General features: G+C 59.9%; 50 protein-coding genes, 4 tRNA genes and 1 other RNA gene (2 of these 55 only partly in view). 16 read left to right on the forward strand and 39 right to left on the reverse strand.

The features are described 5' to 3' along the window. Positions 1-352: the 5' portion of an AprI/Inh family metalloprotease inhibitor gene (locus tag ACJ8HT_RS17805; protein ID WP_033636675.1), read on the reverse strand. It extends 26 nt beyond the left edge of the window; 352 of the gene's 378 nt are visible here — the first part of the coding sequence; the start codon lies at positions 350-352; its stop codon lies beyond the left edge, outside the window. A 55-nt stretch (positions 353-407) separates the two neighbouring features. Beyond that, complete coding sequence (locus ACJ8HT_RS17810) at positions 408-1,871, reverse strand: serralysin family metalloprotease (protein ID WP_197653117.1); 1,464 nt, start codon at positions 1,869-1,871, stop codon at positions 408-410. 682 nt (positions 1,872-2,553) lie between these two features. Here ACJ8HT_RS17810 and ACJ8HT_RS17815 point away from each other — a divergent pair. Beyond that, positions 2,554-4,872 (forward strand): zinc/cadmium/mercury/lead-transporting ATPase, encoded by a 2,319-nt coding sequence (locus tag ACJ8HT_RS17815; RefSeq protein ID WP_197653118.1) that lies wholly within the window; start codon positions 2,554-2,556, stop codon positions 4,870-4,872. 89 nt (positions 4,873-4,961) lie between these two features. On the opposite strand, the gene tusA is transcribed toward ACJ8HT_RS17815, so the two are convergent. Then, positions 4,962-5,207, reverse strand: a complete 246-nt coding sequence (gene tusA / locus ACJ8HT_RS17820) for a sulfurtransferase TusA (RefSeq protein ID WP_004934314.1) — start codon at positions 5,205-5,207, stop codon at positions 4,962-4,964. Positions 5,208-5,427: 220 nt separating this feature from the next. Between tusA and ACJ8HT_RS17825 the strand changes: the two genes are divergently transcribed. From ACJ8HT_RS17825 to ACJ8HT_RS17835, 3 genes are all read left to right on the forward strand, one after another. Beyond that, positions 5,428-6,087 carry a 7-cyano-7-deazaguanine/7-aminomethyl-7-deazaguanine transporter gene (locus ACJ8HT_RS17825; protein WP_197653119.1) on the forward strand — a complete coding sequence of 220 codons (660 nt, stop codon included), beginning with the start codon at positions 5,428-5,430 and terminating at the stop codon, positions 6,085-6,087. A 41-nt stretch (positions 6,088-6,128) separates the two neighbouring features. Further along, positions 6,129-6,563, forward strand: coding sequence for a GNAT family N-acetyltransferase (locus ACJ8HT_RS17830; RefSeq protein ID WP_197653120.1), 435 nt, complete (start codon positions 6,129-6,131; stop codon positions 6,561-6,563). 80 nt (positions 6,564-6,643) lie between these two features. Continuing rightward, positions 6,644-7,207 (forward strand): DcrB family lipoprotein, encoded by a 564-nt coding sequence (locus ACJ8HT_RS17835; protein WP_047729417.1) that lies wholly within the window; start codon positions 6,644-6,646, stop codon positions 7,205-7,207. A gap of 35 nt (positions 7,208-7,242) precedes the next feature. Here ACJ8HT_RS17835 and glpC read toward each other — a convergent pair whose 3' ends face one another. From glpC to glpA, 3 genes are read right to left on the reverse strand one after another with little or no spacing between them, the layout of a single operon-like run. After that, entirely contained in the window at positions 7,243-8,442 is a 1,200-nt protein-coding gene (gene glpC, locus ACJ8HT_RS17840; RefSeq protein ID WP_197653121.1) for an anaerobic glycerol-3-phosphate dehydrogenase subunit GlpC, read from the reverse strand. Continuing rightward, positions 8,439-9,707: a glycerol-3-phosphate dehydrogenase subunit GlpB gene (glpB, locus tag ACJ8HT_RS17845; protein WP_195873841.1), complete on the reverse strand. Its 1,269-nt coding sequence runs from the start codon at positions 9,705-9,707 to the stop codon at positions 8,439-8,441. The genes glpC and glpB overlap by 4 nt, the downstream gene beginning before the upstream one ends. Further along, on the reverse strand, positions 9,697-11,346 hold the full coding sequence (glpA, locus tag ACJ8HT_RS17850) for an anaerobic glycerol-3-phosphate dehydrogenase subunit A (RefSeq protein WP_048795660.1): 1,650 nt from the start codon (positions 11,344-11,346) through the stop codon (positions 9,697-9,699). Before glpA ends, glpB begins: the two co-directional genes overlap by 11 nt. Before the next feature lie 364 nt (positions 11,347-11,710). Here glpA and glpT point away from each other — a divergent pair, with 364 nt between their 5' ends. Then, complete coding sequence (gene glpT, locus ACJ8HT_RS17855; protein ID WP_047729425.1) at positions 11,711-13,063, forward strand: glycerol-3-phosphate transporter; 1,353 nt, start codon at positions 11,711-11,713, stop codon at positions 13,061-13,063. Between the two features lie 83 nt (positions 13,064-13,146). Further along, positions 13,147-14,226: a glycerophosphodiester phosphodiesterase gene (glpQ, locus tag ACJ8HT_RS17860; protein WP_015376272.1), complete on the forward strand. Its 1,080-nt coding sequence runs from the start codon at positions 13,147-13,149 to the stop codon at positions 14,224-14,226. A 54-nt stretch (positions 14,227-14,280) separates the two neighbouring features. Here the strand turns inward: glpQ and yigL are convergent, their stop codons facing one another. Together yigL and pldB are read right to left on the reverse strand one after the other, a co-directional pair. Continuing rightward, positions 14,281-15,078 (reverse strand): sugar/pyridoxal phosphate phosphatase YigL, encoded by a 798-nt coding sequence (gene yigL, locus ACJ8HT_RS17865; RefSeq protein WP_019452532.1) that lies wholly within the window; start codon positions 15,076-15,078, stop codon positions 14,281-14,283. A 4-nt stretch (positions 15,079-15,082) separates the two neighbouring features. Next, positions 15,083-16,126, reverse strand: coding sequence for a lysophospholipase L2 (gene pldB / locus ACJ8HT_RS17870; protein WP_194571638.1), 1,044 nt, complete (start codon positions 16,124-16,126; stop codon positions 15,083-15,085). A 147-nt stretch (positions 16,127-16,273) separates the two neighbouring features. Between pldB and rhtB the strand changes: the two genes are divergently transcribed. Next, entirely contained in the window at positions 16,274-16,894 is a 621-nt protein-coding gene (rhtB, locus tag ACJ8HT_RS17875; protein WP_025304879.1) for a homoserine/homoserine lactone efflux protein, read from the forward strand. A 48-nt stretch (positions 16,895-16,942) separates the two neighbouring features. Here rhtB and rhtC read toward each other — a convergent pair whose 3' ends face one another. The 3 genes from rhtC to pldA are packed head-to-tail and all read right to left on the reverse strand — an operon-like array spanning position 16,943 to position 20,330. Beyond that, on the reverse strand, positions 16,943-17,563 hold the full coding sequence (gene rhtC, locus ACJ8HT_RS17880; protein ID WP_016929486.1) for a threonine export protein RhtC: 621 nt from the start codon (positions 17,561-17,563) through the stop codon (positions 16,943-16,945). Between the two features lie 12 nt (positions 17,564-17,575). Continuing rightward, the gene (recQ, locus tag ACJ8HT_RS17885; protein ID WP_060424201.1) at positions 17,576-19,408 is read right to left on the reverse strand and encodes an ATP-dependent DNA helicase RecQ; all 1,833 of its coding nucleotides are present in this window, start codon (positions 19,406-19,408) and stop codon (positions 17,576-17,578) included. Positions 19,409-19,451: 43 nt separating this feature from the next. Beyond that, positions 19,452-20,330, reverse strand: a complete 879-nt coding sequence (gene pldA / locus ACJ8HT_RS17890; protein ID WP_004934270.1) for a phospholipase A — start codon at positions 20,328-20,330, stop codon at positions 19,452-19,454. A 203-nt stretch (positions 20,331-20,533) separates the two neighbouring features. Between pldA and ACJ8HT_RS17895 the strand changes: the two genes are divergently transcribed. Next, positions 20,534-21,004, forward strand: a complete 471-nt coding sequence (locus ACJ8HT_RS17895) for a thioesterase family protein (protein ID WP_033649641.1) — start codon at positions 20,534-20,536, stop codon at positions 21,002-21,004. A 66-nt stretch (positions 21,005-21,070) separates the two neighbouring features. Beyond that, positions 21,071-21,958, forward strand: a complete 888-nt coding sequence (gene rarD / locus ACJ8HT_RS17900) for an EamA family transporter RarD (protein WP_060424204.1) — start codon at positions 21,071-21,073, stop codon at positions 21,956-21,958. Positions 21,959-21,974: 16 nt separating this feature from the next. Here the strand turns inward: rarD and corA are convergent, their stop codons facing one another. Beyond that, a complete protein-coding gene (corA, locus tag ACJ8HT_RS17905; RefSeq protein WP_004934262.1) occupies positions 21,975-22,925 on the reverse strand; it encodes a magnesium/cobalt transporter CorA in 951 nt (316 codons plus the stop codon). Between the two features lie 445 nt (positions 22,926-23,370). Here corA and ACJ8HT_RS17910 point away from each other — a divergent pair, with 445 nt between their 5' ends. Continuing rightward, positions 23,371-23,844, forward strand: coding sequence for a WbuC family cupin fold metalloprotein (locus tag ACJ8HT_RS17910; protein ID WP_025160392.1), 474 nt, complete (start codon positions 23,371-23,373; stop codon positions 23,842-23,844). Positions 23,845-23,889: 45 nt separating this feature from the next. Here the strand turns inward: ACJ8HT_RS17910 and uvrD are convergent, their stop codons facing one another. From uvrD to lptM, 6 genes are all read right to left on the reverse strand, one after another. Then, complete coding sequence (gene uvrD / locus ACJ8HT_RS17915) at positions 23,890-26,052, reverse strand: DNA helicase II (protein ID WP_038874108.1); 2,163 nt, start codon at positions 26,050-26,052, stop codon at positions 23,890-23,892. A gap of 78 nt (positions 26,053-26,130) precedes the next feature. Further along, positions 26,131-26,847, reverse strand: a complete 717-nt coding sequence (gene yigB / locus ACJ8HT_RS17920; RefSeq protein WP_197653123.1) for a 5-amino-6-(5-phospho-D-ribitylamino)uracil phosphatase YigB — start codon at positions 26,845-26,847, stop codon at positions 26,131-26,133. Next, the gene (xerC, locus tag ACJ8HT_RS17925; protein WP_033654013.1) at positions 26,847-27,758 is read right to left on the reverse strand and encodes a tyrosine recombinase XerC; all 912 of its coding nucleotides are present in this window, start codon (positions 27,756-27,758) and stop codon (positions 26,847-26,849) included. Before xerC ends, yigB begins: the two co-directional genes overlap by 1 nt. Further along, positions 27,755-28,468: a DUF484 domain-containing protein gene (locus ACJ8HT_RS17930; RefSeq protein ID WP_038874100.1), complete on the reverse strand. Its 714-nt coding sequence runs from the start codon at positions 28,466-28,468 to the stop codon at positions 27,755-27,757. Before ACJ8HT_RS17930 ends, xerC begins: the two co-directional genes overlap by 4 nt. Then, positions 28,465-29,289 (reverse strand): diaminopimelate epimerase, encoded by an 825-nt coding sequence (dapF, locus tag ACJ8HT_RS17935; RefSeq protein WP_049200051.1) that lies wholly within the window; start codon positions 29,287-29,289, stop codon positions 28,465-28,467. Before dapF ends, ACJ8HT_RS17930 begins: the two co-directional genes overlap by 4 nt. A gap of 71 nt (positions 29,290-29,360) precedes the next feature. Continuing rightward, positions 29,361-29,567, reverse strand: coding sequence for an LPS translocon maturation chaperone LptM (lptM, locus tag ACJ8HT_RS17940; protein WP_048232385.1), 207 nt, complete (start codon positions 29,565-29,567; stop codon positions 29,361-29,363). 78 nt (positions 29,568-29,645) lie between these two features. Between lptM and cyaY the strand changes: the two genes are divergently transcribed. Further along, positions 29,646-29,966 carry an iron donor protein CyaY gene (gene cyaY / locus ACJ8HT_RS17945; protein WP_197653124.1) on the forward strand — a complete coding sequence of 107 codons (321 nt, stop codon included), beginning with the start codon at positions 29,646-29,648 and terminating at the stop codon, positions 29,964-29,966. A gap of 36 nt (positions 29,967-30,002) precedes the next feature. On the opposite strand, the gene ACJ8HT_RS17950 is transcribed toward cyaY, so the two are convergent. Further along, entirely contained in the window at positions 30,003-32,555 is a 2,553-nt protein-coding gene (locus ACJ8HT_RS17950) for a class I adenylate cyclase (RefSeq protein WP_197653125.1), read from the reverse strand. A 316-nt stretch (positions 32,556-32,871) separates the two neighbouring features. On the opposite strand from ACJ8HT_RS17950, the gene hemC reads away from it, so the two are divergent. The 4 genes from hemC to hemY are packed head-to-tail and all read left to right on the forward strand — an operon-like array spanning position 32,872 to position 36,897. Continuing rightward, the gene (gene hemC, locus ACJ8HT_RS17955) at positions 32,872-33,813 is read left to right on the forward strand and encodes a hydroxymethylbilane synthase (protein WP_197653126.1); all 942 of its coding nucleotides are present in this window, start codon (positions 32,872-32,874) and stop codon (positions 33,811-33,813) included. After that, positions 33,810-34,550 carry a uroporphyrinogen-III synthase gene (gene hemD / locus ACJ8HT_RS17960; RefSeq protein ID WP_049200055.1) on the forward strand — a complete coding sequence of 247 codons (741 nt, stop codon included), beginning with the start codon at positions 33,810-33,812 and terminating at the stop codon, positions 34,548-34,550. Before hemC ends, hemD begins: the two co-directional genes overlap by 4 nt. A gap of 22 nt (positions 34,551-34,572) precedes the next feature. Continuing rightward, positions 34,573-35,697 carry a uroporphyrinogen-III C-methyltransferase gene (gene hemX / locus ACJ8HT_RS17965; RefSeq protein WP_038874084.1) on the forward strand — a complete coding sequence of 375 codons (1,125 nt, stop codon included), beginning with the start codon at positions 34,573-34,575 and terminating at the stop codon, positions 35,695-35,697. 3 nt (positions 35,698-35,700) lie between these two features. After that, positions 35,701-36,897 carry a protoheme IX biogenesis protein HemY gene (hemY, locus tag ACJ8HT_RS17970; protein ID WP_019452550.1) on the forward strand — a complete coding sequence of 399 codons (1,197 nt, stop codon included), beginning with the start codon at positions 35,701-35,703 and terminating at the stop codon, positions 36,895-36,897. A 703-nt stretch (positions 36,898-37,600) separates the two neighbouring features. On the opposite strand, the gene ACJ8HT_RS17975 is transcribed toward hemY, so the two are convergent. From ACJ8HT_RS17975 to trxA, 20 genes are all read right to left on the reverse strand, one after another. Further along, positions 37,601-37,730, reverse strand: a non-coding RNA gene (locus tag ACJ8HT_RS17975) — RtT sRNA. A gap of 34 nt (positions 37,731-37,764) precedes the next feature. Beyond that, a tRNA-Pro gene (locus ACJ8HT_RS17980) sits at positions 37,765-37,841 on the reverse strand. 74 nt (positions 37,842-37,915) lie between these two features. Then, positions 37,916-38,002: transfer RNA gene (locus ACJ8HT_RS17985), tRNA-Leu, on the reverse strand. A gap of 41 nt (positions 38,003-38,043) precedes the next feature. Then, positions 38,044-38,119, reverse strand: a tRNA-His gene (locus tag ACJ8HT_RS17990). A gap of 63 nt (positions 38,120-38,182) precedes the next feature. Next, positions 38,183-38,259 (reverse strand) — tRNA-Arg (locus ACJ8HT_RS17995). A 135-nt stretch (positions 38,260-38,394) separates the two neighbouring features. Further along, the gene (gene thrP, locus ACJ8HT_RS18000) at positions 38,395-39,798 is read right to left on the reverse strand and encodes a bifunctional threonine/serine APC transporter ThrP (RefSeq protein ID WP_038874078.1); all 1,404 of its coding nucleotides are present in this window, start codon (positions 39,796-39,798) and stop codon (positions 38,395-38,397) included. 365 nt (positions 39,799-40,163) lie between these two features. Further along, entirely contained in the window at positions 40,164-40,904 is a 741-nt protein-coding gene (gene wecG, locus ACJ8HT_RS18005) for a lipopolysaccharide N-acetylmannosaminouronosyltransferase (protein ID WP_194572443.1), read from the reverse strand. A gap of 14 nt (positions 40,905-40,918) precedes the next feature. Then, positions 40,919-42,286 carry an ECA oligosaccharide polymerase gene (wzyE, locus tag ACJ8HT_RS18010; RefSeq protein WP_197653127.1) on the reverse strand — a complete coding sequence of 456 codons (1,368 nt, stop codon included), beginning with the start codon at positions 42,284-42,286 and terminating at the stop codon, positions 40,919-40,921. After that, positions 42,283-43,368 (reverse strand): TDP-N-acetylfucosamine:lipid II N-acetylfucosaminyltransferase, encoded by a 1,086-nt coding sequence (locus ACJ8HT_RS18015; RefSeq protein ID WP_197653128.1) that lies wholly within the window; start codon positions 43,366-43,368, stop codon positions 42,283-42,285. The genes wzyE and ACJ8HT_RS18015 overlap by 4 nt, the downstream gene beginning before the upstream one ends. Beyond that, positions 43,365-44,615 carry a lipid III flippase WzxE gene (gene wzxE / locus ACJ8HT_RS18020; protein WP_049273083.1) on the reverse strand — a complete coding sequence of 417 codons (1,251 nt, stop codon included), beginning with the start codon at positions 44,613-44,615 and terminating at the stop codon, positions 43,365-43,367. The genes ACJ8HT_RS18015 and wzxE overlap by 4 nt, the downstream gene beginning before the upstream one ends. 1 nt (position 44,616) lies before the next feature. Continuing rightward, positions 44,617-45,747, reverse strand: a complete 1,131-nt coding sequence (gene rffA, locus ACJ8HT_RS18025; RefSeq protein WP_064290658.1) for a dTDP-4-amino-4,6-dideoxygalactose transaminase — start codon at positions 45,745-45,747, stop codon at positions 44,617-44,619. After that, complete coding sequence (rffC, locus tag ACJ8HT_RS18030; protein WP_194572439.1) at positions 45,734-46,465, reverse strand: dTDP-4-amino-4,6-dideoxy-D-galactose acyltransferase; 732 nt, start codon at positions 46,463-46,465, stop codon at positions 45,734-45,736. Before rffC ends, rffA begins: the two co-directional genes overlap by 14 nt. Continuing rightward, positions 46,443-47,324 (reverse strand): glucose-1-phosphate thymidylyltransferase RfbA, encoded by an 882-nt coding sequence (gene rfbA, locus ACJ8HT_RS18035; RefSeq protein ID WP_141957672.1) that lies wholly within the window; start codon positions 47,322-47,324, stop codon positions 46,443-46,445. The genes rffC and rfbA overlap by 23 nt, the downstream gene beginning before the upstream one ends. A gap of 49 nt (positions 47,325-47,373) precedes the next feature. Next, the gene (gene rffG / locus ACJ8HT_RS18040; protein ID WP_197653129.1) at positions 47,374-48,441 is read right to left on the reverse strand and encodes a dTDP-glucose 4,6-dehydratase; all 1,068 of its coding nucleotides are present in this window, start codon (positions 48,439-48,441) and stop codon (positions 47,374-47,376) included. After that, positions 48,438-49,700 carry a UDP-N-acetyl-D-mannosamine dehydrogenase gene (gene wecC, locus ACJ8HT_RS18045; RefSeq protein WP_197653130.1) on the reverse strand — a complete coding sequence of 421 codons (1,263 nt, stop codon included), beginning with the start codon at positions 49,698-49,700 and terminating at the stop codon, positions 48,438-48,440. Before wecC ends, rffG begins: the two co-directional genes overlap by 4 nt. Further along, positions 49,697-50,827, reverse strand: a complete 1,131-nt coding sequence (gene wecB, locus ACJ8HT_RS18050) for a non-hydrolyzing UDP-N-acetylglucosamine 2-epimerase (protein ID WP_194572437.1) — start codon at positions 50,825-50,827, stop codon at positions 49,697-49,699. The genes wecC and wecB overlap by 4 nt, the downstream gene beginning before the upstream one ends. Positions 50,828-50,913: 86 nt before the next feature. Beyond that, positions 50,914-51,966 carry an ECA polysaccharide chain length modulation protein gene (gene wzzE, locus ACJ8HT_RS18055; protein ID WP_029988858.1) on the reverse strand — a complete coding sequence of 351 codons (1,053 nt, stop codon included), beginning with the start codon at positions 51,964-51,966 and terminating at the stop codon, positions 50,914-50,916. Positions 51,967-51,986: 20 nt separating this feature from the next. After that, positions 51,987-53,084, reverse strand: a complete 1,098-nt coding sequence (wecA, locus tag ACJ8HT_RS18060; RefSeq protein ID WP_004934192.1) for a UDP-N-acetylglucosamine--undecaprenyl-phosphate N-acetylglucosaminephosphotransferase — start codon at positions 53,082-53,084, stop codon at positions 51,987-51,989. Positions 53,085-53,380: 296 nt separating this feature from the next. Beyond that, positions 53,381-54,640 carry a transcription termination factor Rho gene (gene rho / locus ACJ8HT_RS18065; protein WP_004934188.1) on the reverse strand — a complete coding sequence of 420 codons (1,260 nt, stop codon included), beginning with the start codon at positions 54,638-54,640 and terminating at the stop codon, positions 53,381-53,383. Between the two features lie 400 nt (positions 54,641-55,040). Beyond that, positions 55,041-55,367 carry a thioredoxin TrxA gene (trxA, locus tag ACJ8HT_RS18070; RefSeq protein ID WP_004934187.1) on the reverse strand — a complete coding sequence of 109 codons (327 nt, stop codon included), beginning with the start codon at positions 55,365-55,367 and terminating at the stop codon, positions 55,041-55,043. 131 nt (positions 55,368-55,498) lie between these two features. On the opposite strand from trxA, the gene rhlB reads away from it, so the two are divergent. After that, positions 55,499-56,543, forward strand: the 5' portion of a protein-coding gene (gene rhlB / locus ACJ8HT_RS18075; RefSeq protein WP_060424233.1) for an ATP-dependent RNA helicase RhlB. The gene runs 242 nt beyond the window's last position; the window shows 1,045 of its 1,287 coding nt (coding positions 1-1,045); it begins with the start codon at positions 55,499-55,501; its stop codon lies off the right edge, out of view.

A 56,543-nucleotide genomic window follows, 5' to 3' on the forward strand; every position in this document is an offset into this window, starting at 1 on the left:
CATCATCGGCACCCAGCTGGTTGCGATACAGATCGCCGTCGCGCGAGAAGAACGCCAGCGTGCTGCCATCCGCCCGCAGCAGGGCGATGCCGTCCGGCGCCGGGCGCCAGCCCACCACCTCGGCCGCAAACACGCTTTGCAGACAACGTTGCCGATCCACCAGCTGATAGCCGTTGGTTTCACTTTGCTCATTCGCCAAAAACTCGATTTGGCATTGCCGTTCGCTGTCGGCCACCTGCCATTGCCCCGCCAGCGACTGCGCGGTCGGCAGCACCAGGCTGCCGGCCATCACCGCACTCGTCACCATCATGCCGCCCGCCGCCAGAGCGGTGCGCGTTAAAGTACCTTTCATACCGGGCTCCCGCATCACGCCCGGCCGAGACTGCGCCGGGCGTGTCGTTGCTGTGTTACACGATAAAGTCGGTGGAGACGTCTACCTGGCCGACGATTTTCACCAGGAAGTCCGGCGCCTGATGACCCCCGATGTTCACCGCCAGATCGGTCACGTTGTTGGAAGCGTTGTAGCTGAGCAATGCTTCACCGGCCGCGCCGCTGAAATGATCGACGAAGTGGATGAAATCGCTGCTCTGCGCCTCTTTGTTGAAGAACGACAGGTCAATTTTGTCGATCCCTTTCTGGAAGTCGCGGATCCAGTCCGAAGCACCCGGTGCAGAATCGCTGGCGGCGGTGAACACGAAGGTATCCTGGCCGGAACCGCCCCACAGCTCATCCGCCCCACCGCCGCCGAACAACACGTCATTGCCCGCGCCGCCTTTCAGCACGTTGTTGGCCGCGTTGCCGACGATCACGTCATTGCCGGAACCGCCAATGGCGTTCTCGATGGTCACCCCGGCGGCGATCGAGACGTTGCCCTTCAAACCGCCCACGTCGGAGAACGATTTCTCATTCAGGTTGATGCGCTGGTTCGCGGTGTAACCGGAGAAGTCGAAGGTATCGTTGCCGCCCGCATCCCAGACCGCAAAGATCAGTTTTTGCGAGTTGCTGGTGGTGCTGTAGTAATCGCGGCCGGTATTGGAGTTAAAGCCATACACGGTATCGCCGGTGCGGGTCGACAGGTTGGCGCCATACAGGTGTTGAATGGCGGCAATGTCGTCCAGCAGCGGAGCGGCGGCGTAGTGACCGCCGTTGTCGCCACCGGTGTTGGTTTCACTCCAGTAGCTCATCAGGCTGAACTGGCGGGTGTCTTCCGCATAGCTCGCGTCGCGGTAGGTTGGGTTGCCTTCACCGGCGTTGTAATCGCCCGGGTGGCTCAGGCCCAGCGCATGGCCAATCTCATGGGTGAACGTCTGGCGGCCGTAGTCTTCGGTCGCCGGATGCTTCACGTTGGATTGGTTGACGTTGTACCAGGTCTGGCCGCCCAGATCCTGGCCCTGCCAAATGGTGTTCGGCAGGAAGGCATAGGCCTGAGTGCCGTAATCATAGTGGCCGGGGCGATCCTGGCTGTAGTTGCCGAAGGTGATGTTGGCTTTTTGACCGGCCGCCACTTCGGTGAAGGTGATATTGGCGACGTCGGCCCAGGACTGCAGCGACAACTTAGCCTGCTGCTGCTGTTCCGCGCTGAACTTGCTCAGCCCGGTGTCGCCGGCGACGTTGGTGGCAGAGAACTTATAGTCCGGGAAGGAGAAGGTTAATTTAACCGGCTGGCCAAATACCTTGTAACCGTTCCAGGTTTGGTTCTCACGGGTAATAAACAGCCCAGCTTGCTCGTTAGAAAATGAATCCTTGCCATTAATCTGAATCCCGTTGCCACGCTCATGATAATGCAGCAAGTCGGCTACAGCATCGTAGCCGGTTTTGGCGGCTGCGAAGTTGGATTCAGTAATTTCAATTGCCTTTTTAGTAGATTGCATTGGTTCGATTCCACTCATTATCTGATCGTTATCAATCAGACAGATAGACATAACCTCCCCGTAAGCTACGGTTAATGAACCTTAAGCTTGCTGGAAGGGGCTTATGCGCCGTTGCCGGCAGTGTGTTAGGTAGAATTAATGCATATATATCAGCAAATAAGATTGCCATTAAAAATGGTAATCGATTCCAATTATAGGCAGGGCCGCGAAACTGAACATAAAATAATCAACCTTTTATTGTCTCAACGAAAGTTTGTTATGCTGCTTTTTAGGCTTCTTTACAAAACAAATGAAACTTAACGAGGATAAGTTGGCACCAAACTTCAATAACAATGCGGCCTGCAGGCACAAGCGAATCATGCTGGCTTGGTACGGGCAAAAAGGTAAATTTTGCTAAAGCGTTATAGATTAATAACTCTTTATTATTAGGTCGGGCGACTTTTTAGTTTCTATAGGAATATTATTTTCTTATTTAAACTAACGGCAGTGAGGCTTTTCACCCAAATAGGGGATAAGAAAAGCCTATAGATTTAAATTCGCATTATTCATTATTGAATGAATACCCCTTTATACACTCGAACGCCGTTAGCAATAATTCTCATCCGGCGCTTGACTCTGGAGTTGACTCCAGGGTGTAGAGTCAGCTGAGCAAACCCGTTTAACAGCCCGAAGGGGGGACGTTATGCACAATCAGCACAACCATAATCATCAGGAACATCATCACGCCGAAGGCGGATGCGGCTGCAACCACAGCCACAGCAAAACTCAGCATGGCTGCAGCAGTGAGCCGAAAAACGCCGCCGCACAGGCCGAACACGCCCACCACCATCACGATCATGGCGATAGCGGCTGCTGCACCGCCGCGCCCGACGATCCGGACGAGGAAAGCGACAGGCTGGCCGCCGCTCCCCCTTCCGGTAGCCAACGTTTCAGCTGGAAAGTCACCGGCATGGACTGCCCCAGCTGCGCCAAGAAAATCGAAAATGCCGTCACCGCACTCCCCGGCGTCGACAGCGCGCGTGTGTTGTTCGCCACCGAGAAACTGGTGGTCGACGCGCAGTCCGACATCAGCCTGCGGATCCAGGACGCGGTCGCCCAAGCCGGCTTTACCCTGCTCGGCACTCAGACCGCCAAAGCCGCCGCGCCGAAAACCTCACGCTTCGGCGAATTCGCACCGCTGCTGCTGTTGACCACCCTGATGGTCGTCAGCTGGGTGCTGGATCGGGTTAACCCGGAGCTGGGCCGCATCGCCTTTATCGCCACCACGCTGGTCGGATTGGCACCGGTTGCCACCAAGGCGCTGCGTCTGATTCGTTCCGGCACGCCGTTCGCCATCGAAACGCTGATGAGCGTGGCGGCCATCGGCGCGCTGTTCATCGGCGCCACCGCCGAGGCGGCGATGGTGCTGCTGCTGTTTATGGTCGGTGAACTGCTGGAATCCTACGCCGCCAACCGCGCGCGGCGCGGCGTGACGGCGCTGATGGAGCTGGTGCCGGAAGATGCGCTGCTGCTGCAAGGTGCAGAGCGCAAACGCGTGCCGGTCGCCAGCCTGCGTCCGGGCGATGTGATTGAAATCGCACCCGGCGGGCGCCTGCCGGCCGACGCCGAGCTGCTCAATCCGTTCGCCAGCTTCGACGAAAGCGCCCTGACCGGCGAATCGGTGCCGGTCGAGCGCCAACAGGGTGAGAAAGTGGCCGCCGGCAGCCTGTCCGTCGATCAGGCGGCGCAGATGAAGGTGATCTCCGAGCCCGGCAAAAACGCCATCGACCGCATTTTACAGCTGATTGAAGAGGCCGAAGAGCGCCGCGCGCCGATCGAACGCTTCCTCGATCGGTTCAGCCGTTATTACACCCCGGCCATTATGCTGCTGGCCGTCGCGGTGATCCTGGTGCCCCCGCTGCTGTTCTCGCAGCCGTGGGATACCTGGATCTATCGCGGCCTGACGCTGCTGCTGATCGGCTGCCCATGCGCATTGGTGATCTCGACCCCGGCGGCGATCACATCCGGGCTGGCCGCCGCCACGCGGCGCGGCGCGCTGATTAAAGGCGGTGCGGCGCTGGAGCAACTGGGCCAGATCCAAACTATCGCCTTCGATAAAACCGGCACCCTGACCGAAGGCAAGCCGACGGTGACCGACGTGCTGCCGATCGGCACACTCACCGAACAGCGGCTGCTGCAGCTTGCCGCCGCGGTGGAAGCCGGTTCACATCACCCGCTGGCGCAGGCGATCATCAACCGCGCCGCCGAAAGCGGGACGGAGCTGCCGCTGGCGCAGGCGCGCCGCGCGCTGGCCGGCGTCGGCGTGGAAGGGATCGTGGACGGCAAGACCGTGCTGATCAGCGCGCCAGGCAAGCTGGCACCGGGCCTGCTCGACGCCCAATGGCAGAGCCAGGTAGACAAGCTGGAAAACGCCGGCAAAACGGCGGTGGTGGTGCTGGAAGACGGCGCGCCCATCGGCTTGCTGGCGCTGCGCGATACGCTGCGCGGCGACGCCAAACAGGCCATAGCCGAACTGAACGCGCTGGGTATTCGCGGCGTGATGCTGACCGGCGACAACCCGCGCGCCGCCGCAGCGATCGCCGGCGAGCTGGGCCTCGACTATCGCGCCGGTCTGCTGCCGGAAGATAAGGTCAGCGCGGTTACCGAACTGAGCGAACTGCGCCCGACGGCGATGATCGGCGACGGGATCAACGACGCCCCGGCGATGAAGGCCTCCAGCATCGGCATCGCCATGGGCAGCGGCACCGACGTGGCATTGGAAACCGCCGATGCCGCCCTGACCCACAACCGGCTGGTAGGCGTCGCGGAGATGATCCGCATCTCGCGCGCCACCCACGCCAATATCCGGCAAAACATCACCATCGCATTGGGGCTGAAGGGGGTCTTCCTGATCACCAGCCTGCTGGGGCTGACCGGTTTGTGGCTGGCGGTGCTGGCCGACTCCGGCGCCACCGCGCTGGTCACCGCCAACGCGCTGCGGCTGTTGAAAAAGCGCAGCTAAGTTCGGAAACCAATACGGGCGCGGCATACCGCGCCCGTTGTCATTTCGGGGAAAGAGACTTTTCCTTCATCAACACGACCTTGTCGCCGTTATACGCCTTTACGCAGCAAATAACGGTATGGCACCTGCTCAGTCTCTTGCGCCACCAGCGTGTGTTCCATAAAGCGGCAGAACCCCGGAATATCGCGGGTGGTAGCCGGATCGTCGGCGATAATCAGCAGCGTTTCGCCGTTGTCCATATGGCGCACGGTTTTACGCACCATCATCACCGGTTCCGGGCAACGCAGGCCCAGCGCGTCGAGCGTCTGGTCTGCCTGGGCAAATAAGTCAGTCATGCAATTTTTCTCGTTCAAAAACGATCGGCGAACGCTCGCCGCATCTCATTAGCGCCTAGTTTACGCCGGTAGTTTTTCTGTGCAAGATGCGTTAACGTTTGCGTTAAATTTAACCATTGCATTGGTTGCGCAAACGCGTATCATGCCGCCGCGCAGCGTTTTTTGCTGTTTTAACAAGACACACTGGGTTCCCTCACCCCACTGCTAAAAAGGCTACAATATGTATTCGTTTACCGCACAGCAGCGCTTCACGGCGTTGGTCTGGCTTTCGCTGTTTCATATCGCCATCATTACCTCCAGCAACTACCTGGTGCAGCTGCCGATCACCGTTTTCGGCTTCCATACCACCTGGGGCGCCTTTACCTTCCCGTTTATCTTCCTCGCGACCGATCTGACCGTGCGCATTTTCGGCGCGCCCCTGGCGCGGCGGATTATCCTGGCGGTGATGGTGCCGGCGCTGTTCATCTCTTACGTGATCTCCACCGTCACCTATCAGGGAGAGTGGCAGGGATTCGCGGCGCTGGGCAGTTTTAACCTGTTCGTGGCGCGCATTGCCGTCGCCAGCTTTATGGCCTACGTGCTCGGCCAGATCCTCGACGTTCACGTCTTCAACCGCCTGCGCCAGCGCAGCGCCTGGTGGGTAGCGCCGGCGGCGGCGATGTTCTTCGGCAACATCAGCGATACGCTGGCGTTCTTCTTCATCGCCTTCTACAAGAGCAGCGATCCCTTCATGGCCAACAACTGGGTGGAGATCGCGCTGGTGGATTACAGCTTCAAGGTGATGATCTGCCTGCTGTTCTTCCTGCCGATGTACGGTGTGTTGCTGAACATGCTGCTCAAACGCATCGCGGCGCGCAGCAGCAGCCTGCAGCCGGGCTGAGCCGTGTTATTCTGGGCGGCCCTATCCTTTGGAGGCCGCTCATGACCCCAATTGTTCGCACCGCCACGCTCGAAGAGATCCACCGCCTTTACCAACGCATCCCCGAATTCGGCGGCCTGCATAGCCTGGCCGATCTGCAGCGGCGCATCGGCGCCGCCCCCGCCAGCCTGTTGATCGCCGAAATCGACGGCCAGCCGGCCGGTTTCAAGCTCGGTTATCAACAGCGGGAAACGGTGTTTTACAGCTGGCTGGGCGGGGTGCTGCCGGCGTTTCGTCGCCACGGCGTGGCGCAGGCTTTGTTGGCCGAACAGGAGCGCTGGGCGCGGGCGCAGGGCTATCACCAGCTGACGGTCAAAACCCGTAACCGGTTCCGCGCCATGCTGACGATGCTGCTCACCCACCACTATCAGATTGTTCAGCTGGAAAAGAAAGGCGAAGTGGCTGATTATCGGCTATTACTGGAAAAAAACTTGTGACAACATCTGCCTTGCATTTCAACCTGGAATAGGTTGCGATACGACAGTAAATCCCTACCGGAAAGGAATAAGGAAGCCCGATGCGTAAAGTAGCGAAATTGATGGGTATCAGCCTGCTGGCGCTTGGCCTCGCGGCCTGCGACGGCAACACCAAAGACACCAAGGCAGCGCCAGACGGCGCGGCGGCCAGCGCACCGGCCGGGCAGCAGGTGAGCCTGCTGGACGGTAAACTGGCGTTCACGCTGCCGGTCGGCATGGCGGATCAGAGCGGCAAGCTGGGTAACCAGGCCAACAACATGCATGTTTACGCAGACAGCACCGGCCAGCGCGCGGTGATCGTGATCCTGGGCGACAAGACCGCCGACAGCCTGGAGACTCTGGCCAAGCGCCTGGAGAATACCCAGCGCGCGCGTGACGCCAACCTGCAGGTGATCACCAACAAGGCGCTCGACGTCAACGGCGTGCCGCTGCGTCAGCTGGACAGCATCATCACCAGCAGCGGCGAAAAAGCCTATTCCTCCGTCCTGATCGGCTCGCTGAACAACAACATGCTGACCATTCAGGTGACGCTGCCGGCGGACAATCAGCAGCAGGCGCAGACCGAAGCCGAAGGCATCATCTCCACCCTGAAGCTGAAACAGTAATCCCACAGAGGGCCGGCAAGCCGGCCCTTGAGTTTTTACGCCAGCGCCTGTGCCAGCAGGGTGATCGGATGTTCGCAGCGCTTGCTAGTGGACATTTCTATCTGCCATTTGCAGGTCTCGCAGTCGGTTACCACCAGATCCACCCCGCTCTCTTCGATCTGTCGGAACAGCGGCGCGCCGATGCCTTGCGAAGTGGCGTAGTTCTCCGATTTGAACCCGTAGGTGCCGGCGATGCCGCAGCACTGGGAATCCAGCACTACCAGCTCCAGCCCCGGTATCTGCCGCAGCAGCTCCAGCGTGTAGGCGGTCCAGCCCATCTTCTCCATATGGCAAGGCGTGTGATAAGCCACCCGCAACGGCGTGTGCTTCAGCGACAGGCTGCGCCCCTGATTGATCAGGCGATAGAGATAGCGCGTCGCCAGCTCCACCCGATCGCGCACCGGGGTGGTGTCCACGTCCAGCAGATGGGGGTATTCGTCGCGCAGGGTGAAGGTGCAGCTCGATGAGGTCGCCACCACCGGAATGCCGCGCTCCAGCACCGTTTCATGCAGCGACTCGGCGTTGACCCTGGCCTGCTTTTTGGCCTGCTCGATAAACCCGTTGGCGATCAGCGGCACGCCGCAGCATTTCTCGCGTTTCAGCAGCTGCACGCCGATATCCAGCGCGTTGAACACCCGGATCAAATCCTTGCCCAGCTGCGGATGGTTATAGTTGACGAAGCAGCCGTGGAAAAACGCCACCTGCTCGGCATAACGCTTCTGAGCCTGCGCCTGTTGCCGGTACCAGCGGCGGAAGGTGCCGAACGAGTATTTCGGCAGTTCGCGACGGTGATCGATCTTCAGCGCCTTGTCCAACAGCTTGCGCACCGGTTTCAGCCCGGTAGCGGCGTTGACGATCGGCGCGAACGGCGTCGACAGCGAGCCCATGATGTCGGTGTGGCTGAGGATGGCGTCGCGCAGCGTCGGCTTGCTCTGGGCGAAGTCGGCGCGGGCGCGCTGAATGATGTCGCCGATTTTGACGTCGGACGGGCAGGCCACTTCACAACGCTTACAGTTGGTGCAGTATTTCAGCGCTTCGTCGTACAGCGCCGGATCTTTCAACCGCAGCCGCTCGCCGTCCGGCCCCGCCTGTTTTGGCCCCGGATAGAGCGGGTTCACTTTGGCGACCGGGCAGTAGGTGGTGCAGACGGTGCATTTAATGCAGCTTTCAAAGCTGTGGTCCAGATGCAGGCTCATGCGTTTTCCTCCGCGGCGATCTGTTGCGCGACGTGCAGCGCACCGATCAATGACACGCCGGCGCCGCAGCCCTGATGCAGCGGATCGTAGCCGCCGGCGACCGCGCCGATGGCATACAGATTGTCGAACGGCATCCCCTGCTTCATTGCCCGCAGCCTGCCGTCGGTGCGCACGCCAAACTGCAGATAAGGCTGAGGTGCAAACAGCTCGCGCCGGCTCCAGTCGGCGCGATCGGCGCGGCTGTGCACGTCCAGTTCGAAGATCGGTTCGCGCACCCCGTCGAAATCCGCCACCAGCCCGTTGCTGAAGAAGCTGCCGCTGGCCAGCACCACCTGCTGCGCCCGCAGCGGAATATCGCCGTGGTTACGGGTATACAGGCCGGTGACGCGGCCGGCTTCACACTCGGCGCGCAGCACGCTGTCGCCAGGCATGAAAACGCCGCCCAGCTGTTGGAAACGCCGCCGCAGTGCCTGATGCAAGCGCATGCCGGGCACCGAAGGCGGCAGCGTCGGCAGCAGCCGGATCGGTTTGCCGACCGCATCCTGCAGCACCGCCAGCGACGCGTCGTCTTCCAATCCCAAACAGGCCGGCAGGAAGAGCGCATCGGCCTCGCCCGCCAACCGCCGCAGCTCCTCGGCCATCGGCGGCAGGCTTTCCATCAAATCCAGCACCCGAGCGATGTTCACCGCGCGGAACTCGCTGGGGTTATTGCGCAATCGGTCCAGCGCCGGCATGTGCAGATAGGCTACCTCCGTCTCTACGCCGAGCTCCCGGCTCAGAGAGTCAGCGGCCATCTGCGGCTGGAAGTCGAGGAACCCCTCGATGCCGATCACCGCGATACGCCGCCACGGCAGTTGGCCGGTCAGCGGCAGCGTCGGGATCGCCTGTGGACTGAGCCAAGTGGCGCGGCGCGTGCCCAGCGGCGTAATGCGCAGATGGTTATTGGCGCCCTCGCCCTGCAGGTTCAGCCCGCAGCGCTCCAGCAGCCGCTGCGCGGCGGCGGACAGCGCCGCCACCCGGCCGGGCCCGATCAGGGCATACGGATGCTGCGGCGCCTGCTGGGCCAGCTGCGGTAGCGCCGCCAGCGGCATCTCGACCGGCGTGCCGTCCGGCAGTCTCGCCAGCAGATCGAGCGAGCCGGAGGAGAAGTAGAGCGCGCTCTGGCCGGAACTGACCACCGCGCAGCGCTTGCCCTGTTCGGCCACGGCAATGGCGCAGCTCAGGCCCGCCAGGCCGCCGCCAATCACCACTACGTCAAATCGCATCATCCGCCTCCTGCTCCTTGTCGGCCTGGGCCTCAAGCCCGCATAACCCCTGGTAAACCCAGCTGGTAAATTCACTCTCACGCAGCGCGTCGCCCCAGGCGATCGGCCGTACGCCTTTCCACCGTTCGTTGAGGAACTGCGACAGCTGCGCGATGGACTGCTGCGGCGTGCTGACCTTAAAGCGCGTCAGCAGCCCGGCGGCGCGGCAGGCGCAGAGTTCCCCCTGGCAGGTGCCCATGCCGACGCGGGTGCGGCGGCGCAGATCCACCAGGTTATTGACGGTCAGCGAGTTGACCGCATAGCGCACTTCCCCGGCGGTCACCGCCTCGCATTCGCACACCAGGCTGGTGTCGAGCCGATCGGCCGCCGGCACCTGGCTGGCGCGATCGCCGTGGCGGTAAATTGCCGAGCCGCGAATGCTGGCGGGCAGAGAAACCACGCTGCGCACCGTTTCCTCCGCCGACTGGCGGGAGCCGGGCAACGCGTCCTGCGCGGTGGTGCACGGGCGGTTTACGCCAAGCTTTTCGCACACCTTATCGGTGGCCCACTCCGCCATCAGGCGGTAGGTCATCAGCTTGCCGCCGGTGATGGTGATAAACCCTTCCAGCCCGTCGCGAGCGGCGTGATCGAGCAGCACGATACCGCGGCTGACGTTGCGCCCGCTGGGATCGTCGTCGCTGGCCACCAGCGGCCGCACCCCGGCATAGGCGCGCAGAATGCGGGTCTGCGCCAGGGTGGGCGCCAGCAGCGCTCCCTCGCGGATCAGAATGTCCACCTCCTGCGGGGTCACCAGCATGTTGTCAATTTGGTCGTAATCGATATGGGTCGAGGTAGTGCCGATCAGCGAGATGGTGTCGCCCGGCACCAGGATGTCGGCATCAGCCGGTTTGCGGCAGCGGTTGATCACCATGTTGTTGATACGGTGGCCGAGGATCAGCAGCGCCCCTTTGGCCGGGAACATGCGGATGCGCAAGTCGGCGTATTCGGCGATCTGCTGGCCCCAGATGCCGGCGGCGTTGACCACCACCGGCGCATGCAGCTCATAACGCCGCTGATTCTGATGGTCGTAAACGCGCACGCCCGTCACCCGGTCGCCGCTGCGCAGCAGCCCCACCACCTGGTGGTAGGTCAGGATCTGTGCGCCGTGTTCACGCGCGTCCAGCATGTTGGCGGCGGTCAGCCGGAAGGGATCGACGGTGCCGTCCGGCACCCGCACCGCGCCGATCAGCGCCGGGTTGGCCGCCGGCTCCAGGCGCAGCGCCAGCTGCGGGTCGATCGCTTCGGCGTCGATGTCGGCCTGGCGACAGGCGGCGATAAACTGTTGCTGATAGTCCAGCGAGTCCTGCGGCAGGGTGATGAACAGCCCATCGGTGCGCTCGATGCAGTGGTGGGCAATGCGTTTCAGGATGCGGTTCTCTTCGATGCACTCGCGCGCCGACTCGCCGTCGGTCACCGCATAGCGCGCGCCGCTGTGCAGTAAACCGTGGTTGCGGCCGGTGGCGCCGGTGGCGATGTCGTGGCGCTCCAGCAAGATGCAGCGCAAGCCGCGCCGCGCACAGTCGCGGGCGATGCCTGCACCGGTGGCGCCGCCGCCGATGATGATCACATCCGTTTCGCCGCCGTCAAAATAGCTGCTCATGTCGCTCCCTCAGGATCGGTAGTTATGAGCCTATTGAGCCACGGTTATTAGGGTCTTTGTTTGATAAGGAACAATAACGAACATGAAACGAAATAAAAATGTCCACAAAAAACCATCAATGTGATCATAATCACGATTTTTGGACGTTTTTCTATTTCATAACGTTAACGAATCGCTCAAAATCCGCCGTGGTTTCATGAAAGTGTAACAATTGCGCCATTCGTCACAGCGACACCAGGCGTATTTGATGACAATGGCGCTCGTTATGGAACACAAAAACACCACATTCGATATCCGCTCAATCATCAAATGAACGTAAAAGGTCATATTGATGTGATAACAGATAAAGCCATCGGAGGCGCTCATGTTGAGTATTTTTAAGCCGGCCGCACACACCGCCCGTGTGCCGAGCGATAAGGTAGACCCGCTCTACCGTAAGCTGCGCTGGCAAATTTTCCTGGGGATCTTCTTCGGTTACGCCGCTTACTATCTGGTGCGTAAGAACTTCACCCTGGCCATGCCTTACCTGATCGAACAAGGCTTCAGCCGCGGTGACCTCGGCTTCGCGCTGTCGGGCATCTCCATCGCCTACGGCTTCTCCAAATTCATCATGGGTTCGGTCTCCGACCGTTCCAACCCGCGGGTGTTCCTGCCTGCCGGCCTGATCCTGGCGGCGGCGGTGATGTTGTTCATGGGCTTCGTGCCGTGGGCCACCTCCAGCATCGCCATCATGTTCGTCCTGCTGTTCCTGTGCGGCTGGTTCCAGGGCATGGGTTGGCCGCCGTGCGGCCGCACCATGGTGCACTGGTGGTCGCAGAAAGAACGCGGCGGCATCGTTTCCATCTGGAACTGCGCCCACAACGTGGGTGGCGGCCTTCCGCCGCTGCTGTTCCTGCTGGGTATGGCCTGGTTCAACGACTGGCACGCGGCGCTGTACATGCCGGCCTTCGGCGCCATCTTGGTGGCCCTGATCGCCTTCGCCCTGATGCGCGACACCCCGCAATCCTGCGGCCTGCCGCCGATTGAAGAGTACAAAAACGACTATCCGGACGACTACAGCGAAAAAGACGAAGAAGAGCTGACCGCCAAGCAGATCTTCATGCAGTACATTCTGCCTAACAAGCTGCTGTGGTACATCGCGGTCGCCAACGTGTTCGTCTATCTGCTGCGTTACGGCATTCTGGACTGGTCGCCGACCTACCTGAAAGAAGTGAAACACTTCGCGCTGGACAAGTCGTCCTGGGCCTACTTCCTGTATGAATACGCCGGTATCCCGGGCACCCTGCTGTGCGGCTGGATGTCGGACAAAGTGTTCAAAGGCAACCGCGGCGCCACCGGTGTGTTCTTCATGACGCTGGTGACCATCGCCACCGTGGTGTTCTGGATGAACCCGGCCGGTAACCCGACCGTGGACATGATCTGTATGCTGGTCATCGGCTTCCTGATCTACGGCCCGGTGATGCTGATCGGCCTGCACGCGCTGGAGCTGGCGCCGAAGAAAGCCGCCGGCACCGCCGCGGGCTTCACCGGCCTGTTCGGCTACCTGGGCGGCTCGGTTGCGGCCAGCGCCATCGTCGGTTACACCGTGGACTTCTTCGGTTGGGACGGCGGCTTCATGGTGATGATCGGCGGCGGCGTGCTGGCGGTTATCCTGCTGCTGCTGACCATGCTGAACGAAAAGAAACACCACGCGGAAATCGCCGCCAAGCGCGGTTAAGCGTCACACGACTTTTGCATGATTTAAAGGCCGCCCTGCGGCCTTTTTACTACCCTGCCCCCAACAACACGGAGAAAAACGGAATGCGGACTCAAGTCAAAGCCCTGCTGACAGGGATCATTCTCGCCACCTCGATGGTCAGCGCCGCACAGGCAGCGGACAAAGTGGTGATCGCCCACCGCGGCGCCAGCGGCTACCTGCCGGAACACACCCTGCCGGCGAAGGCGATGGCCTACGCCCAGGGCGCCGATTACCTCGAACAAGATCTGGTGATGACCAAGGACAACGAGCTGGTGGTGCTGCACGACCATTACCTCGATCGCGTCACCGACGTCGCCGAACGCTTCCCGGACCGCGCGCGCAAAGACGGCCGCTACTACGCCATCGACTTTACGCTGGCGGAGATCAAATCGCTGAAGTTCACCGAAGGTTTTGAAATCGAAAACGGCAAGAAGGTACAGGGTTATCCTGGCCGCTTCCCGATGGGCAAATCCGACTTCCGCGTGCACACCTTCCAGGAAGAGATCGAGTTCGTGCAGGGTCTGAACCATTCGACCGGCAAAAACATCGGCATCTACCCTGAAATCAAGGCACCTTGGTTCCACAAACAGGAAGGCAAAGACATCTCCAGCAAAGTGCTGGCGGTACTCAAGCAGTACGGTTACACCGGCAAGAACGATAACGTCTACCTGCAGTGCTTCGACGCCAACGAGCTCAAACGCATCAAGAACGAGCTGGAGCCGAAGCTGGGCATGGATCTGAAGCTGGTGCAGCTGATCGCCTATAACGACTGGCAGGAAACCTACGAGCAGAAAGCCGACGGCAAGTGGGTAGAATACGACTACGACTGGATGTTCAAGCCGGGCGCGATGAAGAAAATCGCTCAGTATGCCGACGGCATCGGGCCGGACTACCACATGCTGGTGGTCGCGGATCAATCCAAGCCGGGCCACATCGTGCTGACCGACATGGTGAAAGAAGCGCATGCCAGCAAGCTGGCGGTGCACCCGTTCACCATCCGCGCCGATGCGCTGCCGAAGTACGTGACCGACGTGAACCAGCTGTATGACGTGATTTACAACCAGGCCGGCGTCGACGGCGTGTTCACCGACTTCCCGGACAAGGGCGTGCAGTTCCTGCAGAAGCAGGGCCAGCACAAGTAATGCCAAGGGCGCCGCAAGGCGCCCTTATTATTTCAGAGAAACGGCCGGGTTATTTCAGAGGAACATCTTGCGCAGGTAGTGCGGCACCGCGTTATCGACGTTGGAGCCGATCACCTCCAGCTCCGGCAGCATATCCTTCAGGCGCTGATGCGCATCGCGCATGATGCAGCCCTTACCGGCCATCGACAGCATCTCCAGATCGTTCATGCCGTCGCCGAAGGCGATGCACTCTTGCAGCGTATAGCCGATGATCTTGGCCACTTCTTCCAGCGCATGCCCTTTCGACACGCCACCCGCCATCACTTCCAGGCAGGTCGGGAACGAGAAGCTGACGTTGACCCGATCGCCCCAGCGCGCGTTGATGGCATCTTCCACCTGCAGCAGCCGCTCGTGATCTTCGCAGGTGAAGTAGACTTTGCAGACGCCGTCGGTTTCCAGCAGGCCCGGCTCGAACAGCTGATATTTGAACACCGACTCCTGGAAGAACTCTTCCTGCTCAGGGCTTTCGCGGTTGATGAACCAGTCATCGTTGCGGTAGACGTTGGTGGTGATCTCCGGATCGTCGTGCAGCATGCCGTACAGATCGCGGGCGATATCCCCGTCCAGGTTATGGCTGAAGATCAACTCGCCGGCGGTGTTATGCACCCGCGCGCCGTTAGAGGTGATCATAAAGGCGCTGATCTCCAGGCTGTCGCGGATCTGCGCCACGTCGATATGGTGGCGGCCGGTGGCGAACACGAAATGCACGCCGCGCTGGGTCAGCAACTTCAGCGTTTCTTTGGCGTACGGCGACAGGGTATGGTCGGGAGACAGCAGCGTGCCATCTAAATCGGAAGCGACGACGTGATACATAGCGTTATGTTCTAACCTCTGATGGAGTTGTCGGCGGCAGCGCGCCGCCTAAGTGTTGAGCAAAGAAGCGCAGGATTGCGTTCAGTGCTTCGGCGCGCATCGCGTCCCGCTCGAACAGGATCTCATGGCGTGCGCCGTTGATAACCCACGGGATCCCCCCTTCGCAAGGGCGCCCCGCGTCTGACAGAGCCTGACAAAAAGCCTGATGCGAACGGTTGTCGACCACCCGTTCCTCACCGGCCTGCAAAAGCAACAGCGGCGTTGTTATCTCCCCGGCCTGAGCGATAATCTGCCGGCCGGCGCGGATGCTCTCCCGCACCCAATGGTAGGTCGGCCCGCCCACCTGCAGCTCGGGGTAATCGGCGTAATAGCGCAGGCTGCGCCGATAGCGCTCGCGGCTGTGGGTCAACACGTTGACCACATAGGGCAACGGACGCCACTGGCCGGTGCCCACCGCGTAATAGTCGCGGATCGCCGGGCGCGTCTCCACCCAGTCGAGAATACGGTCGGCCAGCCAGCCCGGCATCGGCAACTGGATGCCGAACATCGGCGCACAAAACGCCGCCGCGTCGAATGCCTGCGGCCGACGCTGCAGGAACTGCGCCAGGATCGCGCCGCCCATCGAATGCGCCAGCGCGAAGCGCTGCCGATAACCGCGCGATTCGACCTCGCGCTGCCAAAGCTGCTCGAAATCGTCCACGTAGTCGGCGAAGTTTACCACATGACCGCGGTGCGTATCCGCCAGTAAACGGCCGGAGCGCCCCTGGCCGCGATGATCGACGATCACCACGTCGTAACCGCAGTGGAACAGATCGTAGGCCACCTCGGGGTATTTCACGTAGCTTTCGATGCGGCCGGGGCTGACCACCACCACCCGCTGATGTCGCGCGGAGCGAAAACGCACAAAGCGGATCGGCACGCCGTCCACGCCGCTGAACTCGCCCTCTTCCCGCAGCCGCCAGAAGTCCAGCAGCGGCCCGGTGGCGAAGGCAGCGAACTGCGTTTCACGCGTTAACCAGTCATCGGAGCTGAGAGTGAACGAGGTCATCGAGAGCGTTTTCCCTGTGGGGCCGGCGGAAAATGTGACCGCTGGCACAAGAAATCATACTAGCGTATTGTGATTCAATTCTTACAAAAAACGGCGCCGCCTCGGCGCATTGTGGCACAAAACGACACTTTCAGGGAGCCGAGAACCATGACCTTGGACTGGTGGTTAACCTACCTGCTGACCACGCTTATCCTCAGCCTGTCCCCCGGCTCAGGCGCCATCAACACCATGAGCACCGGCATCAGCCACGGCTATCGCGGCGCCGCCGCGTCGATCGCCGGGCTGCAGGTCGGGCTGAGCGCGCACATCGTACTGGTGGGCATCGGCCTCGGCGCGCTGATTTCTCAATCGCTGCTGGCGTTCGAGCTGCTGAAATGGCTGGGCGCCGCCTACCTGGTGTGGCTCGGCATCCAGCAGTGGCGCGCCGCCGGGGCGCTGGATCTGCATGCGCTGGCGGGCAGCATGCCGCGCCGCCGTCTGTTCCGCCGCGCGGTGCTGGTCAACCTGACCAACCCGAAAAGCATCGTGTTTCTTGCCGCGCTGTTCCCGCAGTTCATCCTGCCCAATCAGCCGCAGGCCGAGCAGTATCTGGTGCTCGGCGTCACTACCGTGGTGGTGGATATTCTGGTGATGATCGGTTACGCCACCCTGGCGACGCGCATCGCCGGCTGGCTGAGAACGCCGCGCCAGATGCAACTGCTCAACCGGGTATTCGGTTCGCTGTTCATTTTGGTGGCGGGGCTGCTGGCGACCGCCCGCAAAGCCTGACAAAAAAGGCCGGGCATCGCTGCTCGGCCTTGGGCATGTCACCGCCGGTCAGCGGGTAAAGATCAGGTGTAACCCGAAGCCGGTAAACAGCACGCCCGCCACCCCGTCGATCCACTTGGCCAACCGCTGGTAGCCGCGGCGCATCGCCGGCAGCGCGAACACCACCGCCACCAGGCTGAACCAGACGAAGGTCTCGGCGACGATCAGCAAGAACAGCCCCCAGCGCGCCCCGGCGCCGACGCTGTCGCCGACGAACAGCGAGAACACGCTGCCGAAATAGATCACCGCTTTCGGGTTGGACAGATTGGTCAGGAAGCCGCGAATAAAGCTGCGCCCGGCCTTCGGCAACGCCACCTGGGCCTCCGCCGCCGGCTGCGCTTGCTGCGCCCGCGCGGAACGCAGCAGCTGCCACCCCATCCAGCACAGGTAAATGCCGCCGCCGACCATGATTATCTGATGCAACCAGGCCATCTTCTGCAGGATCAGATGCAGCCCCATCAACGCCACGCCGGCCCATACCACGATGCCGAGCGAAATGCCGACCACGCCCATCATCGCCTCACGGCGCGAGCGGCTGGCGGCGGTCTGCGACACGAAAAAGAAGTCCGGCCCCGGGCTCATCAGCGCAATCAGATGCACCAGCGCCACGGTGAGAAACAGCATCAGCATGATTTATCGCCCTTAGTCTTCGTCATTGTCGAGATGGTCGCGGATCATCGCCATAAAGGGCGCGCCGAAACGCTCCAGTTTGCGCTGGCCGACGCCGTTGACGCTCAGCAGATCGCCGGCCTTGATCGGCATCTGTTCGGCCATTTCCAGCAGCGTGGCGTCGTTGAACACCACGTAAGGCGGAATGTTTTCTTCGTCGGCGATCGATTTGCGCAGTTTGCGCAGCTTGGCGAACAGCTTGCGATCGTAATTGCCGCCGTAGGATTTCTGGTTGGCGCTGCTGCGCGACTTCAGGCTCTGGATGCGCGGCACCGCCAGCTGCAGCGCCACCTCGCCGCGCAACACCGGGCGCGCCGCCTCGGTCAATTGCAGCGCCGAGTGCATGGCGATGTTCTGGGTGATAAAGCCCAGGTGGATCAGTTGACGCAGCACGCTGGTCCAGTGTTCGGTGGTTTGATCGCGGCCGATGCCGTATACCGGCAGCTTATCGTGGCCGTATTCGCGAATGCGTTGGTTGTTGGAGCCGCGCAGCACTTCCACGATGTACCCGAGGCCGAAGCGCTGGCCGACGCGGTACACGCAGGACAGCGCCTTGCGCGCGTCCTCCAGCCCGTCGTAGCGCTTGGGCGGATCGAGGCAGATGTCGCAGTTGCCGCAGTTCTCGTGCTTGCCTTCGCCGAAGTAGTTGAGCAGCACCAGGCGGCGGCAGGTTTGCGCCTCGGCGAACGCGCCCATGGCGTTCAGCTTGTGGCGTTCGATATCCAGCTGCTGTCCGGCGGGTTTTTCCTCCAGGCAGCGGCGCAGCCAGGCCATGTCGGCCGGATCGTACAACAGGATGGCTTCAGCCGGCAGGCCGTCACGCCCGGCGCGGCCGGTCTCCTGATAATAGGATTCGATATTGCGCGGGATGTCGAAATGCACCACGAAGCGCACGTTGGGTTTATTGATGCCCATGCCGAAGGCGACGGTAGCCACCACCACCTGCAAATCGTCACGCTGGAACGCTTCCTGCACCTGCGCGCGGCGATCGTTGTCCAGCCCGGCGTGGTAGGCGCCGACGCTCAGCCCGCGGCTTTGCAGACGTGCGGCGGTGTCTTCCACCTTGGCGCGGCTGTTGCAATAGATAATGCCGCTCTTGCCGCGCTGATCCTGCACGAAGCGCCACAGCTGATCGAGCGGTTTGAATTTTTCCACCAGCGTGTAGCGGATGTTCGGCCGGTCGAAGCTGCTGACCTGCACCAGCGGGTCCTGCAGCGACAGCAGGCGCACGATATCGCCGCGGGTGGACTCGTCGGCGGTGGCGGTCAGCGCGATCACCGGCATCGACGGGAAGCGCTGTTTCAGCTGACCCAGCGCGCGATATTCCGGCCGGAAGTCATGGCCCCACTGCGAAATACAGTGCGCCTCATCCACCGCCAGCATCGCCGGCGGACAGTGATCGAGCAGGCTGAGGAAGCTTTCCATCATCAGCCGTTCCGGCGCGATGTACAGCATCTTGATGGTGCCGTTGCGGCAGCCGGCCATAACGTCCAACTGCTCCTCGCGGGTTTGCGTCGAGTTGTAGCAGGCGGCGGAAACGCCGTAGGCCAACAGTTGGTCGACCTGGTCCTTCATCAGCGAGATCAACGGGGAAACGACCAGCGTCAGGCCGTCCATCACCAGCGCCGGGATTTGGTAACACAGCGACTTGCCGCCGCCGGTCGGCATCACCACCAGGCAATCCTGCCCGCCGATCGCGGCGTTGATAATCGTTTGTTGGCCCGGACGGAATTGCTGGTAGCCAAAGGTATCGCGCAATACCTGCTCGGCCAGCAACTCTCTGTTAATCACTGCTGCGGTTGACACACACTTCCCCATTTTTTCATCGGTACACACCCACCGGGTATGATTACATAATATCGTTCAGCATGACACCAACGCCCACCCGTGTCTGCCGGAAGTTGTAGTCGATCAGCGATTCGCCGTAGCCGCTGAACACCTGAGTATAGAAGCGCACGTTGCGGGTAATCGGATAGCTCCAGCCCAGTTCCGCGCCGCCGTAGCCGCTGTTCCAGTTGTAGTGGCTGTCGACGCTGAACACGCTGTCGCCCCAGGCGTAACCGACCTTCAGCCGGTAGTATCCCATGTATTTGGTGATGTCCGGGTTGTCGTCGTTGCTCGAGCTCTCCGAGAAACGGAACCAGGGCTTGAGATCCACCTGCCAGTTGCCGTTTTGCGCCATCAGCCGCGCATAGCCGCGATTCCAACTGCGCGACGTCGGATCCGAGCGGCCGTTAGACTGATGGTTAACGCCGATTTCAACATCGCGCAGCGTCCAACCGGCAAAGCGGTAATCGGTCGCCCACCCCACGAACAGCTGCGGCTCGTAGTTGGTTTCGCGGAACGGCGAAGACTCGCCGCGGTTGGACAATTGCCACCAGGAGCGCTGAGTATAAGACGCGCCGAGCACCGAGTTGTCGCCGGCAATGCCCCGCCACAGCGGAAACGCCAGACTAAGTTGGTATTTCACCTCGTCCTTGCGCGCCTTGTCGGCCCAGTTGTACGTCTTGATGGCCTCTTTGTTGATATCGCTGGTGTCGGTGTACAGCAGGTAATTGGGATCGTAAGGATACAGCGTGAACGGATTATCGTGCTCCTGCAGCAGGTTGGCGATAATGCTGCCGCGCACCGCCGGCTTATCGTGAATCTGCTGCTCTTTGGCTTCCTCAGCCAATGCCAGCGCCGGCATCAGCAGCGTGGCGGAAACGATCCCTGACAAAATGCGCATAACCTCTCCTCACTCCAACGAAAAAGGGCAAGCCCGGAAAAAATCAGGCCATTTTACACACAAAGGAGGCTTTACCGCAGCGCAGGTCGGTTTTATTGGAATAGTCTGGAAAGCAACAAAGGTTAAGCATAAAATCAACATTCCATTAACCTGGACTGACCAGTTAGCTCCCTTAAAACGCAAAAGAAAAACGGAAACCCGCTATGTCGACCACACCACTGACCCTGGAAGCCGCCCGCCGCAAGATCGGCGAAATCTTTGTCTACCACATGCCGTTCAACCGCGAGCTTGGCCTGGAGCTGCGCCGCTTCGACGATGATTACGTCGAGCTGAGCTTCACCAACCAGCGCAAGCTGGTGGGCAACGCGGCACAGGAAATTCTGCACGGTGGCGTGATCGCCGCGGTGCTTGACGTCGCCGCCGGATTGGCCTGCGCCGGCGGCGTGCTGACGCGCCTGGAGCCGCTGATCGAAGAGGAGATCGCCGCCAAGCTGTCGCGCATGGGCACCATCGATCTGCGCGTCGACTACCTGCGCCCCGGCCGCGGCGAGCACTTCGTCGCCTCCGCCAGCGTGCTGCGCAGCGGCAACAAGGTCGCCGTCGCGCGCGTAGAGCTGCATAACCACGACGGCCTGCATATCGCGAGCGCCACCGCCACCTATCTGGTCGGCTGATGATTGTGTGCGGTGAGCGTCTTCAGTACACTCACCGCATCTTACGTTCCCCACCCGAGTGACGTCATGGACGCAAAGCAAACGCGTCAGGGCATTTTCTTCGCCCTGGCCGCCTATTTTATGTGGGGCATCGCCCCGGCCTATTTCAAACTGATTCAGCAAGTGCCCGCCGATGAGATCCTCACCCACCGGATCATCTGGTCGTTTTTCTTCATGCTGGCGCTGATCTCGCTGGGCCGCAGCTGGCCGAAAGTGCGGGCCGCCTGTCAAAATCGCAAACGGCTGCTGCTGCTGGCGGTCACCGCGCTGTTGATCGGCGGCAACTGGCTGCTGTTCATCTGGGCGGTGAACAACCACCATATGCTCGAGGCCAGCCTAGGCTACTTCATCAACCCGCTGGTTAACGTGCTGTTGGGGATGCTGTTTCTCGGCGAACGCTTCCGCCGCATGCAGTGGGTGGCGGTGGCGCTGGCGTTCACCGGGGTGCTGGTACAGCTCTGGCAGTTCGGCTCGTTGCCGATCATCGGTCTGGGGCTGGCGTTCAGCTTCGCCTTCTACGGCCTGCTGCGCAAGAAAATCGCCATCGACGCCCAGACCGGCATGCTGATCGAAACGCTGTGGCTGCTGCCGGTGGCGGCGGCCTATCTGTTCCTGTTCGCCGACAGCCCCACCAGCCACCTGAGCGCCAACCCGTGGTCGCTGAACCTGCTGCTGGTCGCCGCCGGCATCGTCACCACCGTGCCGCTGCTGTGCTTCACCGCGGCGGCCACCCGGCTGCGCCTGTCGACGCTCGGTTTCTTCCAGTATCTCGGCCCGACGCTGATGTTCCTGCTGGCGGTCACCTTCTACGGCGAAACCGTCGGCCAGGACAAACTGGTGACCTTTGGCTTTATCTGGGCGGCGCTGATCCTGTTCACCCTCGACGCGCTCTATACCCAGCGCAAGCTGCGCTGAGCCCGGCGCCGCCGGGTTACAGCCAGTTCTTGCGCTTGAAGTACAGGTAAGGGGCCAGGCCGGCCAGGATCATCAAGGTGATGGCGCCCGGGTAGCCGAACGACCATTTCAGCTCCGGCATGAATTCGAAGTTCATGCCGTAGCTGGAGGCCACCAGCGTTGGCGGCAGGAACACCACCGACACCACCGAGAAGATCTTGATGATGCGGTTCTGCTCGATGTTGATGAAGCCCATCGCCGCCTGCATCAGGAAGTTCACCTTCTGGAACAGCGATTCGTTGTGCGGCAGCAGGGATTCGATGTCGCGCAGCACTTCACGCGCCTGCTCCAGCTGGCCGGTCGGCAGACGCGCCTTGCGCACCAGGAAGTTGAGCGCGCGCTGGGTATCCATCAGACACAAACGCACCTTCCAGCCGATATCTTCCAGCTCCGCCAGCGTCGACAGCGCGGCGTCGTATTCGTCGCCCTGATGCCCTTCCATGATCACCCGGCTGAGCTGTTCCAGATCGCTGTAGATGTTCTCTATCTCGTCCGCCAACTGCTCAATCTTGGTTTCGAACAGATCCAGCAGCAGTTCGTAGGCGTTGCCTTCGAGCATGGTCTGGTTGCGGGCGCGCATGCGGTACAGGCGAAACGCCGGCAGTTCACGCTCGCGCAGGGTATACAGGCGGCCGTCGCGGATGGTGAACGCCACCGTGGAGTTGCCGGCGTGATCTTCCGCATCTTCAAAGTAGAAGAAGGAGTGGATATGCAGACCGTCTTCGTCTTCGAAGAAACGGGCGGAGGCTTCGATGTCGTCCAGCTCGGGACGCGTCGCCAGGCTTTGTCCCAGCTCATTCTGCACGCGCTCACGCTCGCCCTCTTCCGGCTCGACCAGGTCAACCCACAGCGATGACGTGAGATCATCCGAGTCGTCCAGCTCCAGACGGGACAAGCGGCGGTTATCTAATTTAAAAGCGCTCAGCATGTGCCAAAACTCCGTGAAGGTAACGGGTGCGGACAACGCGTTGAAGCACAGAAACAGAGGGGATGCGTATCACCGATTTGTTTCAGACCATGAAGAGATCTGACTCATAGCGACGCTTTGCGGGGTCGCCGACAACCACGAAGGCTATCAGCAAAAACGGAGAGCCTTAGAAGTTATACCTGCGGCGCAGGTCAGTGAGCCAGTATCTACTGGGTGTGTCCAAGGCGTCTGTCCTCAATGATAATAGTGCGCGCATGTTACGCCGAGAGGAAAAAGCCTGTCAACACGTTAGGCGGGATAATTGCGCAACAAATCATCACGATGATCAATGGTAAAAATGGCGCTTAAACCGTGCTGAAAAAGTCGCGGCGATCGCTTACCACCACCAAGAATGTTGTTAAGATGACATCACCCTAATGGTACGACAAGCATGCGGATTTAAATGATGAAACAGATTACCGCCCATGAACTGACCGCGATGAGCGAACAGGCCGCCAGCGTGGCCCGCCTGCGCGCGCACCGCACTTTACACGAAGAGTTGAGCGACCCGGTGCAACGCCTGGCGATCGCCATGGAACCCGGCACCTATATCCGCCCGCACCGTCACCCGCAAACCTGGGAATTGCTGACGCCGCTGCGCGGTCGTTTTGTCGTATTGCAGTTCAACGATGACGGCGTCGTCACGCAGCGCACCCTGCTCGGCGAAGAAACCAAAGTGCTGGAGATGCCGGCATTTACCTGGCATGCGGTGCTGTCGGTCGATGCCGGCGGCGTGGTGTTCGAAGTGAAGCAGGGCCCGTATCAGGCGCTGACCGAAGAGGACTGCATGCAATGGGCGCCGCAGGAAGGCGGCGAAGGCACCGAAGCGGTGATGCGCTGGTATGCCACCGCGCAGGTCGGCGATCGCTACCCTCACTGATAATGAACGATTGCAGGGGCGTGCCCCTGCAACTCTCCCCTCTCTTTATACCGTTTCCAGGCGAGCGTAGGCCGCCACCAGCCACTTGATGCCCTCGCCCGGGAAAGCAATCTGCAGCCGGCTGTGCTCGCCGCTGCCCTCCAGATTGACGATGGTGCCTTCGCCAAACTTGGGATGGCGCACGCGCTGGCCCAGCTTGTAACCAGTATCGTTCTCGCTGATCGGCGTGCCCATGCGGCGGTGATTGACCGGGCGCGATACGCTGGCGCGCAGGCGCACTTCTTCCACGCACTCTTCCGGCAGCTCGCCGATAAAGCGCGACGGCCGGTGGTAGACCTCTTTGCCGTACAGACGGCGCGTTTCGGCATAGGTCAGCGTCAGCTTCTGCATGGCGCGCGTTACGCCCACATAGGCCAGGCGGCGCTCCTCTTCCAGACGGCCGCCTTCATCCAGCGACATCTGGCTCGGGAACATGCCTTCTTCCATGCCGACGATAAACACCAGCGGGAATTCCAGGCCCTTGGCGGAGTGCAGGGTCATCAGCTGCACCGCGTCCTGGTAGGCGTCGGCCTGGCCTTCGCCCGCCTCCAGCGCCGCATGCGACAGGAACGCCTGCAGCGGCATCAGATCCTGATCTTCTTCCTGATAGCTGAACTGGCGCGTCGCCGTCACCAGTTCCTCAAGGTTTTCGATGCGCGCCTGCCCCTTTTCGCCTTTCTCCTGCTCATACATGATGAACAGCCCGGAATCGCGGATCACCCGGTCGGTCTGCACGTGGAGCGGCATGTCGGCGGTTTCATGCGCCAGCGACTCCACCAGTTCGATAAAACGCTGCAGCGCCGACGCGGCGCGGCCGGCCAACACTTTGTCCTGCATCAGCTCGCGCGTCGCCTGCCACAGCGTCAGCTGGCGATCGCGCGCCGCCTGGCGCACCACGTCGAGGGTACGATCGCCGATGCCGCGCGTCGGGGTGTTGACCACGCGCTCGAAGGCCGCATCGTCGTTGCGGTTGGAAATGAGGCGCAGGTAAGCCAGCGCATCCTTGATTTCCTGGCGTTCGAAGAAGCGCTGGCCGCCGTAGATGCGGTACGGCATCGCCGTCTGCAGCAGCGCCTCTTCCAGCACGCGCGACTGGGCGTTGCTGCGGTACAGGATGGCGCAGTCGTTCAGCGCCCCGCCGTTGTCCTGCCAGGTCTTGATGCGGTTGACCACGAAGCGCGCTTCGTCGAGTTCGTTGAAGGCACAGTAGATGGAGATCGGTTCGCCTTCGCCGCCTTCGGTCCACAGGTTTTTGCCCATGCGCCCGTCGTTGTTGGCGATCAGGGTGTTGGCCGCTTTCAGGATGTTGCTGGTGGAACGGTAGTTCTGCTCCAGGCGGATGGTTTCCGCGCCGGGGAAATCTTTCAGGAAGCGCTGGATGTTTTCCACCTGCGCGCCGCGCCAGCCGTAGATCGACTGATCGTCGTCGCCGACGATCATCACGTTGCTGTTGCCGCCCGCCAGCAGACGGATCCAGGCGTACTGGATGCTGTTGGTATCCTGGAATTCGTCCACCAGCACGTTGGTGAAACGTTCGCGGTAGTGGTTGAGGATATGCGGCTTGTTCAGCCACAGCTCGTGCGCGCGCAGCAGCAGCTCGGCGAAATCCACCAGCCCGGCGCGATCGCAGGCTTCCTGATAGGCCTGATAGATGCGCAGCCAGGTGGCCTCTACCGGGTTGTTGTAGGTCTCGACGTGCTGTGGCCGCAGGCCCTCGTCTTTCTTGCCGTTGATGTACCACATCGCCTGACGCGGCGGCCACTGCTTCTCGTCGACGTTCAGCGCCTTGATGATGCGCTTGAGCAGCCGCAGCTGGTCGTCGCTGTCGAGGATCTGGAAATCCTGCGGCAGGTTGGCTTCCAGGTGGTGGGCGCGCAACAGACGATGCGCCAGGCCGTGGAAGGTGCCGATCCACATGCCACCCTGACTGGTGCCGATCAGATGTTCGATACGGTGGCGCATTTCCGCCGCCGCCTTGTTGGTGAAGGTCACCGCCATGATCGAATACGGCGAACAGTTCTCCACCGACAGCAGCCAGGCGATGCGATGCACCAGTACCCGGGTCTTGCCGCTGCCCGCCCCGGCCAGAACCAACAGGTTGCTGCGCGGCGCCGCCACGGCTTCACGTTGTTTTTCATTCAGGCTGTCGAGCAGATCGGAGACGTCCATAGGCACCACTAATGGTTAAGGGAAAACCCGCCGCTGACGGGTTTTTCACTGGAAATTTATACAGAGTTCTGGCAGGGATTATAACAATGCTGTCAGCGATGCCAACTGCGAAATCTCAATATGCGGCAGCAGGCGGCTGTCGGCGGCCCGCATCAGATCCCGTTGCCGATCGTTGATCCAACAGGCCTGCAGTCCCGCGCGCAGCGCGCCGGCGACGTCGGTAGTCAGATCGTCACCCACGTGCAGGATTTGCTCGGGCGCCACGCCCAGCCGCTCGACGGCCAGGTGGTACATGTCCCGGTACGGTTTGGCGCGCCCGTCCGGCCCGGAGCGCAACACGAACTGGAAGTAGCCGTCCAGGCCACACTGTGCCGGATCGGCGTTGCCGTTGGTGATCGCCACCAGCGGGTAGCGCGCGGCCAGCGCCTTCAGCGTGGCGTGGGTCGCTTCCGATACCTCGATGCGGCTGCGCCACAGCGCGAAGTTTTGCATCGCCGCATCGGCCCCGATCGCCGCGTCGGCATCGCGCAGCCCCTGCCGGCTCAGCGCCAGATGAATAGCGCGCCAGCGCCACTGGGTGACGTCGTGGTAGATCTCCGGATCCTGTTCGCGCAGCTCCTGGCGCAGGCGGTGGAAATCCGCCGACTGGAAGCTGCTCAGACCGGGATGGTAGCTCTGCAGGAAGGCCACCGACTGTTGTTCGGTCTGCCTAATCACCGGGCGATTGTCATACAGCGTGTCGTCCAGATCGAAAGTCAGCGCCGCCAGCGGGCGCAGCGGGCGATAAAAATGCATCAGGATTTCCCCCGTTTGGCGCGCGGATGCGCGGCATCGTACACGTTCGCCAGATGTTGAAAGTCGAGGTGGGTATAAATTTGCGTGGTGGTCAGGTTGGCGTGGCCGAGCAGCTCCTGCACCGCGCGCAGATCGCCGCTGGACTCCAGCATGTGGGTAGCGAAGGAGTGGCGCAGCTTGTGCGGGTGGATATGGCTGTTGACGCCCTGTTTCACGCCCCATTCGGCGAAGCGCTTTTGCACGTTGCGCGTCGAGATGCGTCGCCCCTGATTGGACAGGAACATTGCGTCGTCTTCCGGCCCGAACAGATCGCGCATCGCCAGCCAGTGTTCCAGCCAGGTGACGGCGGTGCGCCCGATCGGCAATTTGCGCTCTTTGCTGCCTTTCCCCATCACCCATACCTCGCCGGCGGCCATGTCGACATGGCGGCAATCCAGCCCCACCAGCTCTGAGAGGCGCAGGCCGGCGCCGTACATCACCTCCAGCATGGCGCGATCGCGCACCGCCAGCGGATCGTTGAGATCGATCTCCAGCAGCTGGTTCATTTCATCGACGTCGATGTTTTTCGGCAGATGGCGGCCGCTGCGCGGCGTGCGGATGCCTTTGGCGGGGTTGGCGTGCAATACGCCCTGGCTGACCAGCCAGTCGAGGAAACTGCGCAACGAAGAGAGCCGCAGCGCCAGGCTGGCGGACTGCAGGCCGGCGCGTTTGCTGCGCGCCGCCAGCATGCGCACCCGGGCGGCGTCCAGCGCCGTCCAGTCGGTGACGCCAATCTCCTGCGCCAGGCGCATCAGCGCCGCCAGCTGGCGCGAATAGCTGAGCTGCGTCAGCGGGCTGAGTTGCCGTTCTACCTTGAGATAACGCAGAAAAGCGTCCACCGGCTGCTGCAGGCTGGGCGCAATCGGCGTCATGCGCGTTCGACCCAGCGTTCCAGCAGTTCCGGCAGCATGCGCGCCAGTTGATTGAGCATCACCGTGCCCATGCCCTGCTGATAGTGTTGCGTATCGCGGCTGCTGAAGATCACCATGCCCAGTTCGCCGTCGTCGCCCAACATCGACAGCGCCACCGAGCCAATCTGGCCAATCTGTTTGGCCTGCGGTAACAGCAGCAGCAGTTCGGGGCCGTTCAGGCCGCCGAGGTAATGTTGTTCGCTGCCCAGCCGCTGAATGCGGAACGGCTCGAACGCCGAACGCGTCAGCGCCAGGTGGGTAAAGTCGGAAGGCGCGCCGATCTTCCAGCGTTCGGCGAACAGGCGCACCGTGGCACCGGCCAAACCGAAGCCGCGCGCCCAGCGCTGCAGCCGGTTGAGCATGTCCTGCAGGCTGTCTGCGGTGGCCAAATCGGCCTGCAGGTGCAGCAACCGGGCGAACAGCCCTTCGTTGGCGCTGGCCTGTTCCATCAACAGCGTGATCTCTTCTTCCAGCCGTTCGATGTGATTGCGCTGGCGGGCCAGATGCCATTCCACCAGCGAAACGGTGCCGCGCACCGGGTGCGGCACGCGCATCTGCTCAACCTGGCGTGCGTTGCGAATAAAGAAATCCGGGTTCTGCAGCAGATACTGCATCACGGTGTCGTCATCCAGCGCCAGGCCGGCGACGCTCTGTTCTTCTACGCTCTTCATAGATGAATAAATCCGTCATAGACATGGGTTGCCGGGCCGGTCATAAACAGCGGGTTGCCCGGCCCTTTCCAGCGAATATGCAGGCTGCCGCCCGGCAGTTCTACATGCACCTCTTCTGACAGCAATTCCTGTTGGATCCCCACCGCCACCGCCGCACAGGCGCCGCTGCCGCAGGCCTGCGTTTCGCCGGCGCCGCGCTCGTAAACGCGCAGCTTGATGTGATCGCGGCTGACCACCTGCATAAAGCCGATGTTGGCCCGTTCCGGGAAGCGCTCATGCCCTTCCAGTACCGGCCCGAGCAGCTCCACCTTGGCGGTTTTTACATCATCCACCTGCAAAACACAATGCGGGTTGCCCATCGACACCACGCCGCACAGCACGGTCTGTTCCGCCGCGCGCATGATGTAGGTCTTTTCGGCCTTGGCGGCGCGGAACGGCACCGCCTGCGGATCGAAGTTCGGCTCACCCATGTTGACGCACACCAGATCGTCGTCGGTAACGCTGAGCACCATGCGCCCGGTTTGGGTGCTGACGCGGATATCGCGCTTGTTGGTCAGCCCTTTCAGCCGCACAAAGCGCGCGAAGCAGCGCGCGCCGTTGCCGCACTGCGCCACTTCGCTGCCGTCGGCGTTGAAAATTCGATAGTGAAAATCCAGCTCGGGATCGTAAGGCGGTTCTACCACCAGCATCTGGTCAAAGCCGACGCCCAGGTGCCGATCGGCCAGCCGGCGGATCAGCTCAGGTGAAAAATAGACATTCTGTGTAACGGCATCGACCACCATAAAGTCGTTGCCCAGACCGTGCATTTTGGAGAACTGCATATCATACTCCGCTATCTGGACGCGCTATCCGTCTTGATTTTGCGGCGGCGCTCGCCACCGCAAACAGGGTGTTACTGGTCGACCATCGACGGTTTTTGCTGAGAGCCAGACTGCTCCTGCTGGTTCTTTTGCACCTGATCGCCCGTTTGCACCGGCGGCTTGGCCGGTTTTTGGCCGGCGGAATCGGCAGGTGGGAAGTAAAGCGGGCCCTTCAGACCACAGCCGGCGAGGCCGGTAAGCAGAACTGCCATCAGCGCATAGCGTAGTTGTTTTTTCATTTGCATTAATGCCTGTAATTCATGCGTCCAAGGTCTCTATAATCGCAGGTGGATCATGAAAAGCAATAGGAATTGAATATGAACGACAGCGAGTTTCATCAGTTGGCCGACCAGCTGATGCTGAATATTGAAGAGACACTGGACGATTTTGACGGCGATGCGGACATCGATTATGAAACCAATGGCGGCGTGATGACGCTGAGCTTCGAAAACGGCACCAAAATCGTCATCAACCGCCAGGAGCCGCTGCACCAGGTGTGGCTCGCCACCAAGGCCGGCGGTTACCACTTCAACTACCGCGACGGCGCCTGGCTATGCGATCGCAGCGGGCAGCCGTTTTATCAGTTGCTCAGCGAAGCGGCCAGCGCACAGGCCGGTGAGGAACTGCAGTTTTCCTGAGGCGATGCAGGGCTCGGCAACCGAGCCCTTGCGGCGTCAATGCAGCTGGAACTGCTGTTTGAGCGGCTGCACGGCGCCATCGGCCACCGTCACGCACAGGCTGGACAGCACGTTGCTGCGGAACGGGATCACCTGCGTGCGCCCGTCGAGCTGCACGATCTGATAGAACTGCGGCAGGTTGAAGTTGATGAAGCTGGAGCCGTAGGTAAAGCGATCGTGCGATGAGGAGTAGAAGCGGCTGACGTCGCGCACCAGCTCCTCTTTACTGCCCTCGCAGTGGTGATACACCTCCACCCGATTCGACTCGTCCAGAATATAGATGTTGAAGCCCTTGTCGTCCGAGGTGTCTTCGAAGAAGAACTGGATGATCCCCTCGCTGGCGAAGCCATCTACCACCGGCGGCAGATGCACCTGATCGGTTTCCACCTTGATAGACAGGCCGTGCAGCTTGTTGTTGGAGATGGCGCCGTAAAACTCCACCGCGTTCTCCAGCTTTTGCACCGACACGCTCAGGCGCTCGAAGAACAGCCCCCAGGTCTGCCCGGCGACGCGTACCGCCTTGAAGCGGCCGGGCTCCAGGCGGGTGCTGGACAGGCGCAGCTCAATGCACTCCGACACCAACTGCTGGATGCGGGTGCGGATCAGGCCGCGCAGGTGCTGGCTGTAGCAGAACACTTCCACCGACTCCGGTGGCGCGGCGTCCTGGTGCATTTTGCCGAGAATGGTTTTCAGCGCTTCCAGCACCGACTGTTCGCCGCTGAAATGCAGGGTGCGCACTTCGTTCCAGGAGTTGCGGTACAGCAGATCGATGCTGCCGACCAGGCACTGCTGCTGCTGGCCGAAGCTGAACACGTCCAGCTTGCGGAAATCGAAGTGCACCACCTGATTGCGGAAGGCGGCGGTCGGATCGTTTTCCAGATTGACGATGATCGCCAGATGGCGAATTTCGCACGGGCTGTACAGCGCTTTCGGCGTCGGCGCCGGCAGGCGCAGCGGGAAGTGATGAGAAACGTCGGCCACCAGTTCCTGCAGCTTGGCGGTGTCGCACAGGTTGCCGCTCTTGATGTGCAGGCGGGTCTGCGGGGTCAGCAGGCCGTTGAAATAGGCCCAGGCCACCAGCTTGTTCAGGTAGCGGTTATATTCCAGCGGCTGATGGCTGACGATCGAATCCATGGCCGGCGCCTGATTATACAGGTACCAGCCGGTGCGGTTGGCGCGGCCAACCGGCACGTGAATAAAGGTTAAATCGTTTTCCGACAGGTCCGGCGAAATCTGCGGGTTCACCAGCGTCACCTTGCCGGGCAGCGCCTCGAACGCCGCGTACAGTTTGCGGGTCAGCACGCCGATATCCTGCGGGCTGGCGCTGACGCTGAGGTTGTTGCGGCGGGCGAAACGGATCAGGTTGCGGTAGCTCTGCATCATCGCGTCGAGCAACTCGTTATGCGCTTCACGCACCCGTTCGATTTTCCAGTTGGCGCGGTTGTCCAGCATCGCCAGACGCTCTTCGCTCCAGCCCCACTCGCTGACCAGCTGGCTGAGGATCTCGCGCCGCCAGCCGACGCAGGCCTTGGCCAGCGACAGTTTTTCACACACTTTCAGGTAGAAACAGCGGCGGGCCAGATCGAGGCGGGTGGTGTCGTTGATGCCGGTCAGGTAGCGGGTCACGCGCTCGAGCATCATGCAATAGGCATCGAGCCCGAAGCAGACGATCTCCCCCTGATGCAGGCGGTGTTTGATGTCCGTCGCCAGCAGCTGGGTATTGGGGTATTCCCAGGAATAGGCTTCCAGCAGCAGGGTCTTCAGCACCGCCTTGTAAGGCGAATCGATGCTCTTGTACAGCTGCCACAGGCTGGCGCCGAAATACTCTTCCGCCGACAGCGAACTCAGGCCGCCGAGATCCAGCCACTCGTTCGGCGTCAGCGCGCCCTGCGCGTACAGCGACAGCACGTATTCATCGTAGTGCGCTTCTTCTTCGCCCGGCACCATGTTCCACAGGATGCGTTTGCCGGCCAGGCGCACCGCGGTGCGGTAGAATTCATCGAGCAACAGGATATGCTGCGTCGAGCCGCAGTCTTCGCCGCCCAGGCTGCCGCTTTCATTATGGCGGAAGCGGTTTTCGTCGATCAGGAAGAAGCTGACTTCCACCCCCATCGAGGCGGCCCACTTCTCAAGCAGGCTGCATTTTTGCTGCAGGCGGGTGCGTTCTTCGTTGTCCAGCCAGGACTGGTGGCAGACCCAGATGTCGAGATCCGAGCTGCAGCTTTGGCCGATAGACGAGGTGCTGCCCATCGAGTAGACGCCGGTGATCGGCAGCTCGCCGCTGGCCGGTTTGTCAAACGGGCTGCCCCATTTGTCTTCTAAATCGTTCAGGTAATCTTGTTGAGTTTCATCAGGCGTGTAGAGGCAAATGCCGTGGGGAACGTTACCGTTCAGGTAACCCGGCATCAGCGGGTGGTGGTGGTGCAGTAAGGTGGGCAGCAGACTGTATACCCGTTGAAACGCGGGCTTCATAGCCGCTAGGGCGCGATCGACGCGTAGCTGATTGATCGCATCCAGTCTCTGCTTCAATGTCTCGATGTAGAGGTACAAGACGTCTCGCCTGATTATCCCGGTGTTTAGAAAAAAACCCGTATTCCATAAGCGCCGTTAGTGTAAGAAGAATATTTGGCGACTTATTGCTGGAAACGTGATCAATTTAACACCTTGCTGATTGACCGTAAAGGAGGTAACGCTTCACAATTATTGTAGCGCTTCCCTAAACGATTTACCCGCAGTGTTAACTGCCCCAAAGCACATCACACGTCCCTTTGATTCCGTTGTCCTTTTTTCGCCTCCGGCTTCTTGCACTGACAGTATTGACTCTCAGTGGTAGGATGGATGGCGAAATATAAAAACGGTAACAAGCATGTTAGACAAAATTATTCGAATTGCCACCCGACAAAGCCCGCTTGCACTTTGGCAAGCACATTATGTGCAGCAACGTCTGATGGCCTGCCATCCCGGCCTGCAGGTCGAGTTGGTGCCGATGGTCACGCGCGGCGACGTTATTCTGGATACGCCGCTGGCGAAAGTCGGCGGTAAAGGCCTGTTTGTTAAAGAACTCGAGCTGGCGCTGCTGGAAGGCCGCGCCGACATCGCCGTGCACTCGATGAAAGACGTGCCGGTCGATTTCCCTGCCGGCCTGGGTTTGACCACCATTTGCGAACGCGAAGATCCGCGCGACGCTTTTGTTTCCAACCGTTTCGCCTCGCTCGATCAGCTGCCGCAGGGCAGCGTGGTCGGCACTTCCAGCCTGCGCCGCCAGTGCCAGCTGCGTGAACGCCGCCCGGATCTGATCGTGCGCGACCTGCGCGGCAACGTCGGCACTCGCCTGGCCAAGCTGGACAACGGCGATTACGACGCGATTATTCTGGCGGTGGCCGGCATGAAACGCCTGGGGCTGGAGCAACGCATCCGCAGCCCGCTGAGCGCCGAAGAGTGCCTGCCGGCGGTCGGCCAGGGCGCGGTCGGCATTGAATGCCGCCTCGACGACAGCGTCACCCGCGCGCTGCTAATGCCGCTGAACCATGCGGCCACCGAAACCCGCGTACGCGCCGAACGGGCGATGAACACCCGTCTGGAAGGCGGCTGCCAGGTGCCGATCGGCAGCTATGCCGAACTGGATGGCGACAGCCTGTGGCTTCGTGCCCTGGTCGGCGCGCCGGACGGCAGCCAGATGGTGCGCGGCGAACGCCGCGGCCCGGCCGCCGAGGCCGAACGGATGGGCGTTGAGCTGGCGGAAGAGCTGCTGGCGCGCGGCGCGCGCGAGATCCTGCGCGAAGTTTACCAGGGAAATCCGCCGGCATGACGATCCTGGTAACCCGCCCATCGCCTTCGGGCGAGCAGTTAGTGAGCCGGCTGCGCGCACTCGGCCGGGTTGCCTATCATGCACCGCTGATCGACTTCGCCCCCGGCGGCGATCTGCCGCAGCTGCCGCAAGCGTTGCAGCAGCTTAGCGCCGGCGATCTGGTGTTCGTGCTGTCGCAGCATTCGGTGAACTATGCCGATTCGGTCATCGGCCGCGCCGGGCTGAGCTGGCCCGCGCACCTGACTTATTACGCCATCGGCCGCACCACCGGGCTGGCGCTGCACCGCATCAGCAGTTTGCCGGTGGAATACCCGCGTGAACGCGAGATCAGCGAAACGCTGCTGCTGCTGCCGGCGCTGCAAAAGCTGGCGGGCAAACGCGCGCTGATTTTGCGCGGCAACGGCGGCCGCGAGCTGCTGGGCACGACGCTGAGCGAGCGCGGCGCTGACGTCAGCTATTATGAATGCTATCAACGCAGCCCGGTGCACTACGACGGCAGCGAGCAAAGCGCCCACTGGCAGCGCGCCGGTGTGGATACGCTGGTGGTGACCAGCGGTGAAATGTTACAACAGCTCTATACTTTAGTTCCTGATTACTATCGTTCTTCATGGCTGCTGCGTTGCCGCCTGGTAGTAGTGAGCGAACGCCTGGCTACCCTCGCCCGGGACTTGGGCTGGCGTACGATTCGGGTAGCTGACAACGCCGATAATGACGCGCTGATCCGCGCGCTACAATAATCTGACTATGGGATGTGCCACTATGACGGAACAAAATACCCCATCCGCCCCGGTTGAAGAGCCAACCACCGCGGTTGAGAGCTCCCAGCAGCCAGCCGCTGCCAGCCGCAAAGGAAAGAACACCGGCCCGGTGCTCGGCGCGATCGCTATCGTGCTGGTCATCGCCCTCGGCGCGGGCGGCTATTACCACACGCACAAGCAAGCGCAACAGCTGATCGCCGCCAATCAGGCGCTGCAGCAGCAGCTTGAAGGCGTGAAGCAGAGCCAGCAGCAGGAAAGAAATGCGCTGGAGGGCCTGTTGCAGCAGCAGGGCAAAACCCTGGACGCCGCCGATCGCGAGCAGGCGAACCTTGCGCGCCAGCTGAGCGAACTGCAGGAAAAAGTGGCGACCATCTCCGGCAGCGACGCCAAAACCTGGCTGCTGGCGCAGGCCGATTTCCTGGTGAAAATGGCCGGCCGCAAGCTGTGGAGCGATCAGGACGTGACCAGCGCCGCCGCGCTGCTGAAAAGCGCCGACGCCAGCCTGGCGGACATGAACGATCCGAGCCTGCTCGACGTGCGCCGCGCCATTACCGAAGACATCAGCACGCTTTCTACGCTGACCCAGGTCGATTACGACGGCATCATCCTCAAGGTCAATCAGCTGTCCAATCAGGTGGATAACCTGCGTCTGGCGGATAACGACACCGACGAAGCGCCGATGGATCAAAACAGCAGCGAACTCTCCAGCTCGATCGGCGAGTGGCGGCAGAACCTGGCCAAGAGCTGGCGCAATTTCATGGCCGACTTCATCACCATCCGTCGCCGCGACACCAGCGCCGAGCCGCTGCTGGCACCGAACCAGGACATCTACCTGCGCGAAAACATCCGTTCGCGCCTGCTGGTGGCCGCGCAGGCCATCCCGCGCCACCAGAACGAGACCTACAAGCAATCGTTGGAAACCGTCTCTACTTGGGTGCGCGCCTATTTCGACACCACCGATCCGGCGACCAAAGCCTTCCTGGAAGAGCTGGACAGCCTGAGCCAACAGTCGATCTCGATGGACGTGCCGGATCAGCTGAAAAGCCAGCCGCTGCTGGAAAAAGTGATGCAGACCCGGGTGCGCAACCTGATGACCCAGTCCCCTGCCGCTCACCAGGAGGGTTAAGCCATGTTACGCGTGCTATTTCTGTTCCTGGTGGTGATCGCCAGCGTGGTGCTCGGGCCGATGCTGGCCGGGCATCAGGGCTATGTGCTGATCCAGACCGACAATTACAATATTGAAACCAGCGTCACCGGCCTGGTGATTATGCTGGTGCTGCTGTTCGTGGTGCTGCTGGCGATCGAGTGGATCCTGCGCCGCATCTTCCGTACCGGCGCCCGCACGCGCGGTTGGTTTATCGGCCGCAAGCGCACCCGCGCGCGCCAGCAAACCAAAGCCGCGCTGATCAAACTGGCGGAAGGCGACTACAAGCAGGTCGAGAAGCTGATGACGCGCAACGCCGACCACGCCGAACAGCCGGTCGTGAACTACCTGCTGGCCGCCGAGGCCGCACAGCAACGCGGCGACGACTTCCGTACCAATCAGTATCTGGAGCGCGCCGCCGAAGCGGCCGACACCGATCAGCTGCCGGTGGACATCACCCGGGTTCGTATCCAGCTGGCGCAGGGCGAGAACCACGCCGCGCGCCACGGCGTCGATCGCCTGCTGAACCAGGCGCCGCGTCATCCGGAAGTGCTGCGTCTGGCGGAACAAGCCTATCTGCGCACTGGCGCTTATGCGTCGCTGCTGGAAGTGCTGCCGTCGATGCGTAAAATCGAACTCCACAGCGAAGAGCAGCTGCAGGCATTGCAGCAACAGGCGTACATAGGGCTGATGAATCAGGCGATGGCGGACGAAGGCAGCGAAGGCCTGAAGCGCTGGTGGAAAGATCAGAGCCGCAAGACGCGTCACGAAGTGCCGCTGCAAATCGCGATGGTGGAACACCTGATCGAATGCAACGACCACGAACTGGCGCAGGAGATTGTGCTCGACAGCCTGAAGCGCCAATACGACGAGCGCCTGGTGCTGTTGCTGCCGCGGCTGAAATCCGGCAACCCCGAGCAGTTGGAAAGAGCGCTGCGTCAGCAGATGAAACAACACGGCGCGACGCCGCTGCTGAATAGCACGCTGGGGCAGCTGTTGATGAAGCACGGCGAGTGGCAGCAAGCGGCCGACGCCTTCCGTGAAGCGCTGAAACAGCGCCCGGATGCCTACGACTACGCCTGGTTGGCCGATACGCTGGAAAAACTGCATCGTTCGGATGAAGCGGCGCAGATGCGGCGTGAGGGGCTGATGTTGACGCTGAAACAGAACGGCGGCGAATAACGCCCTGCCTGAGAGAGAAAAGCGCGGCCCCGATGCCGCGCTTTTTTTGCCCAATGGCTTTCTGAAGCGCAAAAAAAAACACTTGCCGCAGGGCAAGTGTATAAAGAAGCAATCAGGTCTAGGACAACAGGGGCGGTGCCTCACTCAACGTTCTGCCCTGAGCGTGATGACGGGTTAGTCATCGTTCTCGTGGGCGATAGGCACCCTAAATCGGCTCTGCGTCATTCCCAGGGTTTATGAGGCCTAAGGCGAACATAAGAGGTGGAATGAGCATCTACGCAATAGATATTGCATTTGGCGTGCCAACTTTTAAATTTAGGCTCTCAAATAGGAAAATATAGCTCAATATATTGAAATTATTGTTTTTTTATTTAACCCTTTCTTTCCCGTCACAAATCACTCTCTGGTGTTCCTTGCCGGCGGCCTTTATCAGGTTGTCGCCTCGAAACGACGACTTAAGTCAAAGCTAGCTTTATCTTTTAAAATCAATTAATTATTTGTCTCAACCTGACGACAGAGCAGGATGGTATTGTCGCTGAAAACCAACACGTTTGCAGGCCGACACCAGATGCTCCCCCAGGAAGGCAAAAAGCCCGTGCGGTGCTGCACGGGCTTGTCGATGTTCCCTTCGTCATGCTGAGAAGAACTTGCTTTCATAAACGACAGACGTAAAAAAACCGACTTGCGTCGGTTTCTTTGAGAGTGGTCGGCGAAAGAGGATTACGCCCATCTTTGATGCGCGCCCTGCGGGCCGTTGCTGAAGCAACGTTGTCTCGCTTCGCGAGGCTCAAACCCCCTGCGGAAGTGCTCATCCTCATAAACGACAGACGAAAAAAAACCTGCTTTAAAAAGCAGGCTTTTCGAATGTGGTCGGCGAGAGAGGATTCGAACCTCCGACCCACTGGTCCCAAACCAGTTGCGCTACCAAGCTGCGCTACTCGCCGATTTATGTTGCTCATACTACCTGATTTATCAGACCGTTGTCCATATAAATCTTATATTTATCAGATATTTTGCGTGGTGCGAAGAGAGGGACTTGAACCCTCACGTCCGTAAGAACACTAACACCTGAAGCTAGCGCGTCTACCAATTCCGCCACCTTCGCACTGTCACAAAATACTGCTAAATCTTCACTTCGTTAGGAAGTGGGGTGGCTAATGGGACTCGAACCCACGACAACTGGAATCACAATCCAGGGCTCTACCAACTGAGCTATAGCCACCATTACTACTTCTTCTTACTCACGCGGTAATATTACCACCGCAGCTCCTGCGCACAAACTTAATGGCGCGCCCGACAGGATTCGAACCTGAGACCTCTGCCTCCGGAGGGCAGCGCTCTATCCAGCTGAGCTACGGGCGCGTAGCGCCGTTGCGGGAGGGGATACTACGGATTTACGCCAATTCTGTCTAGTGCTTTTTCGCAGAAATGTTGCGTTTGATTACGCTTTGCTCACCCCCGCGCACAAAAGCGCACTCCGTAGCCCCTTTTCACCGTTTATTGGCGCGTTTCTACCCGATTTTCAGCCGGATGATGTTTCTTGTGCATGCCGAAAGCGAAGTAGCACAGGCTGACGCCGGCCAAGAAAATCGCCCCGACCAGCAGGGAAATCCGCGTATCCGGGTTGATTCCCATGCCGACCAGCACGCAAATCAGAAAAGCGATGGTCAGATAGTTCACATACGGGAACATGATCGACTTAAAGCTGTGATTTTTGATCGCTTCCTTATGGGCGCGGCGGAAATAGAGCTGGCTTATCAGCACCACGAACCACGGCACCATGCCCGGCAGCACGCTCGCGCTGTAGACATAGACGAACACCTGCTCCGGATTTGGGATGATGTAGTTCAGCGCGGAACCCACCAACAGGCAGCCGATGGTGACGGCGATGCAGTTCACCGGCACGCCGCTGGCGGAAAGCTTGGTCAGCGCCGCCGGCAGCTGGCGGTTCTTGGCCAGGGCGTACAGCATGCGGCCGCCGCTGTACATACCGCTGTTGCAGCCGGAGAGCGCGGCGGTCAACACCACGAAGTTGATGATGCCGGCGGCGGCAACGATGCCGATCTTGGCGAAGGTCAGCACGAACGGGCTGCCGGTAGTGCCGATGCCGTTCCACGGGAAGATGGTGACGATGACGAAGATTGCGCCGACATAGAAGATCAGGATGCGCCACAGGATATTGTTGATCGCGCGTTTCAGCGTCACCTGCGGATTCTTGGCTTCCCCGGCGGTGATGCCCACCAGCTCAACCCCCTGGTAGGAGGCCACCACGATGCACAGCGCAAACAGGAAGCCTTTCCAGCCGCCGGCAAAGAAACCGCCGTGCGCCGTCAGATTGGCGAAACCGATAGGTTCACCGCCGTTGCCGAAGCCGAAGAAGATCACCCCCAGCCCCACCAGAATCATCACGATGATGGTGGTGACCTTGATCATGGCGAACCAGAACTCCAGCTCCCCATACAGGCGCACCGCCGCCAGGTTGGCCAGTGCCACCATCGCCACGGCGATCAGCGCCGGCACCCACTGCGGTATTTCCGGGAACCAGAACTGCACATACACCCCGATGGCGGTGATCTCGGAAATGCCGACGGCAATCCACATAAACCAGTAGCCCCAGGCGGTCAGGTAACCAAAATAGGGATTCATGTACTTATGCGCGTAAACGGCAAACGAGCCCGCGACCGGCTCGAGGAACAGCATTTCTCCCATCGAACGCATAATGAAGAACACGAACAGCCCGGCAATGATGTAAGCCAGCAGCACCGACGGCCCCGCCCACTTCAGCGTACTGGCCGATCCCATAAACAGGCCGACACCGATGGTGCCCCCCAGAGCGATAAGCTCGATATGCCGGGCCTCAAGGCCCCGGTGTAGCCCTTGCGGTTTCTCTTTGTGTGCCATAAATCCTCAATAATTTTTCTCGGGTTGTGTTTGCCTGCCGGCCGCTGCCGGTCGTTATTGTCATTATTAAAAGAATAAATCATCCCCTGCCGATCGGGTTGGCATCAACGGGTAGTCGGAGCGAAGTTACCGTGAGAGGGACATCGTTCAGCGCTGTCGCATCAGGCTTCAGCGGCCAGGGATAATTTCCGGGCGGTATCGTTTCGCATTTCGCCGCTATAAGCAAACCGCAATTTAAAACTTTATGGAATAAATGCGGCGACGTTTAGGGCCGGGGGTTATAGATATGCGGAAGAAACGTGCAAAAGCAGATTATTGGTACAGCAGACCGGAGCGGAACAGCACTTTCCGCCCCGGATGAGGGATTACATCTTGCCGCTGTAGTAGTAGCCGACAAACTTCAGCAGCTTCAACTGTCGGCCGATGCGGCTGGGCTGGCTGAGCAGGCGGTAGAGCCATTCCAGACCGAGGTTCTGCCACACCTTGGGCGCACGCTTCACATGGCCGGTAAAGACGTCGTAGGTGCCGCCCACGCCCATGTACAGCGCCTGCGGATGCACCTTGCGACAGTCGCGCATCAGAATTTCCTGCTTCGGCGATCCCATCGCCACCGTCACGATAGCGGCGCCGCTGGCGCGAATACGCTCGAACAGCACCTCTCGCTGATCCGGTTTGAAATAGCCGTCCTGGCTGCCCACCAGGTTGACATTCCACTGGCTGCGCAGCTTTTGCTCGGTTTCCGCCAAGACCTCGGGCTTGCCGCCGACCAGGAAGACCGGCGTGCCTTCACGGCCGGCGCGCTGCATCAAGGCTTCCCACAGATCGGCACCCGCCACGCGCGAAACGTCCGCCGCCGGGTATTTGCGGCGAATCGAACGCACCATGCTGATGCCGTCGGCGTACTTGTACTCCGCCTCATCCAGCAACGCATGCAGCGCCGGGTCCTCTTCCGCCTTCAGGATCTTTTCCGCGTTCATGGCTACCAGCGTGCCCTGTTTTACCCGGCCGCCGTCGAACAAAAAGTCCATGCAGTGCGCCATATCGCGAAAGCCCCACAGGCTGAAACCGCGCAGCTCATACTGCGGCACCGAAATCTTTGCTTCCATCGTTCTCATTACCCTTACAAAAGACCGTTCGCCCGAGGCGGAGACGCCAGCGCGCGGGCGCGCGTCACTCTGGCCTTGATCAGCCCGGCGGTATCGAACAGCCAATACAGCAACTTCGCCAGCACCAGACAGGCGCCGAAAATAATGCAGAAGAACACCACGCGCGACACGAATGAATCCACCCCTTCGCGCGCCAAAACGATGATGTTGAACACCGCGCCGAAGCAGAACCCCTGCAGAATGGCCGCCTTATAGCGGTTCGGTTCGGTTTTGCCCAACTCATACAGCCAGTCGAACCACTTGATGATCATGCCCACCAGAATCGCGCCGAGTGGGATAAACAGCGCGCCGCCCATCACCACCAGTGAACCAATCAGCGTCGGGGAAATCGCCAGCCCGGAGTGATTGTTCAGCACTTCCCAGGTGAAATAGTTGGCCGAATTCAGCACCACGTCCGGCCTGCCCGGCCATAGCCAGGTTGGAATAAAGACGTAGAAATCACGCACGATCGGCGCCAGGCCCTGGAAATCGATCTTGTCGTAATTTTGCAGCAGCAGCGCCAGGTTTTCCCACGGCGAGAAGGTATCGCGGGTCAGGTAGAGGAAGGTATAGAACGCTTCTGCGCCGCTGACGTCCAGGCTGTAGCGCTTCAACGCCAGCCAGAACATGCCGACCACGCCGAATATGCCCGCCGCCGCCAGCATCCACAGCGTGATCCAGCCGCGCACGATGCCAATAAACAGGAACAGCGCGAAGGCGATGATGATGTTGGCGCGGGTGCCACCGACGATCACATAGGTCAGAATACCGAACGCCACCGTCGCCACCAGGAACAAGAACCAGGCGCGCAGATCCTGCCGCAGGAAGTAGACCACCAGCATCGCCGGAATGAAGAAGTAGAAGAACCGCTTGAGCGCCACGCCGGACACGTCGCTGGAGAAAATCTGGCTGTAGGAATTGAGCTTGAACAGCAGGAAGCCGTTCTGCATGAAGAAGATCCCAACGGTACCGATCGCCACCAATGCCAGCAGCACCCAGGTGATGTGGGTTTCCACCCGATTCATGGTAAACAGCGCCGCACGCGGCTGAGTGCGTTGCTTGCGCAGCCGGGTCTTGTAGGTGACGTAATAGATGGCGTAAAACGCCGTCGCCGACAGCAGGGCGTACAGCAGAAATTCCACCGGCACCACCTCGACGTCAAACTGGAACACCAGCAAGCAGGTCAGCGGGAAACCGAAATAGAACGTCAGCAAATACAGCAGCGAGAAGAAGACGTTGAAGTTAAAGCGCACGCGCCGAAACTCCTGGTAGGCCAGCGTCAGGATAAACGTCAGGCTGACCAGATAGACGACAAACAGGCCGCCGAATTGCGCCAACGTCATGAGCCTTCTCCCGCCGCCAACGCCAGGGCTTGCTGCCAGCCGTCGACATAGTTCGGATTGAAGAAGGCGATCGCCTGTTTATCCACCGCCGCCAGCTGGCGCTGCGCTTCGCGCACCACCGCCTCGTCCAGCGAATCGCCATAGAACAGCACCGGCAGGTGCTGTTCCGCCAAGTCCTGCCAGAACGGGTTTTGCCGGCTGAGCACGAAAGGCACGCCGAACTGAATCAGCAGGCACAGGGTGCCAATCCCCTGCTGGCGATTGAAAATGAAATAGCCGAGATCGCAGGCGCGCAGAATATTGAGGTAGTCCTCAAACGCCACCTGCTGCGTGAGCAGCTGCAGGTTTTTCTCGCCGAACAGCGGCAACCCAGCGGCGCGCACCTGCTCAATGTAGGCATCGTTGTTGGCCGGATAACCCATCGGCAGGATCACGCGCACGTCGGCGCCGAACTGCTGATGAATCGCCTGCAGCGCTTCGACATGCCGATTGCTGCGATCGCCGGAGTTGCCCACCAGAATCGTCATCGGCCCAGCCAGGCTTTTCTCGGCGTGAACGTCGGTCAGCGCCGGATCCATGCGGGTCGGGAAGTACAGCAGCGAGGCCGGCACCCGCGCATGGCGCTGCTGGTAGTGAATCACGTCGCCGCGAGTAGCAAACACGTTCCCTACTCGCCCCTGCGCAATGCGGCGCAGCAGATAGAACAGTCGGAATTTCCAGCTGGTGGCGTCTTCATACAGATCGGCGCCCCAAATATGCCAACTAACCTGACGCGCCTTGATCTTGCCGCTCAGCAGCGCCAACCACAGCCCCGGATTGAACTGGCCGTGCAGGAAGAAGCGCGCATCGCGATCGGCCTGGGCACGGGCGATGACTGCCGCCGCCAGGCTTTTCTTGTCTGCGTAGGGCTCAATGTTCAGGGCGGGGAAATCACCCAGTGCCGCCACATCCTTGGCCGCCACCATAAAATGCCGCGTCTGCTCAGCCGGCAAACGCGGCGCCAGCACGTCGTTGAAGAAGCGCAGCACCGTCTGGTTATGATGCGGGATATCGGATCCCAGAACGTGAATCAGTGTGGTCATACTCGTCTACGATAAATAAGGAACACGCAGCTACAGAGCGCGAAATACACGATGTAGGTTGCCATATAGGCCTGAGCCGCCCCCAACGCGCCGTGCAGCGGGATCAGCCAGTGCGAGAACAGCGTCAGCAGCAGAAACTGGCTGACTTCCGTCAGGATATAGAAGCGCAGCGACGCTTTGGCGATCACCAGATAGCCGAACACATAGGCCCCGACTTTCAGCACGTCGCCCACCAGCTGCCAGGCAAACAGATCGCGCATGGCGACAAACTTGTCCGAGAACAGCAGCCAAATAGCGAAATCGCGCAGCACCCAAACCGTAAAGCTCGCTGCCGCTACCGCCGGCAGCACGAATTTCAGCGAACGCACGATCTCCCGTGAGATGGCGCCCTTGTCCGTCAGCCGCGACAGAGTCGGCAGCAAATAGACGGTAAACGAAGCGGTGATAAACTGCAGATAGGCATCGGAAATGCTGCTGACGCCCTGCCAAATCCCCACCTCATCCCAGCCGTAATGGGCGGCCAACAGGTTACGCATCATCACGTAGGCCACCGGCAGCGTCACCGACGTGATCAACGCCATGAGGGTGAATTTGCCGAGATTGCCGGCCACGAGTTTGTCCCAACGCGGCGCCAGATAGCGCAGCGGCAGCGTTTTGCGCCGCCACAGCATCAGCCCGGCAGGCAACACCACCAACGCCGGCACCAGCGCCAGCCCCGCCAGCGCGCCTTCATAGCCACCCAGCGTGAAGCACAGGTAATAAGCCACCACGCCAATCAGGCTGCCGCCGATCACCGCCAGCGCATTGCCCATCGCATCGCGATAGCCTTTCAGCACCGCCATGAACAGGTTGGCGTAGGCGATGCCCATCTGAATGAAGGCGACGGCGCGCACTACGCCGACGTAATCGGCATGCCCAAACAGCCCAATGCTGATAGGCTCGGCGGCGAACAGAAACACCAGCGCCAGCAAGGTCGAAAAACCCAGCACGATGCTCGACGCGGTGCCCACCGCCAGACGCAGACGCTGCGGATCCTGGTGGTACTCCGCCACGTATTTGGTGATGCCGTTAAAAATGCCCGCGCCAGACAGCACGCCCAGCACGGTAATTAACTGGCGGAAGTTACCCGCCTGCCCCACCCCGCTGGGGCCAAACGCCACCGCCAGCAGTTTCACCACCAACAGCCCCACGCCGATTTTGATCAGCGTGGAGCCGGCGGTCCATATCGATGCTTTTGCCAACGACATATTAGGCGAAGAAGCTCAGTATGCTATTGATAACCGTACGTTGATTGGCATCGGACAGATTGTAGAACAGCGGCAGGCGCACCAGACGCGCGCTTTCCTGGCTGGTATAGCGATCTTCGCCGGCAAAGCGACCGAACTGTTCGCCAGCCGGGCACGCGTGCAGCGGGATATAGTGGAACACCGTCATGATCTCGGCTTCTTTCAAATAGTCGATAAATGCGGTGCGATCGTCGATATCACGCAGCTTGATATAGAACATGTGCGCATTGTGCTCGCAATCTGCCGGCACGCTCGGTAGCTCGATGCGGCCGGCCTGCGCCAACGGCAGGAAACTGTCGTAATACTTTTGCCACAGCGCCAGGCGGCGCTGGTTGATGCGTTCCGCCACCTCCAACTGCCCCCACAGGTAGGCGGCCTGCAGGTCAGACATCAGATAGCTGGAGCCGATGTCGCGCCAGGTATATTTGTCGACCTGACCACGGAAGAACTGGCTGCGGTTGGTGCCTTTCTCGCGGATGACTTCCGCCCGATCGACCAGAGCCGGATCGTTCACCAGCGTCGCACCGCCTTCGCCGCCGGCGGTATAGTTTTTGGTTTCATGGAAGCTGAAGCAGCCGATATGGCCAATGGTGCCCAATGCTTTGCCTTTGTAGGTCGACATCACGCCCTGCGCGGCGTCTTCCACCACGAACAGATTATATTTCTTCGCCAGCGCCATGATGGTATCCATCTCGCAGGCGACGCCAGCATAGTGCACCGGCACGATTGCGCGGGTTTTATCGGTGATCGCCGCTTCGATTTTGGTTTCGTCGATGTTCATGGTATCCGGACGCAGGTCGACGAACACCACTTTGGCGCCGCGCAACACAAAGGCGTTGGCGGTGGAGACGAAGGTAAAGCTCGGCATGATCACTTCGTCACCCGGCTGAATATCCAGCAGGATGGCGGCCATTTCCAACGACGCGGTGCAAGAAGGTGTCAACAACACCTTCGCGCTGCCGAAACGCTGTTCCATCCACTGCTGGCAGCGACGAGTAAAACCGCCGTCGCCGCATAGTTTGCCGCTGCTCATGGCAGCCTGCATATATTCCTGTTCAGTGCCAACAACCGGTGGAGCGTTAAATGGAATCATGTCTACCTCTGTATAACCAGTACGCGGTGCTTTCAATCACGGCACCCTGTCGTTGATAGAGTCGTAATGCGGCGATATTGCCAACCTGGGTCGCAACCCGCAGGCGCTGCATACCTTGACGCCGACATTCGGCGATCGCCGCTGCCATCAGCCGAGTGCCGATGCCCCGACCGGATACGCCGGGGAAAGCCGCCAGCAGGCCAATACGCATTTCCTGGCCGCCAATGTCACGCAGGCTGACAAAGCCTTCAGGTTGCCCCTGGTTGTTCAATACCAGCAAGCATTGATGATCAAAGGTGCCCAGCACCGCTTTTTCGATCCAGGCCGCATAGAATCGCCCGCTATCGGCGCGATCGTACCACGGTGCGCGAAACCGGCTGGCGGCGAACACCTCGCCGGCCGCCGCCCGAAGCGACGGAATGTCCTCGGGAACGGCCAGACGCATCGCAACCGCCGAAACAACATCGGCCGTCGTGCGTTCTGGCACAACGTTCACCGCCAGATCCACTTCCCCTTCGACCAGCCGGAATCCCAGCGTAGACAGCGCATCGGCCCACTCCAGGCGGTAAGCGGGGATTTTGGCCTGCACTAACGCATAGGCATCCAAGTCGGCCTCGACCACGGGTGCCGCCGAGCTATCGAAATGTAACTTGGCGCTCTCTAATTGGAAGAAGTCGCTCTCCCAATTCAGCGGTTCAATACTGGCGTGGACGCGCATGCAGTAAATCCAGTAAGTATTTGCCGTAACCGGTTTTGGCCAACGTCTGAGCCGCGCGTTTCACGCCCTCATCATCCAGCCAACCATTGCGCCAGGCGATCTCCTCAAGGCAGGCGATTTTAAAGCCCTGGCGTTTCTCAACCGTCTGCACGAAGCTGCTGGCTTCCAGCAGACTGTCGTGAGTGCCGGTGTCCAGCCAGGCGAAACCGCGCCCCAGCAGCTCGACGGTGAGCTCTCCGCGCTCCAGATACATCTGGTTGATGCTGGTGATTTCCAATTCACCCCGAGGTGAAGGTTTAATCTGCTTGGCGAACTCCACGACCTGGGCATCGTAGAAATACAACCCAGTCACCGCCCAGTTAGATTTCGGTTTAGCCGGCTTTTCTTCGATCGACAGCGCCCGATAGCGATCATCAAACTCTACGACGCCAAAACGCTCGGGATCCATCACCTGATAACCGAACACGGTCGCACCGGTGGTGCGCGCTGCAACGCTTTTCAGCTTGGGGCTGAACCCCTGGCCAAAGTAAATATTGTCACCCAATACCAGACAGCTCGGCTCACCGGCCAAAAATTCTTCGCCGATCAAAAATGCCTGAGCCAGGCCATCGGGACTTGGCTGTTCGGCATAGCTGAGATTGATGCCAAACGCTTCGCCGCTGCCCAAAAGCCGCTTGAATGAAGGCAGATCTTCCGGCGTGGAGATAATCAGAATGTCTTTGATTCCCGCCAGCATCAGCACCGACAACGGGTAATAGATCATCGGCTTATCGTAAATTGGCAACAGCTGTTTCGATACGCCGCGGGTAATCGGATGCAGGCGCGTACCGGAACCTCCGGCCAGCACAATACCTTTCATACTTGCTCCCAAATCAGCCACGCCACCCACAGGCAACACGGCATGATATTCACTCGGACAGTCCTAAACGCTCGCCGGCATAAGAACCGTCTTGCACGCGGCGCCACCAGGTTTCGTTGTTCAGGTACCAAACCACCGTTTTGCGAAGGCCGCTTTCGAAGGTTTCCTGCGGCCTCCAGCCCAATTCACGATCGATTTTGCCGGCGTCGATGGCATAACGCATATCGTGGCCCGGACGATCCTGCACGTAAGTGATCAAATCGCGGTAGTTCGCCACACCCTGCGGCTTGTTCGGCGCCAGCTCTTCCAGCAGCTCGCAGATGGTCAGCACCACTTCGATATTCTTGCGCTCGTTATGACCGCCGATATTGTACGTTTCGCCCACCACGCCTTCGGTCACGACCTGATACAGCGCGCGCGCGTGATCCTCGACATACAGCCAGTCGCGCACCTGCGCGCCGTTGCCGTATACCGGCAGCGGTTTGCCGGCTACCGCATTCAGGATCACCAACGGAATCAGCTTCTCCGGGAAGTGATAAGGGCCGTAGTTGTTCGAACAGTTGGTCACGAGAGTCGGCAAGCCGTAGGTGCGCAGCCAGGCGCGCACGAGATGATCGCTCGACGCCTTGGAGGCAGAATACGGGCTGCTCGGCGCATACGGTGTGGTTTCTGTGAATAGATCGTCGGTGCCGTGCAGATCGCCGTACACTTCATCGGTGGAGATATGATGGAAGCGGAAAGCCAGTTTCTTCTCCGCCTCCAGCGGTTGCCAGTAGCGGCGCGCCGCTTCCAACAGGGTATAAGTGCCGACCACATTGGTCTCGATAAACGCCGCCGGGCCGTCGATAGAGCGATCGACATGACTTTCCGCCGCCAGGTGCATCACCACGTCCGGCTGATACTGGGCAAATACCCGATCCAACTCGGCGCGATCGCAAATGTCGACCTGTTCGAAAACATAACGCCCGTTCTCAGCGACCCCCGCCAGCGATTCAAGGTTGCCGGCATAGGTCAGCTTATCCACCACCACCACGCTGTCATCGGTGGCTTCGATGATGTGTCGCACGACCGCAGAACCGATAAAGCCGGCACCACCGGTCACTAAGATACGTTTCAACGCCAGACTCCCTTGGTATCGACCACCCAGGTTTGTTTGATTTCTTCCGGTCGGATAGCCTTGAACTGCTGGTGATCGACCAACATCACGATCACATCGGCCTGCTGCAACGCCTCAGCGATTGGCGTCAACGTCACATGGCCCGCCAGCGACTTCGGCAGCTGTTCAACGTTCGGTTCCACCGCCAGCGTCTCGCCGATGTGCCATTCGGCGATCAGGTGTGCGACTTCTACCGCCGGGCTTTCACGCAGGTCGTCGATATTGGGTTTGAAGGCCAGGCCGAAGCAGGCGATTTTCACCTCGGACGCGCGCTTGTCGGTGGCGGCCAGGCAATCGGCCACCGCCGCTTTCACGCGGTCGACCACCCACAGCGGTTTGCCATCATTCACCAGACGTGCGGTGTGAATCAGGCGCGCCTGCTGCGGGTTCTGCGCCACGATAAACCACGGATCGACGGCGATGCAGTGGCCGCCGACGCCCGGTCCCGGCTGCAGAATATTTACCCGTGGATGGCGGTTCGCCAAGCGAATCAGTTCCCAAACGTTGATCCCCTGTTCGGCGCAGATCAACGACAGTTCGTTGGCAAAGGCGATATTCACGTCACGGAAGCTGTTTTCCGTCAGCTTGCACATCTCGGCGGTGCGCGAATTGGTGATCACGCATTCACCTTCGAGGAAAATCTTGTACAGCGCGCTGGCACGTTCCGAGCACTTCGGCGTCATGCCGCCGATCACGCGGTCATTTTGAATCAGCTCCACCATGACCTGCCCCGGCAGCACGCGCTCCGGGCAGTAGGCGATATTCACGTCCGCCGCCTCGCCCGCTTGCTGCGGGAAGCTGAGATCGCTGCGCGACTGCGCCAGCCATTCCGCCATCTGTTCGGTGGCACCCACAGGCGAGGTGGACTCGAGGATCACCAGATCGCCTTTTTTCAGCACCGGCGCCAGCGATTTCGCCGCCGCTTCGACATAGGCCAGATCCGGCTCGTGATCGCCCTTGAACGGCGTAGGCACTGCGATCAGGAACGCATCGGCCGCCAGCGGTTTGGTCACCGCCTGCAGGAAACCGCCGTCGACGGCGTCCTTGACCACTTTGTCCAGATCCGGCTCAACGATGTGGATCGCGCCGCGGTTAATGGTATCTACCGCATGTTGGTTAACATCTACGCCCACCACTTTTTTCTTGCGGGAAGCAAACGCCGCCGCCGTTGGCAAGCCGATATAACCCAGGCCGATAACTGAAATAGTGTCAAAACTCATAGTGTCACCTGATGATTCTTTAAAGCTTCGAGAATACGCTGACAGGCATGTCCGTCACCGTATGGGTTGTGCGCCCGACTCATCGCGTGATATTCGCTTTCGTCCGTCAACAGCCGGGTCACCGCTTCAACAATGTTGGCCACATCAGTGCCGACCAAACGCACCGTACCCGCATCTATCGCCTCCGGGCGTTCGGTGGTGTCGCGCATCACCAGCACCGGTTTGCCTAACGATGGTGCCTCTTCCTGAATGCCGCCGGAGTCGGTCAGGATCATGTAAGCCTGGGTCATCAAATAGACAAACGGCAGATAATCCTGCGGTTCGATCAACATGACGTTGTCGATACCTTTCAGAATCCGATTCACCGGCTCACTGACGTTCGGATTGAGATGCACCGGATACACTACCTGCACTTCCGGGTGGCTGCGGGCGATTTCCGCCAACGCGCTGCAAATTCGCTCAAAGCCGCCGCCAAAACTTTCGCGGCGATGGCCGGTGACCAGAATCAGTTTCTTGTCGGCGTCGAGGAACGGGTAACGCTGCGCCAGGCCAGCCTGCAGCGCGGCATCGCTCATCACGCGATCGCGCACCCAGAACAACGCGTCGATCACCGTATTGCCGGTCACGAAAATACGGTTGTCCGGCAGCAGCTCGCGCAACAGATTTTGGCGCGAGTTCTCGGTTGGCGCAAAATGGTACATCGCCAGATGGCCGGTCAGTTTGCGGTTGGCCTCTTCCGGCCAGGGAGAATACAGATTGCCGGTGCGCAATCCGGCCTCGACATGCCCGACAGGGATGCGTTGATAGAACGCCGCCAGGCTGGTCGCCAGCGTGGTAGTGGTATCGCCGTGCACCAGCACCACATCCGGTTTGAAGTCTTCCAGCACCCCTTTCAGCCCTTCCAGGATGCGGCAGGTGATTTCCGTTAGCCCCTGGCCAGGTTTCATGATGTTCAGGTCGTAATCCGGCGTAATCTCAAACAACCGCAATACCTGATCCAACATCTCACGATGCTGTGCCGTTACGCAGACTCTTGCGTCAAAGGCCTCATCCTGGGCCAGTGCATGTACCAGCGGTGCCATTTTAATGGCTTCCGGCCTGGTGCCGAAAACAGTCAACACTTTCACAGCGAATCTCTTTTGGTCGGTTAATCGCAGGCCCCGCCTGCGAATGGGGCGCTCACGCGCCCTGCATCAGATTATTATATTATTTTTTAACTACGCGGCCGACGCGCCAAGGCAACACCCGCGCCAACCAAAGCGCCCATCGCGCCCCACAGAATCAGCCAGAAGACCCGGCGTGGGCTGTCGCGTTTTACCGGCTCTTCCGGCGTACGCAAATAGCGATAGGTCTGGAACTTCTCATCTAACGTCGGGCCAACGTTCAGCGTCGCCAGCATCGCGCGGTTCTGATCGTAATCCAGGTCATAGGTCGGGCCGGAAGCCTGCAGGCCTTCCAGGCGCGCCTGCAGCATTGGCCGGCCCAACAGGAACAGATCCGAATCCGGCAATTGCTCGGCCGGGGTGTCGGTTTGCGTGCGGCTTATCCCCTGGCTCTCGGCAATTTTCAGCGCCTGCTGCGTGGTGTTCAGCTCACGCTTGTAAACCGACTCCGCCACCGCTTCCTGACGTTTGACCTGAGCCTTCATCGAGGTGGTGCGGGCGGCCCACGCCCCCTGAATCTCTTCGTTCAGGTGCAGGGCTGCGCGGTGGCTGGCGAAAGCCACGTATTGACGCAGCAGGCGGTTGGCGTCCGCGGCGGTTTCTGCCGTCAGCTTCACGCCGTCGTTCGGCACTTTCTTGTCGTCGCGCGGCGTGAACAGGATGTTGTTGATCAGCTCGTCAAGCAACGCCGCATCGGCGCGGGCATCCCCTTCCTGACGCTGCTTGTAGTAATCGCTCTGCAGCCAGAAATCGCGACGCGTATCGTAAGCCGCCAGCTGCATGATGAACTCATTGTACGCTTCATCCGCGATGCTCGGCTGATCGCCGGCCGTCGCCGGCAGCGTGCGCACGTCCAGATTACGCAGGAACTGCTGCTGCGAGTAGTAACCGCCCAGCGCATTCACCGTAGGTCTGTCCGTGATGGCGGTCGCGCTCCACTCTTGCTTAACCAGATAAGAGACGATCAGCGCGACCGCCGCGAACAGCACCGCAATGCCGATAATCCACGGTTTGCCGCGCCACAGAGTGCAGCACAGGCCGCGGATATCGAGTTCGTTATCTACCGCCGGGGTATGCTTGTCAGACGTTGTTTCTGGATTCATCACAGCCAAAAAGCCTCTGGTTAAGATACTTGCTTGTTATCGCTCGAACGCCGCAGGCGACGCTTGATACGCTTAATGTACCGCGCAACCCGCCAGGCGCGCTTGATGCAGTAACCGTACAGGAAGAACGCAAGCAAGAATAATGCCAACATAACCCACTCGGGGATAAAAGTCAGGCGTTCGCCGATCACGCCAACCGCCGCCAGCAGTGCGGCCGCCAGGGTGATCAACACGAAAGCCTGCCGCGGCGTAAAGCCGGCGCGCATGATCAGGTGGTGAATATGTTGACGATCGGGAGAGAAGGGGCTCATCCCCTTGCGTAAACGACGATACATGATTGCTATCATGTCCATCAGCGGAATAGCGATGATCCACAGCGCGGTCACCGGGTTAATCGAGTGTGCCTTTCCCTGCGAGCTTTGCAGCAGCAGCCAAATGGCGGTAAAGCCGATCAGGGTACTGCCGGCATCTCCCATGAACACCTTATAACGGCGGCCGAGGATGCCGAGGTTGAGCAAAATATAGGGAACGATGGTGGCAATCATCGCAAAGCACCAGAACGCCAGCTCATGATGACCGCTCAGGTACAGCAACAGGCCCAGCGCGCCGAAGGAGACGCACGACAAGCCCCCCAGCAGGCCATCGATACCGTCGACCATGTTGAAGGCGTTGATCGCCGCCCATACCGCGAACAGCGTCACCAGATAACCGAACGGCCCCAGCAGCATCTCCCAGTCGCCCAGCACATGGCCGAAGCTGCGCAGATAGAGGCCGGCGAACACCATCATGGCGATGCCGACCAACGCCTGCACCAGGGCGCGGATTTTAACGCTGATGTCGAAACGATCGTCGAGCGCGCCCACAAACACCAGAATGCCGGCGCAGGTAAGATAAAGCTTGGCGTGCGCGATAGGTTGTTCAGAAATCCAAAACGCGAAGCACAGCCCGGCATAAACGGAAATACCGCCGACCAGCGGAATCAGCCCCTGATGGCGTTTGCGATAATTGGGTTTATCTACCAGACCAATACGTTTTGCCGCCTTGCGGGCAACAAAGAGAAAAGCCAAAGAAAACAGGAAAACAAATAGAATTTCAGTACTCATAGTGAGTAAGTTCACAGTTAACAGATCTCTGTAGAAGATAAGGCAGCTTACCACGGGCAATAGCTTGTGCCATCGGCCCCCGCCACCTTTCGGTCATTTCCTATGACAACGGTGATTCATGCCTATTTTCTTCGCTTCGGCTGACAAAATGACAGCAGCAAAGCCGATCGGCGCAGAGCCAACCGACAAACAAGATGAATTCTCAATAAGTCGAGGAAACAACTTACTTTTCCATTACTGCTACTTATCGTATCCGCCAAAAGCGAAAAACGCCACGACTAGGCGTGGCGTTCAGCGAATTTTTTAACGAATTATGAGCGTTTCATCATATCGAAGAATTCATCGTTGGTTTTAGTCATCGCCAACTTATTAATGAGGAACTCCATCGCGTCAATTTCACCCATCGGATGGATGATTTTGCGCAGGATCCACATTTTCTGCAGCTCTTCGGAGGTGGTGAGCAGCTCTTCTTTACGGGTACCGGAGCGGTTGTAATCGATCGCAGGGAATACGCGTTTCTCGGCGATTTTACGCGCCAGGTGCAATTCCATGTTGCCGGTACCTTTAAATTCTTCGTAGATCACTTCGTCCATCTTCGAACCGGTATCAACCAGCGCGGTCGCGATGATGGTCAGGCTGCCGCCCTCTTCCACGTTACGTGCCGCACCGAAGAAGCGCTTCGGACGATGCAGGGCGTTGGCATCCACACCACCGGTCAGCACCTTGCCTGAGGCCGGTACCACGGTGTTGTAGGCACGCGCCAGACGGGTGATGGAGTCGAGCAGAATGATCACGTCTTTCTTGTGCTCAACCAGGCGCTTGGCCTTCTCGATCACCATTTCGGCCACTTGCACGTGACGCGAAGCCGGTTCGTCGAAGGTCGATGCGATCACTTCGCCTTTCACCAGACGCTGCATCTCGGTTACTTCTTCCGGACGTTCGTCGATCAGCAGCACCATCAGCACGCAGTCAGGGTGGTTGTAGGCGATGCTCTGCGCAATGTTCTGCAGCAGCATGGTTTTACCGGCTTTCGGCGGTGCCACGATCAGGCCACGCTGGCCGCGGCCAATCGGCGCCGCCAGATCCAGTACGCGCGCCGTCAGGTCTTCGGTCGAACCGTTGCCGCGCTCCATACGCAGACGGGAATTGGCGTGCAGCGGCGTCAAGTTCTCGAACAGGATCTTGCTGCGGGCGTTTTCCGGCTTGTCGTAGTTGACTTCGTTGACTTTCAACAGGGCAAAATAGCGCTCGCCTTCTTTTGGCGGACGAATCTTACCGGAAATGGTGTCACCTGTGCGGAGGTTGAAGCGGCGGATTTGGCTAGGGGATACGTAGATGTCGTCGGGACCGGCGAGGTAGGAACTGTCTCCAGAGCGGAGGAAACCGAATCCATCCTGCAATATCTCGAGCACGCCGTCGCCGAAGATATCTTCTCCGCTTTTCGCATGTTGCTTCAGAATGGAGAAGATAATGTCCTGCTTGCGCATGCGGGCAAGGTTTTCCAGCCCCATATTTTCGCCGAGAGTAATCAGCTCAGAAACCGGCGTATTCTTTAATTCGGTAAGATTCATAGTGGTGGGTTCTTAAACTCGGGGTATGTCTCGAACTTGTATCGTGAATGGTATGGCAGCGAGATGCGTGCCTGTTTACTGGACGTTCGATCACCGGGCGCAGAGCCGTCGCGGTAAGAAATGGCTTACATCGGGCGCACGCATTGACGGTTGAAGATCGAAGGTACCTTAAAAATGATTTTTGCAAAACCGTTTGATTGCCAAAACACGGGCTGAGTTCAGTTTACTTTCAACGCCAGTGGTTCGACACAGAGTATAGCTTTAGATTCAAACTCTTTAGATTTAAAACTTCGGGCAAGTTCTATATGCAGTGTGGTTAAACTTAACACGCTTCTTGGCAGGCGTCTAGCGGTGAATTGAACATCACCGCCAGGCGCCTGATACTGGGCTTCCCGACCGATTACAGATTCGCGTTCAGGAAATCTTTGAGCTGACCTTTGGACAACGCGCCAACCTTGGTCGCGGCCACTTCACCGTTCTTGAACAGCAACAGCGTAGGGATACCACGGATACCGTACTTAGGCGCGGTAGCCGGGTTCTGATCGATATTCAGCTTGGTGATGGTCAGTTTGCCTTCGAACTCTTCGGCAATCTCATCCAGAATCGGAGCAATCATCTTGCACGGCCCACACCATTCAGCCCAGAAATCGACCAGGATCGGCCCTTCCGCTTTCAGCACATCGGCTTCGAAGCTGCTGTCAGTCAGGTGAATAATTTTATCGCTCATGTTCTACTCCACAGGATTATGTCTACCTTGTTGGTGTAGCATTAACCAACTCAAGGTGATTTTATTGCACCGCGTTTATTTCAACGGATGTGCTTTCGTAAAGCAATAGTTAGCTGATATTCTACCACACTATGAGCAAAACACACTTGACTGAACAGAAGTTTTCCGACTTCGCCCTGCACCCGTTAGTCCTTGAAGCCCTTGAGAAAAAAGGGTTTCACAATTGCACGCCCATCCAGGCGTTAGCATTGCCGCTCACGCTCTCCGGGCGTGACGTTGCAGGTCAGGCGCAAACCGGTACCGGAAAGACGCTGGCGTTTTTGGCGTCTACTTTTCACTATTTGCTGACTCACCCGGCGAAACAGGATCGCCAGACCAATCAGCCGCGCGCCTTGATCATGGCGCCTACGCGTGAACTGGCGGTGCAAATCCACTCCGATGCAGAAGCGCTCTCCCAGAGCACCGGCCTGAAACTGGGCCTGGCCTACGGCGGCGACGGCTACGACAAACAGCTGAAAGTGCTGGAAAGCGGCGTGGACATTCTGATTGGCACCACCGGCCGTTTAATCGATTACACCAAACAGAACTATGTCGATCTCGGCGCGATGCAGGTCGTCGTGCTGGATGAAGCCGATCGCATGTACGATCTCGGCTTTATCAAAGACATCCGTTGGCTGTTCCGCCGTATGCCTACGGCCGATCAACGCCTGAACATGCTGTTCTCCGCCACTCTGTCCTATCGCGTACGCGAACTGGCCTTCGAGCAGATGAACAACGCCGAATATGTTGAAGTGGAACCGGAACAGAAAACCGGCCACCGCATTAAAGAAGAGCTGTTCTACCCGTCCAACGAAGAAAAAATGCGCCTGCTGCAGACGCTGATTGAAGAAGAGTGGCCGGATCGCGCCATCATCTTCGCCAACACCAAGCACCGCTGCGAAGACATCTGGGGCCATCTGGCCGCCGACGGTCACCGCGTCGGCCTGCTGACCGGTGACGTGGCGCAGAAAAAACGCCTGCGTATCCTCGACGACTTCACCAAGGGCAACCTCGATATCCTGGTCGCCACCGACGTCGCTGCGCGCGGCCTGCACATCCCTTCCGTCACGCACGTTTTCAACTACGATTTGCCTGACGACTGCGAAGACTACGTGCACCGCATCGGCCGTACCGGCC

The sequence above is a fragment of the Serratia sp. CY44782 genome (assembly GCF_052168715.1).
GTDB classification, from domain to species: Bacteria; Pseudomonadota; Gammaproteobacteria; order Enterobacterales; family Enterobacteriaceae; genus Serratia; species Serratia nevei.

What these genes read in the sequence shown, in the direction of transcription:
- tusA (WP_004934314.1), bottom strand. Translation starts at nt 5,207, where the DNA reads ATGACTGACTTATTTGCCCAGGCAGACCAGACGCTCGACGCGCTGGGC.
- rfbA (WP_141957672.1), bottom strand. Translation starts at nt 47,324, where the DNA reads ATGAAAGGTATTGTGCTGGCCGGAGGTTCCGGTACGCGCCTGCATCCG.
- rhtC (WP_016929486.1), bottom strand. Translation starts at nt 17,563, where the DNA reads ATGCTGATGCTGTTTCTCACCGTGGCGCTGGTGCATCTGATTGCGCTG.
- ACJ8HT_RS17930 (WP_038874100.1), bottom strand. Translation starts at nt 28,468, where the DNA reads ATGAAGAGCGTAGAAGAACAGAGCGTCGCCGGCCTGGCGCTGGATGAC.
- hemC (WP_197653126.1), top strand. Translation starts at nt 32,872, where the DNA reads ATGTTAGACAAAATTATTCGAATTGCCACCCGACAAAGCCCGCTTGCA.
- wzxE (WP_049273083.1), bottom strand. Translation starts at nt 44,615, where the DNA reads ATGTCGTTGGCAAAAGCATCGATATGGACCGCCGGCTCCACGCTGATC.
- lptM (WP_048232385.1), bottom strand. Translation starts at nt 29,567, where the DNA reads ATGAAAAAACAACTACGCTATGCGCTGATGGCAGTTCTGCTTACCGGC.
- uvrD (WP_038874108.1), bottom strand. Translation starts at nt 26,052, where the DNA reads ATGGACGTCTCCGATCTGCTCGACAGCCTGAATGAAAAACAACGTGAA.
- glpT (WP_047729425.1), top strand. Translation starts at nt 11,711, where the DNA reads ATGTTGAGTATTTTTAAGCCGGCCGCACACACCGCCCGTGTGCCGAGC.
- ACJ8HT_RS17910 (WP_025160392.1), top strand. Translation starts at nt 23,371, where the DNA reads ATGAAACAGATTACCGCCCATGAACTGACCGCGATGAGCGAACAGGCC.
- rarD (WP_060424204.1), top strand. Translation starts at nt 21,071, where the DNA reads ATGGACGCAAAGCAAACGCGTCAGGGCATTTTCTTCGCCCTGGCCGCC.
- rhtB (WP_025304879.1), top strand. Translation starts at nt 16,274, where the DNA reads ATGACCTTGGACTGGTGGTTAACCTACCTGCTGACCACGCTTATCCTC.
- xerC (WP_033654013.1), bottom strand. Translation starts at nt 27,758, where the DNA reads ATGACGCCGATTGCGCCCAGCCTGCAGCAGCCGGTGGACGCTTTTCTG.
- glpQ (WP_015376272.1), top strand. Translation starts at nt 13,147, where the DNA reads ATGCGGACTCAAGTCAAAGCCCTGCTGACAGGGATCATTCTCGCCACC.
- hemX (WP_038874084.1), top strand. Translation starts at nt 34,573, where the DNA reads ATGACGGAACAAAATACCCCATCCGCCCCGGTTGAAGAGCCAACCACC.
- cyaY (WP_197653124.1), top strand. Translation starts at nt 29,646, where the DNA reads ATGAACGACAGCGAGTTTCATCAGTTGGCCGACCAGCTGATGCTGAAT.
- rffA (WP_064290658.1), bottom strand. Translation starts at nt 45,747, where the DNA reads ATGATTCCATTTAACGCTCCACCGGTTGTTGGCACTGAACAGGAATAT.
- glpC (WP_197653121.1), bottom strand. Translation starts at nt 8,442, where the DNA reads ATGAGCCTGCATCTGGACCACAGCTTTGAAAGCTGCATTAAATGCACC.
- pldA (WP_004934270.1), bottom strand. Translation starts at nt 20,330, where the DNA reads ATGCGCATTTTGTCAGGGATCGTTTCCGCCACGCTGCTGATGCCGGCG.
- wecG (WP_194572443.1), bottom strand. Translation starts at nt 40,904, where the DNA reads ATGGAAGCAAAGATTTCGGTGCCGCAGTATGAGCTGCGCGGTTTCAGC.
- wzyE (WP_197653127.1), bottom strand. Translation starts at nt 42,286, where the DNA reads ATGACGTTGGCGCAATTCGGCGGCCTGTTTGTCGTCTATCTGGTCAGC.
- rffC (WP_194572439.1), bottom strand. Translation starts at nt 46,465, where the DNA reads ATGCGCGTCCACGCCAGTATTGAACCGCTGAATTGGGAGAGCGACTTC.
- ACJ8HT_RS17895 (WP_033649641.1), top strand. Translation starts at nt 20,534, where the DNA reads ATGTCGACCACACCACTGACCCTGGAAGCCGCCCGCCGCAAGATCGGC.
- wecC (WP_197653130.1), bottom strand. Translation starts at nt 49,700, where the DNA reads ATGAGTTTTGACACTATTTCAGTTATCGGCCTGGGTTATATCGGCTTG.
- glpB (WP_195873841.1), bottom strand. Translation starts at nt 9,707, where the DNA reads ATGCGATTTGACGTAGTGGTGATTGGCGGCGGCCTGGCGGGCCTGAGC.
- dapF (WP_049200051.1), bottom strand. Translation starts at nt 29,289, where the DNA reads ATGCAGTTCTCCAAAATGCACGGTCTGGGCAACGACTTTATGGTGGTC.
- hemY (WP_019452550.1), top strand. Translation starts at nt 35,701, where the DNA reads ATGTTACGCGTGCTATTTCTGTTCCTGGTGGTGATCGCCAGCGTGGTG.
- ACJ8HT_RS17815 (WP_197653118.1), top strand. Translation starts at nt 2,554, where the DNA reads ATGCACAATCAGCACAACCATAATCATCAGGAACATCATCACGCCGAA.
- ACJ8HT_RS17835 (WP_047729417.1), top strand. Translation starts at nt 6,644, where the DNA reads ATGCGTAAAGTAGCGAAATTGATGGGTATCAGCCTGCTGGCGCTTGGC.
- corA (WP_004934262.1), bottom strand. Translation starts at nt 22,925, where the DNA reads ATGCTGAGCGCTTTTAAATTAGATAACCGCCGCTTGTCCCGTCTGGAG.
- trxA (WP_004934187.1), bottom strand. Translation starts at nt 55,367, where the DNA reads ATGAGCGATAAAATTATTCACCTGACTGACAGCAGCTTCGAAGCCGAT.
- ACJ8HT_RS18015 (WP_197653128.1), bottom strand. Translation starts at nt 43,368, where the DNA reads ATGACCACACTGATTCACGTTCTGGGATCCGATATCCCGCATCATAAC.
- thrP (WP_038874078.1), bottom strand. Translation starts at nt 39,798, where the DNA reads ATGGCACACAAAGAGAAACCGCAAGGGCTACACCGGGGCCTTGAGGCC.
- wzzE (WP_029988858.1), bottom strand. Translation starts at nt 51,966, where the DNA reads ATGAATCCAGAAACAACGTCTGACAAGCATACCCCGGCGGTAGATAAC.
- rho (WP_004934188.1), bottom strand. Translation starts at nt 54,640, where the DNA reads ATGAATCTTACCGAATTAAAGAATACGCCGGTTTCTGAGCTGATTACT.
- pldB (WP_194571638.1), bottom strand. Translation starts at nt 16,126, where the DNA reads ATGACCTCGTTCACTCTCAGCTCCGATGACTGGTTAACGCGTGAAACG.
- ACJ8HT_RS17830 (WP_197653120.1), top strand. Translation starts at nt 6,129, where the DNA reads ATGACCCCAATTGTTCGCACCGCCACGCTCGAAGAGATCCACCGCCTT.
- ACJ8HT_RS17825 (WP_197653119.1), top strand. Translation starts at nt 5,428, where the DNA reads ATGTATTCGTTTACCGCACAGCAGCGCTTCACGGCGTTGGTCTGGCTT.
- yigB (WP_197653123.1), bottom strand. Translation starts at nt 26,847, where the DNA reads ATGCATTTTTATCGCCCGCTGCGCCCGCTGGCGGCGCTGACTTTCGAT.
- ACJ8HT_RS17810 (WP_197653117.1), bottom strand. Translation starts at nt 1,871, where the DNA reads ATGCAATCTACTAAAAAGGCAATTGAAATTACTGAATCCAACTTCGCA.
- hemD (WP_049200055.1), top strand. Translation starts at nt 33,810, where the DNA reads ATGACGATCCTGGTAACCCGCCCATCGCCTTCGGGCGAGCAGTTAGTG.
- glpA (WP_048795660.1), bottom strand. Translation starts at nt 11,346, where the DNA reads ATGAGCAGCTATTTTGACGGCGGCGAAACGGATGTGATCATCATCGGC.
- yigL (WP_019452532.1), bottom strand. Translation starts at nt 15,078, where the DNA reads ATGTATCACGTCGTCGCTTCCGATTTAGATGGCACGCTGCTGTCTCCC.